The organism is Streptomyces sp. NPDC088762, from assembly GCF_044750905.1.
GTDB lineage: Bacteria > Actinomycetota > Actinomycetes > Streptomycetales > Streptomycetaceae > Streptomyces.
Map to the genome: position 1 here is coordinate 1 of NZ_JBIVKT010000011.1, position 55,357 is coordinate 55,357.

Below are 55,357 nucleotides of genomic sequence, written 5' to 3' on the forward strand. Positions count from 1 at the left end.
ATCGCGAAGCGACGCGACCGCAGGGAGCGCCCTTGAGGGACCGGCCCGAACCGGAGAGACGATGGGACTGACGGGAAACCCCCAAACCCTCACCGATTCCGAGCAAGTCGGCTTCCGCCCATCGCGTGCCGCTTCGCTTCCCTGTTCCGCCTGGCAGGTTTCCGTCCCCACGCCCGCCCCGCATATCGGCCCGCCCCGCAGGACACCGCCCACCCCCCGGCAGTCAGCCGGGTTCGGCCCCCACCCCCGCCCGCGGTGGGTGGGCAACCGCCGACCAGCAGCGGGGGTGAGAGGGGGGCGAAGGCCCCGCCCAGCGGGATGCAGCCCCCCCCCCCCCAACCCACCCACCACCGACAAATCGGGCGCATATTCGGGTGCGCGGGGGGCGGCGCGGCGCGTAGCGTCGACTTATGTGGAACCGCTCAGTGAGAACCAGATCCGCTCGTCCTTCGTGAACTGCACCAAGGGTGAGGCGGCGCGTCTGAAGATGCCGCTCGACTTCGCCGAGCTCCCCTGGGAGCACCTCGACTTCCTCGGGTGGGTCGATCCCGGGGCGCCGCTGCGGGCGCACCTCGTCGTGCCCCGGCCCGGAGGGCCCGTCGGGATCACCCTGCGGGTGCCCGGCGCGGTCCGTACGAGTGCGGTGAAGTCCAGCCTCTGCCAGCTCTGCCTCACCGGGCACGCCTCCTCCGGCGTCACCCTGCTCACCGCCCCGCTGGCCGGCCCCCGGGGCCGCCAGGGCGACACCGTCGGGGTGTACGTGTGCGCCGACCTCGCCTGCTCCCTGTACGTACGGGGCAAGCGGCAGCCCAAACTGCGCGCCGGGCAGCACGAGGAGAGCCTGACCGTGGAGGAGAAGGTCGAGCGCATGCTCGGCAACCTGGACGCCTTCGTGGCCCGCGTGATCCAGGCGTAGCGGCCGCCCGGAGCTGCCGCTGCCAGGACTTGTCCGGCCGGAATCCAACCCCTCCGAGGCAATCCATGCCGGTGCCTTCGATCTTTGTCTTACCGTGGGATCTCCGCACCCGTCCAGGGGGTCACCGCAGCATGGGTCACGACGAACTCCTCTCAGATCAACGGATCACCTGCGCCGCACACACCACACAGCGCGGCCTGGATGACCTGGACCGGAAGGGCTGACCTCCACCGTGGAACAGCTGACGGGGGAGGACCCCGCACACATAGGCCCGTACCGCCTGATCGCCCGCCTCGGCGCGGGCGGGATGGGCCTGGTCTACCTGGGCCGCTCAGACCTGGGGCGTACGGTCGCGGTCAAGGTGGTCCAGGCCGAACACGCCCAGCACGCCGAGTTCCGCAGGCGGTTCGCCCGTGAGGTGGCCGCGGCCCGGCGGGTGGGCGGAGCCTGGACCGCCGGTGTCCTGGACGCCGACACCGAGGCGGTGGTGCCGTGGGTGGCGACGCAGTACATACCGGGGCCCGACCTGACCACCGTCGTGGGCCGGGACTTCGGGCCGTTGCCCGAGCGGTCGGTCCGCACCCTCGCCAACCGCCTCGCCCTCGCCCTGCAGGCCGTGCACGAGGCGGGCCTGATTCACCGTGACCTCAAGCCGTCCAATGTCCTGGTCACCGTGGACGGCCCCCGTGTCATCGACTTCGGCATCGCGCGGGCGATGGACAGCCTGGCCGGGGACAGTCTGCACACCCGCACCGGCATGCTGATCGGCTCACCCGGTTTCATGTCACCGGAGCAGGTGCGCGGCCTCGAACTCACACCGGCGTCGGACGTGTTCTGTCTGGGCGCGCTCCTCGTCTACGCCGCCACCGGTCGCCTCCTCTTCGGCGCCACCGAGACCGGTCTGAATGCCCACCTCTTCCGGATCGCCGAGGAGGAGGCTGACCTGACCGGTGTTCCGGATTCGCTCGTCGATCTCGTACGTGCATGTCTGCACAAGGATCCGGCCGAGCGGCCCACCCCTCACGAGGTGGCCTCGCGCACGGCGGGCGACCAGGCCGGTGAGTGGCTGCCGGGGCCGGTACTGGCCCAGCTCGGCCGCCGCGCCGCCCATCTACTGGACTACGCCCCCTCCGCACCCGCTGATGCCGTTGCGTCGCGCCCGGCCCCCCACGGCCGGCCCGCCCGCGCGACGCCCCCGCTGCCCTCGTACGTCCCGACGGCCCCCGCGCACTCCGGCGCCTCCCCCGGCTTCGGCACTCCACCGGCCGCGCCGCCGGGAGTCTGGGGCGCACCCACATCCTCAGCGCCTCTCCCGGACCCGGAGGCCCCCCTTCCCCGGCGCTGGTGGGGCCTGCTGGTGCTCGCACTGGCTCAGCTGTTCGTGCTGTTCGATGCGACGTTCACCAACATGGTGATGTTGCTGATGGGCGCCGAGGACGAGCTGGGAATTCCCCGCCAGGACGTGCAGGTGACGTCCACCATGTACCTGGACGTGATCCCCCTCGCCTATGCGCTGGCCTTCGTCGGGCTGCTGCTGTTCGGCGCCCGCATCACGGACCTCATGGGCCGCAAGAGGATGCTGATGGCCGGCCTGGTGGGGTTCGCCGCAGCCGCCGTACTCGGCGGCATGGCGTCCTCCGCCGGCATGGGGATCGCAGGCCGTGCCCTGCAGGGCGCCTGCGCCGCGCTGGTCTCTTCGTCCGCACCGGTCCTGGTGTCCACGTCCTTCACCGACCCGCAGGAGCGCCGCAAGGCATTCGGAATCTACGTCGCGATCGCGGGCGCCGGCCCCGCGCTCGGCTTGCTGCCGGTCTGGTTGCTCCACATCCACCCGGACTGGCGCGGGAGCCTGTTCGCCGGAATCCCCTTCGCCCTGGTCGCCGCGATCGGAGTGGCGGCCCTGGTGCACGACCGCCCGGGTCGCACCGGCATGCGCTTCGACGGCCTCGGAGTGCTGTTCGGCGCCGTTGGAATCGCCGGAATCAGCGGGGCCGTTCCGACCTTCACAGGCCAATTCCTCGAGCTCCCGATCGCCGGCATCCTGCTTGCGGCCTTCGTGTGGTGGCAGACGAGGACGGCCGGCGCCCTGGCTTCGCCGTCCGGCGTCAGAGTCCAGGCCCACATCGGGTACTTCGTCGCGACGGCCCTGGCCTACGTCGGCGTCGTCGCCCTGCTGATGGCCGTGGGAGATCTCTACTACTACCTGATGTCCTAGTCGGCGGCCCCTCGGGGGACGACCCAGCGCATGGGCCGGCCCGTCACCTCGGCGACCATGTCGTAGTCGCCGTCGTAGTGCAGGACGGTCGTCCGCTGTCCCGTACGTCCGGCGCGGCCGGCGACGGCTGCGCCGCCGACGGCTCCTCCGGCTGGTCGACCGGGCCCGTGAGGTCGTCGGGCAGGCGGCCCTCGCTGGCATGGGCGGGATGCATATGCCCCCGCTATCGCCTCACCCCTTCGCCCCCGCCCACAGCCCCTCCCCCGTCAGCCCCAGCAGGTCGATCGCGTTGCCGCGCACGATGCGGTCCACCACGTCCGGCGCCAGGTGGCCCATCTGGGCCTCGCCGACCTCGCGGGACTTCGGCCAGGTCGAGTCCGAGTGGGGGTAGTCCGTCTCGTAGAGGACGTTGGCCACGCCGATCGCATCCAGGTTCCTCAGGCCGAAGGGGTCGTCGAAGAAGCAGCCGAAGACGTGCTCCGCGAAGAGCTCGGCGGGCGGGCGCAGCACCTTGTCCGCGACGCCGCCCCAGGCGCGGTTCTCCTCCCAGACGACGTTCGCGCGCTCCAGGATGTACGGGATCCAGCCGATCTGGCCCTCCGCGTACATGATCTTCAGGTTGGGGAAGCGCTCGAACTTGCCGCTCATCAGCCAGTCGACCATCGAGAAGCAGCAGTTGGCGAAGGTGATGGTCGAGCCGACCGCCGGCGGTGCGTCCGCCGAGGTGGACGGCATGCGCGAGGACGAGCCGATGTGCATGGCGATGACCGTGCCGGTCTCGTCGCACGCCTGGAGGAAGGGGTCCCAGGCGTCCGTGTGGATGGACGGGAGCCCGAGGTGCGGCGGTATCTCCGAGAAGGCGACCGCGCGGACGCCGCGCGCCGCGTTGCGGCGGACCTCGGCGGCGGCGAGCTGCGCGTCCCACAGGGGGATGAGGGTCAGGGGGATGAGGCGGCCGTGGGCGTCGGGGCCGCACCACTCCTCCACCATCCAGTCGTTGTACGCCCGTACGCCCAGCAGCCCCAGTTCGCGGTCGGCGGCCTCGGTGAAGGTCTGACCGCAAAAGCGCGGGAAGGTGGGGAAGCAGAGGGCGGACTGGACGTGGTTGACGTCCATGTCCGCGAGCCGGTCGGGAACCGAAAAGGACCCCGGGCGCATCTGCTCGTAGGTGATGACTTCCAGTTTGATCTCGTCGCGGTCGTATCCGACAGCCGTGTCGAGGCGGGTGAGCGGCCGGTGCAGGTCCTCGTACACCCACCAGTCGCCGATCGGGCCGTCGTCGCCCTTGGCGCCCATGACGGGGGCGAACTTGCCGCCGAGGAAGGTCATTTCCTTCAAGGGGGCACGCACGACGCGCGGGCCGATGTCGCGGTACTTGGACGGGAGCCGGTCCCGCCAGACGTGGGGGGGCTCAACCGTGTGGTCGTCCACCGAGATGATCTTCGGGAAGGTCTCCATACCCCATACCGTAGCGCTCGTCTGACGAACCGTCAGCTAGTTGGAAGCCGATCGGCCCGGGACGGGCTGACGTGTTCGCGCAAGACAGGGCAGACTGACCCTTAAAACGACGGAAGGCAGGGGGACGACAGATGGACGGCGTACCGGCCATCCCGCACCCACGGAAACACCCCGACGCATCCCGGCGCACCCGAAAAGACGCAGATCCCGCGCGTCCGGCCCGTACGACCGCGGCGCCCGCACCGCGCGCGGCACTCGCCGCCCCGGCCCGGCCCGTCGCGCAAGCGGAACCCTCACCCGGCCCCGCCGCGCCCGATTCCGCCGCCACCGCCGCTGCCTCCGGGGGTTCCCGCTTCGCCGTCCTCGGTCCCATCCGTGCCTGGCGCGGCGCCGAGGCGCTGCCCTCCGGCACCCCCCAGCAGCGCGCCCTGCTCGCCGCGCTCCTGCTGCGGGGCGGCCGCACCGCCACCGCCCCCGAGCTGATCGACGCCATCTGGGGCGAGGACCCGCCGCAGCAGGCCCTCGCCACCATCCGGACGTACGCCTCCCGCCTGCGCAAGGTCCTCGACCCCGGGCTGCTCGTCACCGAGTCCGGCGGCTACGCCATCCGCCTGCGCTCCGCCGCCACCCTCGACCTCGGCGTGGCCCGCAGCCTGGCCGCCGACGCCGAGGCCGCCCGTACGGCCGGTGACCGCGCCCTCGCCCGTACGCTGCTCGCCCGCGCCCTGGACCTGTGGGACGGCGAACCCCTCGCCGGGGTCCCCGGCCCGCACGCCGAGACCGAGCGCACCCGGCTCGAGGAGTGGCGCCTGCAGCTGCTGGAGACCCGGCTCGACCTGGACCTGGAGGTGGGCCACCACGCCGAGGCCGTCTCCGAGCTCACCGCCCTCACCGCCGCCCACCCGCTGCGCGAGCGCCTGCGCGAACTGCTCATGCTCGCCCTCTACCGCAGCGGGCGGCAGGCCGAGGCCCTCGCCGTCTACGCCGACACCCGCCGGCTCCTCGCCGACGAGCTCGGCGTCGACCCGCGGCCCGAGCTGGCCGCCCTCCAGCAGCGCATCCTCAACGCCGACGCCGACCTGGCCCGCGCCGAGGACCCGGCCCCCGCGGCCGCACCCGTCCACGTACGGCCCGCCCAACTTCCGGCGACCGTACCCGACTTCACCGGCCGCACCAGCTTCGTCGAGGAGCTCGGCAGCATCCTCTCCGGCGGGACCGAGGGCCAGGTCATGGCCGTCTCCGCGCTCGCCGGCATCGGCGGCGTCGGCAAGACCACCCTGGCCGTGCACGTCGCGCACACCGCACGCCCGCACTTCCCCGACGGCCAGCTCTACGCCGACCTCCAGGGCACCGAGGCCCGCCCCGCGGAACCCGAGGCCGTCCTCGGCTCCTTCCTGCGCGCGCTCGGGACCCCCGACACCGCCATCCCCGACTCCCCCGCCGACCGCGCCGCGCTCTACCGCTCCACCCTCGACGGCCGCCGCGTGCTGGTCCTCCTCGACAACGCCCGCGACGCCGCCCAGGTCCGCCCGCTGCTGCCCGGCACCGCCGGCTGCGCCGCCCTCGTGACCAGCCGGGTGCGCATGGCGGGCCTCGCCGGGGCCCATCTCGTCGACCTCGACGTGATGAGCCCCGAGGAGGCCCTCCAGCTCTTCACCCGGATCGTCGGCGAAGAGCGCGTGCGCGCCGAGCGGCAGGCCGCCCTCGACGTCGTCGGCGCCTGCGGGTTCCTGCCGCTCGCCATCCGCATCGCCGCCTCCCGCCTCGCCGCCCGCCGCACCTGGACGGTCTCCGTCCTCGCCGCCAAGCTCGCCGACGAGCGCCGCCGCCTCGACGAGCTCCAGACGGGCGACCTCGCCGTCAAGGCCACCTTCGAGCTGGGCTACGGCCAGCTCGAGCCCGCCCAGCAGCGCGCGTTCCGCCTGCTCGGGCTCGCCGACGGCCCGGACATCTCCCTCTCGGCGGCAGCGGCCGTACTGGACCTGCCCGAGTACGACACCGAGGACCTCCTCGAAGCCTTAGTGGACTGCTCGCTCCTCGAATCCGCCGCCCCCGGCCGCTACCGCTTCCACGACCTCGTACGGCTCTACGCGCGTGCGTGCGCCGAGCGCGACGAACAGCCGCCGAGCGGGCGTGACGCGGCCCTGGACCGGCTGCTGGACTTCTACCTGGCCACCGCCTCCGGGGTCTACGCCCTGGAACGCCCCGGCGACCGGCTCCCCGCCCACCTGTCCGACACCCACTACCCCGGGCTGGTCTTCGGCGAGCCGCGCGCCGCCCTCGACTGGCTGTACGCGGAGGCCGGCCCGCTGCTGGCGTGCGTCCGGCAGGCCGCCGTATGCACCGACGGGACGGCCGGCCCCAAGACACAGGTGCTGCGGCGGGCCGTGGACCTGCTGTGGGCGGCCAAGGACCTCGCCGAGTCGGGGGCCAACTCCAAGCAGTACGAGTCGGCCGCCGTCGCGGTGCGGGACGCGGCGCAGGCCGCGAAGGATCCGTACGCGGAGGGCCGGGCCCGCACCACCCTCACCAATGTCCACCTCGTCGCCGGCCGCTTCACCGAGGCCGACGACGAGGCCCGCCAGGCCACGGCGCTCGCCCGCGAGGCCGGCGACCCGCTGCCCCGCTGCTGGGCGCCCAACGACCGCGGGATCATCGCCCTCTACCAGGGCCGGCACGCCGACGGCGAGCGGTACCTGCGGGAGGCCATCGAGAACTTCCGCGCCGACGGCAACAACGTCGGCGAGGCCAGCGCCCTGTGCAACCTCTCCCGCATCCACGTGGAGCTGGGCCGGCTGCAGAGCGCCATAGACCTCGCCCAGCAGGGCATCACCATCTACGACCGGATGGGGCTGACCCTGCGCCTGGCCAACGGCCGCTACGCGCTGGGCATCGCCCTGACCCAGGCGGGCCGACTCGGCGAGGCCCTGGCGCAGCTCACCGAGGCGCTGTCGCTGTTCCACGACAACCGCCAGCCGCTGTGGGAGGGCGTGACCCACTTCCGGCTGGCCGAGGCCCACCTGGCGGCGCGCCGGCCCACGCTGGCCGCCTCGCACGCCGAGCAGGCGATCGCGCTGCGCGGCATCGGCGGCGAGTGGCGGCGGGCGACCGTGCTGACGGTGCTGGGCAGGGCGCTGCTGCGGCTGGGGCAGACGGACCGGGCGCGGGCGTGCTGGCGGGACGCGGAGTCGGTCTTCGCGCAGCTGGGTTCGGCCGAACTGGCCGAGGTGCGGGCCCTGCTGGCTTCGGAGATCGCGGCATGACGCAGCTGACCTGCGCGGATGGCCGTTGAACGAGGCGTTCATCGTTCGTTTATCGCCGGGCGGCACGATAGGTGCATCGACCCGGCGCGCCGGGGGAGGCGCCTGGGTCGGTTGGAGGACTACCCGTTCGGCGGTCCGCGGGGGAATCGCCGAACGGGCCCTACCCATCCAACAGGAGATCCGATGACGACGAACGAGAACACCCTGCCGAACGACGGCACCGTCAAGCCGCTCGACAACCATGCCTCGGGCGTCGAGATCGAGACTCTGGACAACCACGCGTCGGGGATCGAGATCAAGCCGCTCGACAACCACGCTTCGGACGAGGAGATCCAGACGCTGGACAACCACGCGTCGGGTCCGCGTCCGTAACGCGCGACAGTACGTACGGGGGACCTCACGGGGGAACGCACGGGGGAAAACGTACGGGGGAAACGTACGGGGGACGGCGGCCGCGGTGGCCCGGAGGGGGAGCCACCGCGGCCGCCGCCGTATGTCCGCGCCCGGTGGATGCGGATCCGGATCTACGCTGGCATGGTGTTCACCACCCACGGGCCCAGCGTCCGCGAACTCGCCGTGCAGGCCCTGTCCTCCGTCGAGCGCGGCTACGACCTGCTCGCGCCGAAGTTCGACCACACCCCCTTCCGCACGCCGGACCGGATCCTCGACGCCGTCGAGGAGACCCTCGCCCAGCGGGAGGGCTCCTTCGGCGCCGGGCTGGACCTGTGCTGCGGCACGGGCGCCGGGATCGGCATGCTGCGGCGGCTGTGCCGGGAGCGCGTGACCGGGGTGGACCTGAGCGCGGGCATGCTGGCCGAGGCCGAGCGCGCGTACGGGACCGGCGGGCCGGGCACGGCCCGGGAGACGCGCGAGACCGGCGGGCCGGGCTCCCCGCCCGTGGACTTGGTACGGGCCGACGCGCTGGCCCTGCCGCCCGCGCTGGCGGACACGTACGACCTGGTGGTCAGCTTCGGCGCCTTCGGCCACTTCCTCCCGTCCGAACGCCCGGCCCTCTTCGCGGGGGCCCACGCCGCCCTGCGCGAGGGCGGCGTCTTCGCCTTCCCGATCGGCGCCCCGATCCCGCCGAGCCACCCGCTGTGGTGGGCGGTGGCGGGCTTCGACGCGGCGATGCGGGTGCGCAACGCGGTGTGGCGGCCGCCGTTCGTCATGTACTACCGGACCTTCCCGCTGAGCGGGGTCCGCCGCGACCTGCAGGCGGCCGGGTTCACGGTGGAGACCGTCCCCCTGGAACCCTTCGGCCGCCTGCCCTCGGGCGCCCCGCGGTGGCGGCTGGTCCTGGCCCGGCGGGCCTGACCGCAGCCGCACCAACAGCCCGCCGGGCGGGACGCGGGCGAGTAGGCTTGCTCAGCCCCCTCCGGAGGACACCATGGAAGCCGAGCTCCCCGAATGGATGCTTCCGCCCCGCCCGAGCGGCTGGGAGGCGGATGACCTCGACCACTGGCCCGAGGCCCCCCGGCACACCGAGCTCATCGACGGAGCGCCGATCTTCCGGGTGTCCCCGCAGCGGTCCTGGCACTCCCGGCTCGTGCAGAACCTGGCTTTCAGCCTGCGGCAAGGCGCGCCCGACGGCGTTGAGATCGAGCTGGAGATGACCGTCCGCCTCGACAAGCGGAGTCGCCCCGAACCGGACATCCTGGCTGCGACGGTCGCCTACGACCCCGATCGCACCCGCTACCTCCCCGAAGAGGTCGTCCTGGTGATCGAAGTGGTGTCCGAGGAGTCGGCCGCCCGGGATCGCTCCATCAAGCCCTTCAAGTACGCCCAGGCGGGCATCCCCCACTTCTGGCGGGTCGAGGACGAGGCGAGCGGCCCCGCCGTCCACGTCTACGAACTGGATACGGTCACCCGGTCGTACGTCGCCACGGGGATCCACCGCGAGTGGCTGAAGGTGTCGGTCCCCTTCCCCGCGGCCATCGACCTGGGCAAGCTCGTCCCCTGACTCAGCGGGCGCGCAGCTCCCGTTTGAGGACCTTGCCGCTCGCGTTGCGCGGGAGTTCGGTCACGAACTCCACCGTGCGCGGCACCTTGTAGTTGGCCATTTCCCGCCGGGACCAGGCGATCAGGTCGTCGGCGGTGAGGGTGGCGCCGGGGCGGCGGACCGCGTATGCCTTGCCGACCTCGCCGAGGCGCGGGTCGGGGACACCGACGACCGCGACATCGGCGATGTCCGGGTGCAGGCCCAGGAGTTGCTCGATCTCGGCGGGGTAGGCGTTGAAGCCGCCGACGATGAACATGTCCTTGATCCGGTCGGTGATGCGCAGGTTGCCGGCCGCGTCGAGGACGCCGACGTCGCCGGTGCGCAGCCAGCCCTCGGGGGTGATGGCCTCGGCGGTCTCGGCCGGGTCCTCGAAGTAGCCCTGCATGACGTGGTGGCCGCGGACCCACACCTCGCCCGCGGTCCCGGCGGGCATCGCCGCCCCGTCCGGGCCGGCGATGCGCAGCTCGGTGCCGGGGATGGCGCGCCCGGAGGTGGCGGCGATGACCTCCGCCGGATCGCCTCGGCGGCACATGGTGACGATGCCGCTGGCCTCGGAGAGCCCGTACGCGGTGAGGACGGTGGCGATGCGCAGTTCGGCGCGCAGCCGCTCGACCAGCTGGAGGGGGACCACGGCCGCGCCCGTGACGACCAGGCGCAGGGCGGACAGGTCGTGGTGGTCGCGCTGGGGGTGGTCGAGGAGGGACTGGTGCAGGGTGGGCGGCCCGGGGAGAACGGAGATCCGCTCGGCGGCGACGTTGGCGAGGACCGTGTCCACGTTGAAGACGGGCTGCGGGACCATCGTGGCTCCGCGCATCAGGCAGGCGATGATCCCCGCCTTGTAGCCGAAGGTGTGGAAGAAGGGGTTCACGATCAGGTAGCGGTCGCCCTCGCGCAGTCCGGCGAGCTCGCTCCACACGTCGTAGCAGCGCAGGGACTGGGCGTGGGTGATGACGGCGCCCTTGGGACTGCCGGTGGTGCCGGAGGTGAAGATGATGTCGGAGGGGGCGTCGGAGGTGATCGCTCCGGCGCGCTCGCGGACGGCTGCGGCGGAGACGTGGTCGCCGCCCGCCAGGAACTCCTTCCAGGTGCGGAAGGTGTCGGGCGCGTCCTCGGCGAGGACGACGACCTGCTCGAGGTGGGGCAGGGCGGGCAGCGGGCCGCGGCCGGGGCCTTCGGCGGCGGCGCGGCGCAGGGAGGCGACGTAGGAGGTGCCGAGGAAGGTGCCGGTGACGAAGAGCAGGCGGGCCCGGCTGCGCTGGAGGACGTAGGCCGCTTCGGTGCCTCTGAAACGGGTGTTGAGGGGGACGAGCACCGCGCCGGCGGAGACGGCTCCGAGGGCGGAGACGATCCACTCCAGGGTGTTGGGGGCCCAGACGGCGACCCGGTCGCCGGGCTCGAGGCCTGCGGCGATGCAGGCGGCCGCGGCGCGCTCGACGCGTTCGCCGAGCTGCGCGTAGGTGATGCGGGCGCGGCCGTCGACGACCGCCTCGCGGTCGGCGTACCGGGCGCAGGCGTCCCGGACCAGGCCGGCGATGCTGCCCCAGCGCAGGTCGCCGCGGGGGTCGGGGTCGGTGTCGGGGTCGGCGGGGGTCGGGTCGCCCGGTGCTCCGAGGGCCGGGCCGCCGGGAGCGGGGCCTTCCGATGCCGAGCGGCCGGTACCCGTGCCCGCCGCCTGCTCGGCCCCCGACCGCTCACCGGCCACTCCGGCCACACCTGCCACACCTGCCACACCTGCCGCGCCGACCGCTCCGGCCACACCGACCACCCCGGACACCCCGGCGCCATCCGGCGCCGGCCCGGCTCCCGCGCCCCCCGCGGGGGCCACCTCGCGCCCGTCCTCGTCCATCGTCCGCCGCCCTCCCCAGTACCGATAGCTGACTATCCGTCAGATTAGCTGTAGCCTTCGCGGCTGTCAGTACTGGCGCACCCCGGAGGTGGCGATGGCGGCAACGCTCAAGGACGCGACGGCGATAGTCGGCATCGGCCAGACCCCGTTCGCCAAACACCTACCCCAGACCGAGAAGGAACTGGCCTGCCGGGCCATCCTGGCAGCCCTCGCCGACGCCGGCATCGCCCCGTCCGAGGTCGACGCCTTCTCCTCCTACACCATGGAGGAGACCGACGAGGTCGAGGTCGCCAAGGCCATAGGCGCCGGCGACGTCACCTTCTTCTCCAAGATCGGCTACGGCGGCGGCGGTTCCTGCGCCACCGTCGGCCACCTCGCCGCCGCCATAGCCACCGGCCAGGCCACCGTCGGCGTCGCCTGGCGCTCCCGCAAGCGCGGCTCCGGCCCGCGCCCCTGGAAGAACACCACCGTCCAGCTCCCCACCCCCGGCCAGTGGACCCGCCCCTTCGGCCTGCTGCGCCCCGCCGACGAGATCGGCATGCTGGCCCGCCGCTACATGCACGAGTACGGAGCCACCCGCGACCACCTGTTCAACGTGGCGATGGCCTGCCGCAACCGGGCCAACGAGAACCCCGCCGCGATGATGTACGAGCGCCCGCTGACCCGCGAGATGTACATGACCTCCCGCATGATCAGCGATCCGCTCTGCCTCTTCGACAACTGCCTGGAGACCGACGGCGCCCTCGCCTGCGTGATCGTCTCCGCCGAACGGGCCCGCGACTGCCGCCAGAAGCCCGTCTACGTGCACTCCGCCGCCCAGGGCCTGCCCGCCCAGCACCACGGCATGGTCAACTACTGGAACGACGACCCGCTGTCCGGGCCCGCCTGGACGGCCGCCCGGCACCTGTGGAAGCAGGCCGACTTCGGGCCGCAGGACGTGGACGTGGCCCAGATCTACGACGCCTTCACCCCCCTCATCCCGCTGTCCCTCGAGGGCTACGGCTTCTGCGGCCGCGGCGAGGGCGCCGCCTTCACCGAGGGCGGGGCGCTGGAGATGGGCGGCCGGCTCCCGATCAACACCGGCGGCGGCGGACTCAGCGAGGCCTACGTGCACGGCTTCAACCTGATCAACGAGGGCGTCAAACAGCTGCGCGGCATCTCCACCGCCCAGGTGCCCGACGCCGCGACCTGCCTGGTGACGGCGGGCGAGGGTGTCCCGACGTCCGCGATCCTGCTGCGAGCCTGAGGAGCCGACCGATCATGACCGCGCCCGCTTCCGACGACCAACGCCTCCTCCTGCCCGTCCCGGACGAGGACGGGGCCCCCTTCTGGGAGTACGCCGCCCGGGGCGAACTGCGCATCCAGGCCTGCGCCGACTGCGGCCGGCTGCGTTTCCCGCCCCGGCCGTGCTGCCCGCACTGCCAGTCCTTCTCCTCGCAGTGGCGCCCGATGAGCGGCCGCGGCCGCATCTGGTCGTACGTCCGGCCGCATCCGCCGCTCCTTCCGGCGTACGCCGCGCAGGCCCCGTACAACGTGATCCTGGTGGAGCTGGCCGACGCCCCCCACATCCGCCTCGTGGGGAACCTCGTCTCCTCACCGGACGCGCCACTGGACTCGGTGGACCCGGCCCGGCTGCGCATCGGTGCACGCGTCCAGGTGGCCTTCACCGAGACGGACGGGATGACCGTGCCGCGCTGGATCCTGGAGAAGCCGTGACGCTGCGCGTGGAGCGGGACAAGGCGACCGGGGTCGCGGTCGTCACCCTGGACCGGGAGCGGAAGCACAACGCCATCGACCTGGAGACGGCCGCCGAACTGAGCACGGTGTGGCGGGAGTTCCGCTACGAGGAGGACGTGCGGGCGGTGGTGCTCACGGGCGCCGGGACAGCCGCCTTCTGCACGGGCATCGACCGGGGCGTGGACGTACCGCAGCCCTCCTCCCCGTACTCGATCGACGACCCGCTGGTCGCGATCGGCCCCAAGGCGGGCGACCTGTGGAAGCCGGTGATCGCCGCCGTCAACGGGATGGCGTGCGGCGGGGCCTTCTACCTGCTGGGCGAGTCGGAGTTCGTCGTCTCCTCGTCGTCGGCGACGTACTTCGACCCGCACACGACGTACGGGATGGTCAGCGCCTACGAGGCCGTGTACATGGCGCAGCGGATGCCCTTCGGCGAGGCCGCCCGGATGTCGCTGATGGGCACGGCGGAACGGCTCTCCGCGCAGCGGGCGTACGAGATCGGCCTGGTCTCGGAGGTGACGCCGCCCGAGGAGCTGCTCCCCGCGGCCCTGCGGGCGGCGCAGACGCTGGCCGGCTACCCGACGGAGGCCGTGCAGGGCACCGTACGGGCGCTGTGGTCGGCGAAGCAGGCGGCGCTCCAGCAGGCCCTGGCGCAGGCTCCGGCGCTGATCACGCTGGGGAACCTGGCGCCGGAGCGGCAGGCGGAGCTGTTCGGCGGGCGGCCGCCGGGGGCGGAGTTCCGGCTGCGCTGATCAGCGCTTGGCGGTGGACCTGGACGGCTTCGGCGTGGCCTTGGGCGTGGACTTGGAGACGCCGGAGCCCGGGGCGGGGCTGCCGGTGGAGGTGTCGGTCTCGGGTGCGGCGAGGCGGCAGTTCTTGACCTCGGCGGCGTGCGCCGGGTCCTCGAGGGCGACATCGACCGTGCGGGTCTCGCGTGCCTCGAGCGTCACGCGGACGACGGACGTTTCGAAGACCGTCCCGGCGGCGTTCTCGCGGTAGAGGTTGATCTTGAAGTTCCCCTTGCGGTCCAGCCGGGAGGTGAACCTGACGGTGGTGGCCTGCTGCGGCCCCGCGCACGTGACGACCACGGCGGTGGCCGGATCACCGGTCGGACCGGCCGAGGGCGAGGCGGACGCCGTACTGCCGTTGCCGCCGCTGTGGGACTTCTTCTTGCTCTTGGAGCTGGAGCAGCCGCCCCCGCTGCTGCTGCTCTTGCTCTTCCCGTTGCCGCCGCTGCCGCTACTGCTGCTTCCCCCGTGCGAGGAGAAGCCGGTCAGCGCGAACACGACGGCCACCAGTACGGCGGTGAATCTGATCCGACGCCCAGCCACCACGACCCCGACCCCTCCCTCGGACGAATGGCGGGTCACGCTACCAGGCACCCGCGCCCACGGACCGAACGGAACGGTCGGGCATCCTGGCCGACGCCGTTCCCGTACGGACTTCCCCGGCATGCGGCAGCCGGTGGCCGGGCGTAGCGTCGGGATCGAGACCGCTACCTCGGAGGGCCGGGCATGATCCGCAACGTTCTCGGCTCGCTCCTGGGTCTCATCGGAGCGACGGCCGCCGTCTGGAGCCCCTTCCGTGCCTGGTACGACGGCCGTCACGGACGCGACTACCGCCTCCAGGACCTCTTCACCGGGACCGGCATCACCGGCCACCACGGCGCTCTGCTGCTCTCGCTCTTCCTCCCCTTCGTCGTCGCCGCCCTCCTCGCGATCGTCGCCGTCCTGCGCCGCTCGCGGGCGCTCATGGCCTCGGCCGGGGTCCTCGTGCTCGCCTTCGCCGTCCTGTGGATGGTCCGCCAGGGCCAGGCCGCGGGCAGCCTCACCGTCGGAGCCGACGGGAAGGGCCTCGGCGCCGGAGTCGCCAACGCCTTCGGCGCCGGCGCCCTGCTCCTGCTGGCCGCGGCCGTGATGCGCGGCCGCCCCCGGCGCCGTGCGCGGGCACTCCCGCCGACCACCACCGCCCCGGACCCGGCCCGTCGCCCGGCCGGCCCGGAGGACACCACGCGGCCGGAGACCCCGCCCACGGACCAACGGTGACCGTGCCCCGCGCCTGACCCTCCGTACCGCGAGCGTGGCGGGCTGCCCCGCCGGGTGGAGGGGGCGTGGGCGGCGAGCGGACCGCAGACATGACGGCGGCCCCGGCCCCCGGGTGGGGGCGGGGCCGGCCGGCCGTTGCGGGCGGGGCGTGGATCAGGCCTCGACGACGCCGGAAGCCGCGATCTCGATCTTGGCGCGGGTGGCGCCGGACTGGGAGCCCAGGGACTCGATCTTCTTGACCAGGTCCTCGCCCTCGACGACCTCGCCGAAGACGACGTGCTTGCCGTCGAGCCACGGGGTCTTGACGGTGGTGATGAAGAACTGCGAGCCGTTGGTGTTGCGGCCGGCGTTCGCCATCGACAGCAGGAACGGGCGGTCGTGCTTCAGCTGGAAGTTTTCGTCGGCGAACTTCTCGCCGTAGATGCTCTTGCCGCCGGTGCCGTTCTGGTTGGTGAAGTCGCCACCCTGGAGCATGAACTCGGGGATGACGCGGTGGAACGGCGAACCCGCGTAGCCGAAGCCGTGCACGCCGGTGGCGAGCTCGCGGAAGTTCTGGGCGGTCTTCGGGACGACCTCGTCGAAGAGGTTGAAGACGATACGGCCGGCGGGGGCGCCGTCGATGTTGATGTCGAAGTAGACGTTGCTCATGGGGTCCATCCTGTCACTCCCGGTGCGTTCCGCTACCGGGAGGGGGCCGAGTCGCGTCAGCCGGTCGTACGGGTACCGGTCCCCTTCGCCGCGTCCAGGGCGTACACGCAGCGGTCCTTGCTGCACGCGTAGACCACGCCCGCCTCGGCCACCGGGGCGCCCGTGATCTCGCCTCCCGTGGCCAGTTTCCAGCGCAGCTGGCCGCCCGCCGCGTCCAGGGTGTACAGGCAGTGGTCGGCGGAGCCGAAGTGCACGCGCCCGTCCGCGACCGCCGGGAGGCCGGTGATCTCGCCGCCCGCGGCGAACCGCCACTTCGGGGTGCCGGTGACCGCGTCGAGCGTGTACAGCGCGCTGCCCGCGCCCAGGTGGACGCTGCCGTTCGCGACGACCACCGGGTCGGAGGACGGGCGGGACTCGGTGGCGATGCGCCAGCGGTCCTTGCCGGTGATCGCGTCGAGGGCGTAGACGGTGCCCAGGTAGTCGGCGAGGTAGACCCCGCCGCCCGTCACCGCCGCGCCCGGCGCGAAGGCCGGCGGGGCGAGGAAGACCGCGGGGGCCTCGAAGTGCCAGCGCACCCGGCCCGAGGCCCGGTCCACGGACAGGACGCGGGTGCCGGCCACGACGTAGACGTTGCCGTCCGGGGCGGGGGTGACGCGGACCGGGACGTTGCCGCAGGAGGCGGCGTCGCCGACCGGGTAGGACCAGGATTCGCGGCCGCTGCGGGCGTCCAGGGCGCGCAGCCGGGCGTCCTGCCACACGTACACGGTGCCGTCGTGGAGGACGGGGGCCGCCTCCGGGGTCTCGAAGTCGGTCTGCGCGCCGGTCAGCTCCCACAGCTTCTGACCGTTGGAAGCCTCCCAGCCCTGTACGCCGCCCCCGCGCGTGGCGGTGAGGACCGTGCCGCGCTCGGCCCGTACGGCGTACACCCAGGCGTCGGTGGACAACCGCCACCGCTCGGAGCCGTCGCCGGCGTCCAGCGCGTAGAGGGAGGGTCCGTCGGAGGCGTGGATCCGGCCGTCGGCGACGGCCATGGACCAGGCGACGTCGCGGGTCTTGAACTGGCGGCGGCCGCTGGCCACGTCCAGGGCGTGGACCTCGAAGGAGGTCACGTAGAGCAGGTCGCCGGCGACGGTCGGGGTGCCCCAGACCTCGTTGGACATGCGGAAGCGCCACGGGCGCCAGCGGCCGCTGTCCGGGGACGGGCCGCCGCCCGGTCCGGACCCGGCAGCCGACGGGGATCCGGAGGCCGGGGCCGGGACGGCCACCGCGGAGCCGCCCGGCGGACGGATCCAGCCGGTCGCCGAGTCGGCGGAGGCGGGCGCGGCGGGCGCCGAGGCGGTCGCCCGGGGTCCGGGCCCGATCGGCACGGGGGAACCGCCGAGGCGGACGGGCTCGCCCGAGGGCACCGGGGACCTCGGCGGGTGGTGCGGGCGCTGCGGGACGGCCTGGCCGGTGCGCGGGTCCACCCACGCGTCGGCCCCGCGCTGGCGGCGGTGCGTCGGAGCCGCGGAGGCCGGCCCCCGCGATCCGGCGCCGGCGCCGCCGCCGGGTCCCGGCACGGGCGTCGCGGGCGGCGTACGGTGCCCGGCGCGCCGGGCCTCGATCATCGCGACGGCCCGGCCGGGCAGCCACGCCGAGGCGGTGCCGCTCTCGTCGCCGCCCTCGAAGAGGTGCGGGGCGAGCTGGGCCTGGAGGTCGGCCGGGGTCGGCCGCAGGGTGGCGTCCATCTGCATGCAGGAGTCGATCAGCGGCCGCAGCTCGTCCGGGAGGCCCTCCAGATTGGGGCCCTCGCGCAGCAGCATGAAGACCGTTTCCACCGGGTTCGCCCCGTGGTACGGCGGATGTCCGGTCGCCGCGAAGACCAGCGTCGAGCCGAGCGAGAAGACGTCGCTGGCGCCCTTGACGCTGCGCGAGTCCTTCGCCTGCTCGGGCGACATGTAGGCGGGGGTGCCGACCGCGACGTTGGTCATGGTCAGGCGGGTGTTGGAGACGCCGCTCGCGATGCCGAAGTCGATCACGCGCGGGCCGTCCTCGACGACGAGCACGTTGGACGGCTTCAAGTCGCGGTGGACCAGTCCTGCACCGTGGATCGACTGCAGCGCCTCGGCGATGCCGGCCGCGAGCCACCGTACGGCCTGGGCGGGCATCGGCCCGCACTCGTTGACGATCTCCTCCAGGGAGGGCGCCGGGACGTACGCGGTCGCCAGCCACGGCACGGCGGCACGCGGATCGGCGTCGACGACGGCCGCCGTGTAGAAGCCGGACACCGCCCGCGCCGCCTCCACCTCGCGGGTGAAGCGGACCCGGAAGAGCTGGTCCTCGGCGAGCTCGGTGCGCACCGTCTTGATCGCGACCCGCCGTCCGGACGCGGACCGCGCGAGATAGACCAGCCCCATGCCGCCGGCGCCGAGCCGTCCCAGCACCTCGAAGGGGCCGATCCGTCTCGGGTCGTGCTGCGTCAGCTGCTCCACCACTCGCCTCCACACCTCCCCGTACGGGCCCTCCGCGGACCCGTTTCCACCAGCGCGCGAGTGACGGCCCGGGGGCCGCGCCCCGTGCAGCGGCCCCGTGCAGCGTCTCACTCCGGGCGCCGCCCGGGTCGCGCACCCCTGATTCTGTCAGGCCCGGGCCCGGTCCGGCCCCGGCACGGCGTACGGCTCGGCGGACGGGACGGTGAGATCGGCTACGCCGGGCGCCTCGTCAGGGGTTCCGAGAGGAGCCCGAAGACGGCCCCCTGGTTGTCGGCGACGACCGCGATGCGCCCGTACGGCGTGTCGAAGGGGTCGGCGGTGACCCGGCCTCCGAGCCGCTGGACGGTCGCGACGGACCGGTCGCAGTCCGGTACGGCGAAGTAGGCGAGGAAGTGCGCGGGCATGATCTCCGGGAAGGCGTCGGTGATCAGACTGCGCCCCAGGACGGCGGTCTCCGAGCCGGGCGCGCTGCCGGGCGGGGACCAGACGCGGTACTCGATGCCGGCTTCGTCGTCGTTCTGGTCTTCGGGGACGTAGCCGAAGACCTTGGCGTAGAAGACGTCCACGGCGTCGCGGGCCCGCGTGTACACCTCGCTCCAGCAGTACGTGTAGGGCTCCCGCTGGGCCTCAAAGCCGTGGTGGGTGCCGGGCTGCCACAGGCCGAAGACGGCTCCGCCGGGGTCGGCGGCCAGTGCGGCGGTCCCGTACGGGCCCACCGGCATCGGGTCCATCACCATCTGGCCGCCGGCGGCGCGGATGCGTTGGGCGCAGGCGTAGGCGTCGGTGGTGTAGAGGTAGACGCCCCATACGGTGGGCATGCGGCCGTCGGGCTTGGGGGCGAGGGCGGCGACGTTGCGGCCGCGGCTGTAGGCCTGCGTGTAGTGGCCGTACTCGGCGCCCGCGCTGTCCGCGAAGGTCCACCCGAAGAGCTCACCGTAGAAGCGCTTGCCCGCTTCGACGTCCGGCAGCGAGGCGTCCACCCAGCAGGGTGCGCCTTCCGCGAATGCGGCCATGAGCCCGGTTCCTTCCCTTGTGCGGGGGTGTGTACCCTCCACCTCTCCCAGCCATGATCCGCCCGAAAACTTGTCCACAGCCTGTTGATAAGACTAATCGGGGGAAACTCTGAGGAACCGGGCGACGCGCCGGGGCGCCGGGGCGGCCGGAATCCGCCCCCGCGGCCTCGCGGGACCCGTCCCCGCCCAGGCCAGGGAGCCCGTAACCCCATTTGCAGGCGGCCGAATAGCGCGCCGATCACCCCTCGGTAAGCTGACGGCATGACAGGACAAGTACGCACCGTCGACGGGCGTGTCGCCGGCCGGCGCGGCCAGGCGACGCGGCAGAAGCTGCTCGACTGCCTCAGCGAGATGCTCAGCTCCTCGCCGTACCGCGACGTCAAAGTGATCGACGTCGCCCGCAAGGCCGGTACCTCCCCCGCGACCTTCTACCAGTACTTCCCGGACGTCGAGGGTGCCGTCCTGGAGATCGCCGAGGAAATGGCCACGGAGGGCGCGCAGTTGACGTCGCTCGTCGAGGGCCGCACCTGGGTCGGCAAGTCCGGATGGGCCGCCGCCGAGGAACTCGTCGAGGGCTTCCTGGACTTCTGGCGGCGCAACGACGCGATCCTGCGGGTGGTCGACCTCGGTGCTGCCGAGGGCGACAAGCGCTTCTACAAGATCCGCATGAAGATCCTGAACTCGGTCACCAACTCCCTGACCGAGTCGATGAAGGAGCTCCAGGCCAAGGGCAAGGTCGACAAGGACGTCAGCCCGGCGGCGATGGCCGGCTCGCTGGTCGCGATGCTGGCCGCGGTCGCCTCGCACCAGAAGGGCTTCCAGACCTGGGGTGTCAAGCAGAACGAGCTCAAGCCGAACCTGGCGCTGCTCGTGCACCTCGGCATCACGGGCAAGAAGCCCACGAAGTAGCGGCGGACCCCTCCAGGGTCCGCCGCCTTCGAGTGGTCCGCCGCCGCGCGGTCCGCCGTCTCCGCGCGGTCCGCCGTCTCCGCGCGGTCCGCCGTCCGCCTGTGATCAGCGACGCTCCAGGCGGAACAGCCTGATCTCGCGCTCGATGCGCGCCTGGTACGTCGCGTACGGCGGCCAGAACCTCAGCACCTCCCGCCACGCCGCCGCGCGCTCCTCCCCCTCGAGCAGCCGGGCCCGTACGGCGATGTCCTGGCCCCTCCAACTCACGTCCGCGTCCGGGTGCTTGATCAGGTTCGCGGTCCACGCCGGGTGCCCGGGCCGGCCGAAGTTGGAGCCGATCAGCAGCCAGCTGGCCCCGTCGGCCTCCGGCATGCAGGCGAGCGGGGTGGTGCGCGGCTCGCCGGTCCTGGCGCCCTTGGCGGTGAGGATCACGCCCGGCAGCATCTGGGCGCTGAGCATGACCTTTCCGCGGGTCAGCTTGTGCACCGCCTTGTCCATGGCGGGGATGAAGTGCGGCGCGATCTTGGCGAACAGCATGGTCGAGGAGACCTTCTGCATCAGTTTGACGCCGAGGGGGGTGCGGGTGCGGGTGCGGGTACCGGGGGTGGAGCCGGAGCCGGAGCCGGAGCCGGACGCAGAAGCTTCGCGGGCCATCAGACGGCCACCTTCCGGGGCAGGGGGGTGAACAGGCCCGCGCCGTCCGCGGCGTGCGCCCGCAGCCGGTGGACCGGGCCGAACAGCAGCTCGTCGGCCGCCGCCCGCTTGAAGTACAGGTGCGCGTCGTGCTCCCAGGTGAAGCCGATGCCGCCGTGCAGCTGGATCGCCTCGCCCGCGGTCGTCCGCAGGGCCTCCAGGGCCTGGGCGAGGGCGAGGCCGCCCTGGTCCGGGTCCCAGGCGGCGTAGTAGGCCGCCGAGCGGGCCGCCTGCACCTGTACGTAGAGGTCGGCGAGGCGGTGCTTGACGGCCTGGAAGGAGCCGATCGCCCGGCCGAACTGCTCGCGCTGGTTCACGTACTCCACGGTGCGGGCGAGCGCCTGACCGGCCGCGCCGACGGCCTCGGCGGCGAGCACGGCGGAGGCGGTACGGCCGGTGGCGGCGAGGGCGCGGAGTACGGGGCCGGCGTGGACGGGCCTGTGGTCGGTGTCGGCGGGCCCTGTGCTCCATGTGCCGGTCGCGACGTTCCCGGGGCCGGCATCGGCGTTCCCTGTGCTGGTCTCGTAGTCCCCTTCGGACTTCGGGCCGGACTCCGGGCCGGCCGCCGGGCTGGCCTCCGTCCCGGCCTCCGCTGTGCCGAGGAGTTCGGCCGGTACGTCGCGGAGTTGGATCCGGGCCTGCGGGCGGGTCTCGTCCAGCACGGTCTGCCGGGTCCGTACGAGCCCGGGCGCACCCTCCCGTACGAGGAAGAGCAGCGTACGGCTGCGGGCGAAGCCTCCGGTGTGCGCGGCGACCAGCAGCAGCGAGGCGCTGTGCCCGTCCAGCACCTGCGCGACCTCGCCGTAGAGCCGCCAGCCCCCGCCGGTCTCCTCGGCGCGGGCCTGGACCCCGCCCGCGCGGCCACCGCCGGCCCACTGGCCGGCGGTGTTGTCGCCGGTCAGCCCGAGGGCGGTGGCCAGGGCCGGGCCGGGGACGGCGAGGGCGGCGGTGAGGCCGCCGGCGGCGAGCGGCGGGAGCAGCTCGGAGCGCTGGGCGGCGGTGCCGAGGGAGGCGATCAGGGGCGCACAGAGCACGGCGGTGGCCAGGAGCGGCGAGGGCGCGAGCGCCCGCCCGGTCTCCTCGCAGGCCAGGGCCAGGTCGGCGGGGGTGCAGCCGATGCCGCCGTACTCCTCGGCGATGGCGAGACCCGGCAGGCCGAGCCGCTGGGCGAGCTGTTGCCACAGCTCGCGGTCGTGTCCGGCGGCGGTACGGACGGCGGCTTTGACCTCGTCCGGTCCGCAGCGTTTGGCCAGGATCTCGCGCAGGGTACGGCGCATCTCGTCCTGTTCCGCGGTGAAGGCGGCATCCATCGTCGGGCTCCTCCCCGTATCTGACGGGGCGTCATGTTAGGGCGAGCGGCGGCAGATGCACAGGGGATGGGGAGGGTTGGGGCGCTGGGGTGTTGGGGTGTTGGGGTGTTGGGGTGCTGGGGTGCTGGGGTGCTGGGGTGCCCCCGGGCTATCATCTGACGTGGCGTCAGATGTACCTTCCTTTCATGCCTGGACTCACACCTGGACCCGGATCCGCACCCGCATCCCCCCGCCGCAGGGTCGCCGTGGTCGGCGTGGCGCTCTGCGACTGCGGCCGGGTGGACGGCCCCACCCCCTACGCCCTGCACGCGCAGGCCGCCCGGCGGGCCCTGGCCGACTCCGGCCTGGACCGCTCCGTCATCGACGGCTTCGCCTCCGCCGGCCTCGGCATCCTCGCGCCGGTGGAGGTGGCCGAGTACCTCGGACTGCGGCCCACCTGGGTCGACTCCACCTCGGTGGGCGGCTCGACCTGGGAGGTGATGGCCGCCCACGCCGCTGACGCGATCGCCGCGGGGCACGCCAACGCCGTCCTGCTGGTGTACGGGTCCACGGCGCGGGCCGACATCAAGGCCCGGCGGCGGACCTCGAACCTCTCGTTCGGGGCGCGCGGACCACTGCAGTTCGAGGTCCCGTACGGGCACACGCTGGTCTCCAAGTACGCGATGGCCGCGCGCCGCCACATGCACGAGTACGGGACGACGCTGGAGCAGCTCGCCTCGGTGGCCGTGCAGGCGCGGGCGAACGCGGGCACGAACCCGGACGCGATGTTCCGGGATCCCATCACGGTGGATGACGTGCTGGGGGGCGAGATGATCGCGGATCCCTTCACGAAGCTGCACTGCTGCATCCGCTCGGACGGCGGCTGCGCGGTGCTCCTGGCGGCGGAGGACTACGTACCGGACACGGCGAAAGCTCCGGTGTGGGTCCTGGGGGCGGGGACCTCGGTCTCCCACACCACGATGTCGGAGTGGGAGGACTTCACGGTGTCCCCGGCGGCGGTCTCGGGACGGCTGGCCTTCGAGCGGGCCGGGCTCACCCCGGCGGACGTGGACGTGGCGGAGATCTACGACGCCTTCACGTACATGACCCTGGTGACCCTGGAGGACCTCGGATTCTGCGCGAAGGGCGAGGGCGGGGCCTTCGTGGAGAAGGGCCGGCTCCTGCGCGACGGGGAACTCCCGGTCAACACGGACGGCGGCGGCCTCTCGGCCTGTCACCCCGGAATGCGGGGGCTGTTCCTCCTGGTCGAGGCGGTCCGCCAGCTCCGCGGCGAGGCGGGCGCGGGCCAGGTGACCAAGCCCGGCGGCCGCCTCCCGGAGGTGGCCGTGGCCTCGGGCACGGGCGGCTGGTTCTGCTCGTCGGGGACGGTGATTCTGGGGCGGGGGTGAGGGGTGCGGGGTGAGGGGGTGCTGGTTTGGGAGCTTCGGTCGGGCGGGGCCTTCGCCCCCTCTCACCGCCGGCGCAGGGCGGCGGGACCCGCGCCGACGGGGTCGGGAAGGGGCTGGTGGTTCCCGGCCGTCTCAGCGTCTTCCGGTTCGGGCCGGTCCCTCAAGGGCGCTCCTCCTTCGTCGTCGCGTCGCTTCGCGATGGCCTGCGGCCACCCTTGACCGACCGACCCGAACCGGAACGTTCGAAGACAGCCGGGAAGCCCCCAAAAGAACGGTCACCGGGTCCATGCCCCTGTACGGGCCCGCCGGCGAGGTGCGGGCACGCTCCCCCAGACCGGCCAAGGCCCCTGACGCCTGCCGGCCGGCGCCGGGGCCCGGAGCCGCGTCTGATCGCTACGTGCTCCTCATTTCTCGGCGTCTGCGGCTCGCGTGTGGGCGACCAGGGCGTTGGCGTGGCCGTGGCCGAGGCCGTGTTCGGTCTTGAGCCAGGAGACGAGTTCCATGTGCTTGGTCAGCGGGGAAGTCCGGATGAGGTCCTGCCACTCGGCGATCGGGCGGCCGTACTTCTTCTCGATCGAGGGGAAGTAGGCGGCCGGGCCCTTCGCTGTTTCAGCCATGGAGTCTCCTTCGTTGTGGTGCCGTCGCATGTATGACTCGGGGAGGGGCGAGAACTCATCGGTCTCGCTTCTGTGGCGTGGGTCACGCGGGTTGGGGGGTGGGTCCTGGTCTGCCGGGGCGTTCTAGCCTGGGCGCATGAGCCGTGAGATCAGTGGTGAGGCGTTTCGCGACGTGCTGCACTCCCTGCGCGTGTGGGACGGGCCGCTTCCGGGATTCGATGTCGGGCAGGCGCCCGGGGAGCCGTTGGCGCTGTTTCGGGAGTGGTTCGTGCAGGCCGCGGGGGCCGGGCAGGTGGAGCCGCACACCATGAGTCTGGCGACCGTGGATGCGGAGGGACGGCCCGACGTGCGGACGCTGATGCTCCACGATGCCGATGGGCGGGGGTGGCATTTCGCCTCGCACTCCGGCAGTGCCAAGGGCAGGCAGCTGGCCGGGCGGCCGGAGGCTGCGCTCGGGTTCTACTGGGCGGCCGTGGGGCGGCAGGTGCGGATTCGGGGGCGGGTCGTGGCGCGCGGGCCGGAGGAGAGCCGGGCGGACCTGGCCGCGCGGTCGCGCGGGGCTCTGGCTGCTGCTCTGACGGGGCGGCAGAGTGAGGTGCTCGGCTCCGTCGAGGAGCTGGCGCGGGTGTCGGCGGCCGCGTGGGAGCGGGCCGGGGCCGAGCCGGACGCGCCGGCCCCAACGTGGACGCGGTACGTGCTGGAGCCCTCGGAGGTGGAGTTCTTCCAGGGTGACGCCGCCCGCCGCCACGTCCGGCTGCGGTACCGGCGCGACGCTGAGGGCGGCTGGGTGCAGGAGCTGCTCTGGCCCTAGTACTCCAGCCGGACTTCTCCTCGACCGACCGACACTTCGGCGTTTTCCTTCCGTACCGCCACCGCTCCCGGTCAGAGGGGCGGCAGGCCGTCCTCGTAGCCCTCGACCTCATAGTTCCTGAGCATCTTGGACACGGGCTCCCTGAGGTTTCCCCGCAGGAACGGGACCGCGTTGACCAGGTACTCCCTGGCGTCGAGGAGGCTCTCCAGGACCTGGAAGTACACCGCGCCGCGGGTGAACTCGGTGTCCACCTCATAGACCTCCTCGACGAAGCCGAAGCACCGCCGCAGCAGGTCCTCGTCCCGCTCCGGCGCCGCCAGGGCGGGCTGGAGAACGGGCCTGACCAGCCCGTCGAGCAGGATCGCGTAGAGGTTCAGGTCGGTGTCCGAGGCCGGCAGCGCCTCGATCGGTCCGTCCTCCTCCTCCAGGAAGGGCCTGGTCTCGGGAACCCTGTCGAGCAGGTGTCCGAGGTAGTGGTCCGCGATCATTACTGTCCCATCCCTTACGACGAGGCGGGCCGGCCCACGCGTTCCGTGGGACCGGCGAAGGACAGGAACAAGGTCCGGGTGGCGAGCAGCCAGCTTCCGTCCACCTTGCGGAACGTGTCCTCGTAGTGCCCCACCTGAGCCGGGGGTCGGGGAGGCACCAGGCCCTCGGCGTAGCCGTCGACCCGGTACGTGGCGAAGTAGGTGGTGGCCGCGGCCGTCTCCGGAGAGGTCACGGTGACGAGGATGTTGGTGCACATACGGCGTGACAGCCGGTCCGCGGGCCGGCCGCCGAAGTAGTCACGAAGAGCCCGCCTGCCGTCGATGCGACGATCGCCGGCAGGCCACACCCAGCTTCCGTCCGGCGTGAACAGGTCCGCGACCGAGCTCGGGTCCCCTAGGTCGAGCCGGTGGACGAACTCGACGATCAGTCGCTCACAGGCCCGCTCGGCGAGCAGGAGTTCCACGGGGGCAAGGGTCTCGGTATTCATGATCAACCACTATCGCTGACTTGACAGACTTCCGGCTCTGATACGCACGGATTCAGCGCGGCCGGGGCTCGATTCGTGGCCGTCGCGGTCGAAATGCAGGCCCGATTTCCTCATCCCGAGCCGTCTGAAGGGGCGCGCGCGGACAGGAGCCGCGGTCGGGCGAGGGGGCCGTCGGTTCGGCGGCCGCACGGGTGTTTGTGCAGGTCGGTGCCACTGCGGGGGGCTGAGCAGTGTCCGCCCGGCGGCCATTTCGGCGGCGTACCGATGGGCGGGGGTCCGGTGCCCGAAACGGCTATCTACAGCTTGGGGAAGCACCTGCGGTTATGCATCTCAGTCCTTGAAAGGCAGGTGAGTTGGGGATTTACCCCTTGCTAGCTTCTCGAAATGTAATCACGAAAGTTCACAATGTGAGATGAGGCGGCCGTGGTCAGGAACACCTTGCTGGAGCGGATCTGGGCGGAGCACACCATCGACGGGACCGGCGATGAGCTCGTCTACGTCGACATGCATCTGCTGCACGAACTGACCTCCCCTCAGGCCTTCGAAGGGCTCAGGGAGGCGGGCCGCAAGGTGCGCCGCCCGGACCTGACCATCGCCACCGCGGACCACGACGTCCCGACCCGCGGCCGGCGCGTTCCGCTGAGCGACTCCATCGGCCGCCGCCAGCTGGCGCTCCAGATCCGCAACAGCCGCGAGTTCGGGGTGGAGCTGCACCCCATGAACAGCCTCGGGCAGGGCATCGTGCACGTCATCGGTCCGCAGATGGGCCTGACCCTGCCCGGCATGCTGATCGTGTGCGGCGACAGTCACACCGCCACGCACGGAGCCTTCGGTGCGGTGGCCTTCGGCATCGGCACCAGCCAGGTCGAGCACGTACTGGCCACGCAGACGCTGCGCATCGCCAAGCCCAAGAGCATGCGCGTCCTCCTCGAGGGGACGCCCGCCGCCGAGGCCACCGCCAAGGACATCGCCCTGGCGGTCATCCGCGCCATCGGCACCGACGGCGGCACCGGTCACCTCATCGAGTTCCAGGGGGAGGCCATCGAGCGCATGAGCATGGAAGGCCGGATGACCCTGTGCAACATGGCCATCGAGGCCGGTGCGCGCAGCGGGATGATCGCCGCCGACGAGACGACCTTCGCCTACCTGGAGGGGCGTGACCGAGCTCCCCGGGGTGAGGACTGGGAGCGGGCCAAGGAGGCCTGGGCCGCGTACCGCAGTGCCCCGGACGCCGAGTTCGACCACGAGGTCGTGGTCGACGTGGACGGGCTGCGCCCGATGGTCACCTGGGGCATCAACCCGGGCCAGGCGATCGAGGTCGGCGGGCGGGTCCCGGACCCCGAGACCATGACCGATCCGGTGGCCCGCGAGGCCGGCCGCCGGGCCCTCGACTACATGGGGCTGGAGGCGGGCCAGCGCCTGGCCGACGTCCCCATCCGCACCGTCTTCATCGGCTCCTGCACCAACGGGCGCATGGAGGACCTGCGGGCGGCCGCAGCCGTCGTCGAGGGGCGGAAGGTGGCCCCCGACGTGACGGCGCTCGTCGTGCCCGGCTCGGAACACATCAAGAGGCAGGCGGAGGCCGAAGGGCTGGACCGCGTCTTCACGGAGGCCGGTTTCGAGTGGCGCAACCCCGGCTGCTCGATGTGCATCGCGGTCAACGGCGACCGGGTGCCGGCCGGCACCCACTCCGCCTCCACCTCCAACCGGAACTTCGAGGGACGGCAGGGGCCGGGGGCCCGTACCCACCTGGTCTCCCCCGAGACCGCCGCGGCGACCGCCCTGCTCGGTCACCTGGCGGGCAGTGCGGACGTCGCCTGAAGAGCTGCCGACACCCCGCCGGCCCGTGACGCATTTCTGACGAAGGATCAATGATGGAAAAGATAGAGACGATTCACGGACGGGCCGTCCCGCTGGACGCCTCCGACGTGGACACGGACCAGATCATCCCGGCCGTGTGGATGAAGCGGGTCGAACGGACCGGCTTTGAGGGCGGACTGTTCCAGAAGTGGCGCCGCGATCCGGAGTTCGTCCTGAACCGTCCCGAGCGGGCGGGAGCCACCGTACTGGTGTCCGGCCCCAACTTCGGCTGCGGCTCCTCGCGCGAGCACGCGCCCTGGGCGCTGCGCGACTTCGGCTTCAAGGCGGTGATCGCGCCGAGCTTCGCCGACATCTTCCGCAACAACCTGCCGAACGTGGGCCTGGTGCCCGTCACGCTCGGCGCCGCCGCCACCCGGAAGATCATGGACGCGGTGACCGCGGACGCGACGGCCCCGGTGACCATCGACCTGCTGACGACCACGGTCACCTGTGAGGCCGCGGGCGTGGACGCGGAGCCCTTCTTCCTGGACGAAGGGGCGCGCTACCGGCTCACGCACGGCCTGGACCTGATCGGGCTGGCCGCCGAGGCCGAGCAGTCCATCAGCCGGCACGAGGCGGCGCGGCCGTTCTGGATGCCGCGCACCAACGGACAGGTCGCGGACGTCTTCGAGGACTCGGGGGTGGAGGTCGCATGAGCGCGGAGATCATCGACGCGGCCGACGGCGACGGCATCCGCCGGGCCGGCGACGCCCTGCGGGCGGGGGCGGTCGTGGCCGCCCAGACCGACACCAACTACGGCATCTTCTGCAACCCGTTCCTGGAGCAGTCCTGCGGGCGCCTGTACGACATGAAGCGCCGCGACGGCGGCAAGCCGCTGACCCTCTTCGTCTCCAGTCCCTCGGACTGGGTGCGCTGGGCCCGCCGGCCCGAAGGGGTCGACATGGAGGCGCTGGTGGAGCGCTTCTGGCCGGGGCCGCTGAACCTCATCATGCGCAAGCGGGAGCTCGTACCGGACTGGGTCACCTCCGGCAAGGACACCGTGTCCGTCGTCCACAACGTCAGCCCCACGCTGAACCAGCTGTCGATCTACAGCGGGCTGGCGATCGCCGCCACCTCCGCGAACATCAGCGGCACCATGGACGAGGGCCTGGTCACCTTCGACATCGCCTACGAGCACATCGGCGGGCACTGCGACCTCATCATCCGGGCCGAAGCCCCCTCGAAGGCCACCCGCAGCAGCACCATCGTCAGCCTGCTGGACACGCCCTCCATCGTCCGCCAGGGCGATCTGCCGGCCGAGGAGATCGCCCCGTACCTGCCGGGTCTGGGGCGATGAACGGACCCGGGAGGGAGCAGGGCCGGTACGCGACGCGGGTGCAGGCCTACCGCATCGTCTCCCGCGCCTACTTCCACCTGCCGATCGTCGTCGTCTTCCTCACCCAGCAGGGTTTCGGCCCGCTGGCCACGGCGGCGCTGCTCGCCCTCTACGGAGTGACCGCCGCCCTGGGGGACCACGTGGTGGCCCCGCTCCGGCGGAGGCTGTCGCTGGCGGGATGTCTGGTGGTCGGGGAGGCCGTCAAACTGGTCGGCCTGCTGGTGCTGCTGGCGCCGGTCTCCGCGGGCACCGCCGTCGTCTCCCAGGTGCTCTCCGGCCTGGGGTTCTGCCTGACCGCCGGGACGGACGCGGCCCTCGCCTCCACCCTGCTTTCGGGCGAGCGCTTCCGCGCACGGGAGGCGCGCACCCAGGCCGGCATGTTCCTCATCTCCTTCGCCGCCGGCGTCCTCGGCGCGGTGGCCTATGCCCAGTACGACCGGGCCCCCTTCCTGCTGTCGGCGCTGGGCTGCGCCCTCGCCGCGCTCCTCGCCCTGCCGGGCGGCCGCGGCGGGCAGGACGGTCGCGGCGGACTGCGCTCCGGGGCGGCGGCATCGGGAGGCGGGGCGGCGGCGACGGCCGGGCCCGCCCGGGAACTGCCCTGGCAGGTGCGGCTCTGGGCCTCGTACTACTCGGTGTCCCGTGCCGTGCTGCTGACCGCCTACACCTTCCTGCTGCCGCTGCTGCTCTTCTTCGGGGCCCGGCTGTCGGTGACGCTGTTCGGCGCGGTGCTCGGCCTGTACACCCTGTGCGGGCTGCTGTCCGTACGGCTGTCCCTGGCCTGGCAGCGCCGGTACTCGGCGACGACCCTCTTCTGGCTCAGCAGCGGGGCGATGGTGCTCGGTCTGCTCCTCCTCGTACCCGGCGGGCTGGCCGCCACCGCCTGCGGCACCGCGCTGCTGGGCCTGGCGGGCGGCACCGTACGGCCCACGACGATGGGGTTCCTCGGACCGGCGATGGCCGGACTGCCGGACGCCGAGCGGCAGCGGGTGACCCGCGGGCTGGAGCGGCGCCAGGGCCTGGTCCAGGCGTTCCTGCTGATCGGCGCGGGCCTGTGGCTCGGCTCCGGCGGCAGTGTCCCGACTGCCGTGGCGGGGTGCGCCCTGCTCGTGGTCGCCGGCCAGGCGGTCGCGGCCCGGCTGGTGGCGCGCCGTCCGCAGGAGGCGACCGGGGGCGCGGGGGGCGATTCCCGACCACCCGTCACCGCCGGTGCCGCCTCCGCCGGAGCGGAAGCCGACGCGGACGCCGGCACGGGCTCGGGCTCCGGCTCCGGCTCCGACTCCGGCTCCGCTCCCGCCGCCTCGGGTGTCCGCGGCTGACGCCCTTCGCACGGCGGCGGCAGGACCACGTCACGGCCTCCCGAGTGTGGGCGCGCCACCACCCGGCGCCCGCGTACCTCTCGGCCGCGTACCTCCGCTGCCCCCACCACTTCCGACCCGTACCCGGGTCCGCCGCACGTCCCGCCCGCTCGACGCGGCCGGGCCCCGGCGCGACCGACGATCCCAAGGAGCACACCGGTGCTGAACCGTCCCACCCCGCCCGACCCCTACGACTTCCTCCCGCCGCTGCCCCCGCTGAAGCTCACCTCCGACGACGTCCGCCACGGCGAGCGGCTGTCCGAGGCCCAGCTGGCCGCCGGCGGGAACACCAGCCCCGCCCTCGCCTGGGAGCCGGGTCCCGAGGGCACCGCGTCCTACGCGGTGACCTGCTTCGACCCGGACGCCCCCACGCCGGGCGGCGTCTGGCACTGGGTCCTGGCCGACATCCCCCCGCACGTGCACAGCCTCCCGGCGGGCGGGGAGCCCGGAGCCGGCCGGATCCTGCGCAACGACCTCGGCTCCCTCGAGTTCGTGGGCGCCGCCCCGCCCGCGGGGGACAGGGAGCACCGCTACATCTTCGCGGTCCACGCGCTGGGCGTGGCCGAGCTGCCGGTCGACGAGCAGACCCCGGCTCCGCTCGTCGGCTTCCACTTGACAGTCAACTCCCTGGCCCGTGGCACCATCACCGGCCTCGCCCGTACCGTCGCGCACGGCGAGTAGGACCTCCCGCCCGGCGGCTTCGCGGCGGGGCGCCGGCCCGCCACCGCCCCGCCGTTCACGGCCGCCCCTTTCACCACCCGCATCCGCGTACGTCCGTACGCGCACCCCAAGAGATGAGCGAGATTTCCGATGCCGAGCAACACCCCGCGGGGCCCCTGGCAGGGAGAGCCCGTACCCGAGGCCCTGGAGGCCCTGTCCGCGCCGGGCGGCCTGGTCGTCTGCGCGACCAAGGTCGGATACATCCTGATGACCACCGACGGCCGCGGCCTGGAGCGCAAGTTCGAAGCCAAGCGCCGCAACCGCAACAAGCCCGGTGTCGTGCTGTGCGCCGACCTCGACCAGCTCAAGGAACTGGCCGAGCTGAACGAGGAGGTCCTGGCCTTCTACGAGCAGCACTGGGAGCAGGACGTACTGCTCGGATGCATCCTGCCGTGGCGGGAGGAGGCCCTGGCGCTGTTCCCCGACGAGACGACCCGCGAGCTGGCCACCGACACCCGCGGGACCAGCTGCTTCGTGATCCGCTTCGGGCGGCCGGCCGAGCAGCTGGTCGAGCGGCTGTGGGCCGAGCGGCGGCTCGTCTTCGCCAGTTCCGCCAACCCCTCGGGGGTCGGGAACAGGGGCCGGGTCGAGGGCATCGGCACGCGCATCGAGGAGGAGGCGGACTTCATCGTCTCCGCTGACGACTACGTCGCATCGATCCAGCCCGGCAAGGACGAGCTCACCCGCCACGAGCAGGGCGTCATGGTGTCGATGGTCGACGCCGACGGGGCGCTCGTCCCCGTGCAGAAGGGCGAGCGCTCCGTCTCCCCGGCTCCGGTGCTGATCCGTCGCGGCCTCGACTACCCGGCGATCATGGAGAACCTGTCGGAGATCTTTCCCTCGTGGGACTACCGCCACGGCGAGTACTACTGAGAAGGGGCCGTCCGGGGGCCCTGGCGCGCACGCGTCCTGGCCCCCGGTACGGATTCGCCGCCACACGGCCGAGGGCTTACGGATGTCGCCCGACCCGCGACATCCTCCTCGGCCGTACGGCGCTGAGATCGGCTCTAGGGGGGAGTTGAAATCCGCAATGCACATACAGGCAGAATGGCTCGCACCGTCGGATGTCACACCGGCGCAGAGAGCCGCAGAAGAGTGGGGGGAGCGGTTTGACGAGCTCCTGGAACAGGTGGGATCGCAGTTCTTCTCCCGGTCCGACCTGAGACATCACGCCCAGGAATACGTCCGCTCCCTGCTCGGGGGGGTCACGCGATCGGACAGTATTCTTCCCGCGGCGACGGCGAGCGGCGCCTTCTGGGTCCACCAGCACCTGCTGGGCCGTTCCGTATGGGACGCCGACACCCTGCGCGACTTCACCGCGCGCTACGTCGTGGAGGGACTGGCGACCGGCGGCGGACCGGGTGTCCTCGTCCTGGACGAGACCGCATTCCGGAAGAAGGGCAGCGCTTCGGCCGGGGTCGCCCGGCAGTATTCCGAGGTGCTCGGCGGCGCCGCCTCCTGCCAGATCGGCGTCATGGCCTCGTGGTCGACGCAGGCGGGCACCGCCCTGGTCGACCGGGAGCTGTACCTGCCGTCCGACTGGGACGCGGATCCGGTCCGGCGGCGCAACGCGCACATCCCGGACGACGTCCGCCACGTATCGAAGGCCGAGCTCGCCCGCCGCATCGTCCAGCGGTTCCGGGCGGACGCCCCCCGTGGCGCCGCGGCGGGCATGTGGGTCGTGGCCGATGCGCAGTTGGGCTGCGACCAGGCCTTCTGCGCCTTCCTGGAGGGCCAGGACATCCCCCACGTGGTGGGGGTGCCCCCGGACCATCCGGTGCTGCCCCATCCGGGCTGGCGCCGGGTGTCCCGGCTGGTGCAGCGGTACGCCAAGGCAGCGGACTGGGACCGCCTCGCCGTCGGATCCAACGCGGTGGACACGGGGCCCTGGGAGTGGTGGGTGCGCCGCATTCCGTCCGAGCCGGTGCCGGTGCACGAACAGGCGGCCGCGCGGCCCGGCGGCAGGGCGCGCTGGCTCGTCGCCTGCCGGCGGTCGGGGGACCTCCAGTCGCAGCGCTACTTCATCGCGCGCGGCCCGGTACACATCTCCCTCGACGACCTGGCGGCGGTGGTCGCGGCCTGGCGGCACGGCCGCAACGCGCTCGCCGGGGCCGGCGAGCGCTGCGGACTGGGGGCGTACCGGGTGCGCTCCTGGCACGGCTGGTACCGGCACATCACGCTCGCCCAGCTGGCGGCGGGGTTCCTGGCCGTGCAGGCCGGTGGACATGCCTTGGGCGGCACAGCCCCTTGGGAGCCGTCGCCGCCCGTGCTCCTGGGGCCGCCGGCACGCGTCGCCGAGACGCTGTAGGCGGCACCGGGGGCCGTCCCCACAGGGCGGCGGCGACGCCCGGCCCCTTCGCCACGCGTCGCCGCCGCCCCGACCGTCACGGGATGCCGCAGGACCGGCCCCGTGCGGGTGCGGTCAGTCCAGTACGCGCCCGCGCACTCCCTCGAGCCACATGTCCTCGTGGGCGTCCGCGGCGGCGTCGTCACGGAAGGCGTACGTCTTCAGGAGCCAGCGCAGCCGCGTGGTCTCGAAGTGCTGGATGTCCACCATCTGGCGGCTGTGCAGGCCGTCCTGGTTGGCTATGACCAGCAGGTCGCCCTCCTGGATGCGGTGGTACTGCTCGCGGCTCTTGGCGAGCGCGTCGCGGAACTGGCGCAGCGCCTCGTAGTGCGGCGCCGAGGAGGAGTCGGCGGGCATGGTCCGGGTGTCGTAGTACCGGAAGCTGTGCTCGTTCTCCAGGACGGCGTGGAAGTCGGAGACCTGCTGGTTCTGGTTGGAGGCCCGGGAGAGCTCGTCGTAGGGGGTGATGAACGCCTTGTCCCGCAGGAGTTCCTGGTTCTCGGGAGAGATGAACTTCAGCAGTTCGCGGCCGTCCACGTACTTCGTGTAGACGAGGTCGTCCGTGGGGCAGCGCATGCCGAGCAGGGCGAGGTAGTCGGCCCGGACCGGGTGCGCCGTACGGTCGTTGTGCCAGTACAGCTCCCAGTCCGTCTTCTGCGTCTGGGTGCCGCTGTACCGGTTGTCGGCGTACACGTCGTGGAAGAAGTCGCCGTTGTTGCGCGTGGCGTAGGAGAGAAGCGGGGTGCCGGTGAGCTGCGCGAGGAGTTCGAGCACGCCCTCGCCGACGAAGGTCTCCTTCTGGAGGTACTTGTCGTCCACCGGGTTCGCCTGGTCGAACACCGGGATGTCGGCGTCCAGCGGGCAGTTGGACACCACATGCGCGTAGGTCACCTTGGCTTCGCGCTGACTCCGCATCTCGCGGCAGGCGGCCACGAAGCCGGCCGGCACGCGCTCGTCGGCGATGAGGTTTTCGATCGCGTAGCGGAACTTCTCGTAATCCTGGTAGGGATTGGCTCCGAGATAGGTCAGCGAATTCGCGAGGTCGCTACGCTCGGCATCCGAGAAGGTGTAAATCGCTTTCATGTGGCAGGAGTCCTCTGGTATTCGGAGACATGCTGCACCGGGATTCCCGGTGCAGCATCACGGCATTGATCGTCGGCCTGGGGCGCTGCGGAGACGGGTTGTGCCCGGAGCTCCCATCGAATGCACCCAGGCGACTTCTCTGTCGCCCTCTTGAGGCCTCAATCAACGTATCCAAATACCGGCGTACGGCCCCGAATTCAGGCGAAGAAGAGTCTTGACGTGCAGAACTTTCTTCTCCTGTAGGAAAAGGCGCCGCGCCTTCCGAACGGCGTGTCCGGCCCGAAAGGGGAACGGCCTTCCCGGGCGACGCGGCGGCGCCGTCCGGAAAGGCCGTCCGAAGAGGAGAGAGAGGGCGGGACCGCCCATGGCGCCCGGGACCGCAGGCGGCTCCCGGTGCTGTACTTGGGGCCGCGCGGGCAGGGAAGGCACCGCCCCGATCCGCCCCGATCGGGCGCGGCGGGACAGCGGCGCCGCGTAACTCGTGATCTTGGCGCGCGTTGTCCCGGTGGACAGGGACCGACAGGATCCGTGCCGCGTCGCGGGCCAGGAAGAATGCTTGAGGTCGCCAGCCGTGTACTCCCTCTCCAAGAAGATCGCCTCGGGAATCGGAGCGGTGGCCGCAGCGCTCGGCTGCGTCATCGCCGCGGGGCCGCCCGCAGCGGCCGACGGCAAGTGGTGCAACCACTCGGTCTGCATCCAGACCTACGACACGGGCACCTATCTGGGCAGGGTGGAGGTGTCGGTCACCAACACCAACCAGCCGAACCGCATCAGCGCCCGCGTGTGGACCACCAACGGCTGGAGCGCCCGCACCAAGGCCGAGGACGTCGCCGCGTTCAGGACCTACCGGGATCAGGCGTACCCGCAGCGGCACTTCCCCGCGGGGACCCGGCTGTGCGCGGAGGGCTTCCGCGGGGGCAGCAGCGTGGGCCTGCCCTGCGTCACCCTCACCGACTGACGACCTATGGGGCCGGCGGCGTGAACACCGGGATCCACGTGCCTTCCGCCGCCTCGCGGAAGGTGACCCGCAGCGGCATTCCGATGCGGAGGTCGGCGGCGGCGCAGTCGACGACCTCCGTCATCATGCGCGGCCCCTCCGCCAGGTCCACGACCGCCGCCGTGTACGGGACGCGGGTACCGAACGGCGGGAGGTCGTTGCGGTGGATCACCGACCAGGTGTGGAGGGTCGCGCGGCCGCTCGCCGCCTCCCACGTCACGCGGTCCTCCCCCGCCCAGCAGTACGGGCAGAACTCGCGCGGGTAGTGGTGCGCCCGGCCGCAGTCCGCGCAGCGGCGCAGGAGGAGGCGGCCTTCCGCCGCCGCGGCCCAGTAGGGGCGGGTGAAATTGTCCGCCTCGGGGAGGTCGTACCGCACCTGGCTCATACGAAGAGTCCGATCGCCGCGTCCAGGGACCATGTCTGCCAGGCCATGGCGAAGAGGGAGACCAGCGAGATGAGCGCCATCATCGCGTTCTGGCCCTGCTCGGCCCAGTCGTGGATCATCAGCACCAGGTACAGCAGGTTCAGGAGCAGCCCGCCGACCAGCGCGATGGGGGTCAGGACGCCGAGCACCAGGCCGAGCCCCAGGGCGAGTTCCGCGTAGACGACGACGTACGCCATCAGCCGGGGCCGGGGCTGGACGACCTTGCGGAAGCCGCTCTGCACGAAGGGCCAGCGGTGCTTGCCGGCCACGTCGGCGGCCCAGGCTATGCCGGTGCCGCGCTCGAACCAGCCCTTCTTGTCCTTGTGCCGCCAGCTCTCGAGCCACCACAGGCCGAGGCCCATCCGGAGCACGGCGAGCCATTCGGCCCCGCTGAGCCAGATGCTCTGCATACCCAGTCACCCCACCCACAGCCGTTGATCTGACGGTACGTCAGTTCAGCGGATCCGGGGCGATCCCGCAAGGGCTCGGGCCCCCTAGGCAGTTGTGAACAGCCTGCCGTACCGGTCGATGCCCTCCACCGGTGCGCCGGCCGCGCGCAGGGCAGCCCACAGGAGGGTCTGGTTCGCGGTCAGGACCGGGCGGCCCAGGGTCGCTTCCAGGGCCTCGATCGCGCCGACCGCGCGGAAGCCGTTGCCGCCGATGACCACCGCCTCGGCCGCGTCGGGGACCTGCGCGGCCACCCAGTCGTGCAGGGCGTCCGGCCGGATCAGCGTCTGCCCGCTGGGCAGGCCGCACGGGGCGGCGTACGGGACCTCGAAGCCGGTCTCCTCGTAGTAGCCGCGCCCCAGGTCGTTCAGCGTCTCGTCGAACCACGGCGGATCGACGAGCGCGAGCCGCCCGACGCCCAGGGCGCGCAGCGCCTCGACCGTGGCGGCGCAGGTGGCGACCACCGGCAGCCCCTGCGCGCGCTCCCGCAGCCGGGCCAGCATGTGCCCCTCGGCGCGGGCGCCGATGACGTACGCGGAACTGGTGAAGGCGAAGGCGATCGCCGCCACCGGCGCGGCCGCGAGCAGCTCGGCGGCCTCGTCCACGCCCGGCGGCTCCGCGAAGGCCCGTACGGGGGCGAGCGGGATGGTGGGGTCCATCGCGCCGCCCCGCCCGATCCCGCCGAACGGCACCCGGGCGGCGTGCAGGCCCACGCCGAGCGGGGCCATGGCGCGCAGTTCCGACTCGGGGCCGACGTCGGCGTGCGGGGTGAGGACGCCGAGACGGACGCGGACGTCCCACCCGTCGGGCTGCCACATCGCGCGTTCCTCTCCGAGGGGCCGGGGCGCCCCACTTTGTCAGTGTTTCGCCCGGTGTGGCGCAGAGCCGCGCCGGGCACGCCGCCACCCGTGATCGATCCGCAATCGATTCCCTCCTCGTCCGAGACCCATCAACCCAGCGTGGCGATACGCTCACACCTCATGCCCGGAGTCCCCACAGCACCTGACATGAACACCCAGCCGCGCCCCGTGTACGTCATCGGCGGCGGCCCCGGCGGCCTCGCCGTGGCGGCGGCGCTGCGCGCCCGCGGGGTCCGCGCGGTGGTCGTCGAGAAGTCCGACGCGGTCGGCGCCTCCTGGCGGCGCCACTACGACCGGCTCCACCTGCACACCACGCGCCGGCTCTCCGCCCTCCCGGGCCTGTCCATCCCGCGCCGCTTCGGGCGCTGGGTCTCGCGCGACGACGTCGTGAGGTACCTGGAGAAGTACGCGGAGTTCCACGAGCTGGAGCTGGTCACCGGGGTCGAGGTGACCCGCGTCGAGCAGGCACCCGACGGGGACGGATGGATCCTGCACGCCTCCGGCGGCCGGGAGCTCACCGCGGCGGCGGTCGTGGTCGCCACCGGGTTCAACCACACGCCCGCGCTCCCCGACTGGCCCGGACGCGACGCGTACGGCGGCCGGCTGCTGCACGCCGCCGACTACCGCGACCCGGCACCCTACGCCGGCCAGGACGTCCTCGTCGTCGGCGTGGGCAACACCGGCGCCGAGATAGCCGTCGACCTCGCCGAGGGCGGGGCCGCCCGGGTGCGGCTCGCCGTGCGCACCGCTCCGCACATCGTGCGCCGCTCCACCGCCGGCTGGCCGGCGCAGCGCACGGGGATCCTCGTACGCCGGCTGCCCGTGCGCCTCGTGGACCGGCTGGGCGCGCTCGTGGCCAAGGCCTCCGTACCGGACCTGACGGCGTACGGGCTCCCCCGGCCCACCTCCGGCCTGTACAGCAGGGTCAGGGAGGGGGCGATCCCGGTCCAGGACGTCGGCCTGATCGACGCCGTACGCAAGGGGAAGGTCGAACCGGTGGCCGCCCTGGAGCGCTTCGAGAACGGCGACGCGATACTCGCGGACGGCACCCGCATCACCCCGGACACGGTGATCGCGGCAACCGGCTACCGACGCGCGCTGGAGGGCCTGGTCGGCCACCTGGACGGCGTACTGGACGACCGCGGCCGCCCCCGCACCCACGGCGGGCAGAGCCCGAAGAACGCTCCCGGCCTGTACTTCACCGGCTACACCAACCCCATCAGCGGGATGTTCCGCGAGATGGCCCTGGACGCGCAAAAAATAGCCAGGTCCCTGCCCCGCCACCTCCACACGAGGCCCTGACCCCGCCCCCCCGCCGCGCCGCGGCCGGGGCCGGGGTCGGGGTGGGGTGTCGTCCGGGACTAAAACGAGATGATTTCGGCGCAACCGAGCCCTCACCGATCACCACCCCAGGGCGCCGAACATCGAAGCCCGTCCCGGACGACACCCCACCCCGACCCCGGCCTCGACCCCGCCCCCGGCCCCGGCCCCGGCCCCGGCCCCGGCCCCGGCCCCGACTCCAACCCCCCGGCGGCCGAAACCGCACTCTGGACCCGCCCCGGACCGATCTGCCACCGTTCCACACACCACCTCCACCACCTTTCCTGCGCAGCCCTGTTCCTGACGGCACGTCAGTTCAGTAACCTGACTATGCGTCAGCTATCGAGTTGAGGTTCATCGAGCAGGAGCGGGCGGAACGATGCTTGGATCTACTCACGGCACCCTCACCACCGACTTCCGCGCACGTGTCCACGCCTGCGGGGAGTCCCCCCGGACGGCCGTCCACTCCACCGCGGCACCGACCGCGCAGGACGCGGTCGCCGTGGACGTCAGCGGACGGCCCCTGCACGCCGACGTGCCCGACCTGGACCGGTTCTTCCGGCCCGAATCGGTGGCCGTCGTCGGCGCCTCGGACGCCGAGGGCAGACCGAACACCGGCATCACCCGTCAGCTCATCGCCTGGGCGGAACGCGTCGGTGCCCGGATCCACCCCGTGCACCCCACCCGCCCCACCGTCTTCGGCCTGCCCTGCCACGCCTCGGTGGCCGAGCTTCCCGAACAGGTGGACCTCGCCGTCCTCCTCGTCGCCGACCCGCTCCCCGTCATCGAGGAACTCGCCGAGACCAAGGTGAAGTTCGCCGTCGCCTTCGCCTCCGGCTTCGCCGAGACGGGCGACGCCGGCGCCGCCGCGCAGGCCCGGCTCTCCGCCGCCGTCCAGCGCTCCGGCCTGCGCCTCCTCGGTCCCAACACCAACCTCAACGCCTTCGAGCAGTTCCGCGACGACCTCGACGGCCCGGCCATCGCGCTGATCACCCAGTCCGGCCACCAGGGCCGCCCCGTCTACACCCTCCAGGAACTCGGCATACGGCTCTCCCACTGGGCGCCGACCGGCAACGAGGCCGACCTGGAGACCTCCGACTTCATCTCCTACTTCGCCGAGCAGCCCGAGGTCGGGGCCATCGCCTGCTACGTCGAAGGCCTCAAGGACGGCCGCTCCTTCCTCCTCGCCGCCGACCGGGCCGCGCGGGCCGGCGTCCCCGTCGTCGCCGTCAAGGTCGGCCGCACCGAGACCGGCGCGCGCATGGCCGCCTCCCACACCGGGAAGCTGACCGGCGCGGACACCGTCGTGGACGCCGCGATGCGCCAGTTCGGGGTGATCCGCGTCGACGGCCTGGACGAGCTCCAGGACACGGCCGCCCTGCTCGCCCGGGCCCGTACACCCAAGGCCGACGGGGTCGTCGTCTACTCCATCTCCGGGGGGACCGGAGCCCACTTCTCCGACCTGGCCACGGAGGCCGGACTCACCCTGCCCACCCTCTCGCAGGCCAAGCAGGACGAGCTGCACCAGTGGATCCCGGAGTACCTGAACGTCGCCAACCCGGTGGACAACGGCGGCCACCCGGTCGGCGACTGGCGCGGCCGCAAGATCATCGACGCGATCCTCGCCGACCCGGCGGTGGGCGTCCTGATCTGCCCGATCACCGGCCCCTTCCCCCCGATGAGCGACCGGCTCGCCCAGGACCTGGTGGACGCGGCGGAGGCCTCGGACAAGCTGATCTGCGTGATCTGGGGCTCCCCGGTCGGCACGGAGGACGCCTACCGGAGGGTGCTGCTGGGCTCCTCCCGGGTGGCCACCTTCCGTACGTTCGGCAACTGCATCACCGCCGTACGGGCCTACCTCGGCCACCACCGCTTCACCGCGGCCTACCGCTCCCCCTTCGAGGACGCACCGCGCACGCCCTCGCCCTCGTACCGCAAGGCGCAGGCCCTGATGCGGCCCGGGCAGCAGCTCAGCGAGCACGCGGCGAAACAGCTGCTGCGGGCGTACGGGATCCGGGTGCCCCGGGAGCAGCTCGTGACGAGCGCGGCGGCCGCGGTACGGGCCGCCGGCCTGGTCGGCTACCCGGTGGTGATGAAGGCCTCGGGCCCGCAACTGGCCCACAAGACGGAACTGGGACTGGTCAAGATCGGCCTCACCTCGGCGAGCCAGATCCGCGACGCGTACCGGGAGCTGACCGACATCGCCCGCTACGAGAACGTGCCGCTGGACGGGATCCTGGTGTGCCAGATGGTGGAGCGGGGGGTGGAGATGGTCGTCGGGGTCACGCAGGACGACCTCTTCGGCCCGACGGTGACGGTGGGGCTGGGCGGGGTCCTGGTGGAGGTCCTGCACGACGCGGCGGTGCGGGTGCCGCCCTTCGGGGAGGACCAGGCGCGGGCCATGCTGGGCGAACTGCGCGGGCACGCCCTCCTGGAAGGCGTACGGGGTGCACCTCCGGCCGACGTGGACGCACTGGTGGAGGTGGTCCTGCGCATCCAGCGGATGGCGCTGGAACTGGGCGGCTCCCTGTCCGAGCTGGACATCAACCCCCTGATGGTCCTCCCCCGCGGCCAGGGGGCGGTGGCCCTGGACGCCCTGGCCATCTGCCGCTGACCCGTGTGCCGTCCCGCTGCACGGAGCCGTACCGCTGGCCGGGGAGCCCGAGCAGGCCGTGCCGCTGCGCGGGGCTTCCCCCACCCCGCCCCTTCCCGAAACCGGGGGCTCCGCCCCCAGCCCCCGTCCGGGGCTCCGCCCCGGGCCCCGGACTGGGGCTCCGCCCCCGTACCCCCGCGCCTCAAACGCCGGCGAGGCTGCTTTGCGCCGGCCCCGCCCAGAAGGGGAGTTCAGAGCATGCCCACCAGCCCCACCCCCGAGGAAGAGGTCCTCCACCACACCGACGGCGGCGTCGCCTGGATCACCCTCAACCGGCCCGCCGCGATGAACGCCATCGCCCCGCCCCACCGCGAGCGCGTCATCGCGCTCCTCGCCGGCGCCTCCGCCGACCCGGCGATCCGCGCCGTCGTCATCACCGCGACCGGCAAGGGTTTCTGCGCCGGCGCGGACCTCCGCGGAGGCGGCGGCAGCGGCGAGCGCGTCGCCGGCGACGTGGCCCGCATGATCCGGCTCGGCGCGCAACGCCTGGTCACCGCGGTCCTGGACTGCGAGAAGCCGGTCATCGCCGCCGTCAACGGCACCGCCGCCGGCATCGGCGCCCACCTCGCCCTCGCCTGCGACCTCGTCATCGCCGCCGAACCGGCCCGGTTCATCGAGGTGTTCGTACGCCGCGGCCTGGTCCCCGACGGCGGCGGCGCCTACCTGCTCCCCCGCCTGGTCGGCCCGCAGAAGGCCAAGGAGCTGATGTTCTTCGGCGACGCCGTCGCGGCGGCCGACGCCGAGCGGCTGGGCCTCGTCAACAAGGTGGTGCCGGCCGAGGAGCTGGAGCAGACCGCCCGCGCGTGGGCGGAGCGCCTCGCACAGGGCCCCACTCGGGCCATCGCGATGACGAAGCAGCTGGTCAACGCTTCCCTGGACGGCGACCGGGCAGCCGCGCTGGCGGCCGAGGCCACCGCCCAGGAGGTGAACATGACCACGGCCGACGCCACCGAGGGCGTGGCCAGTTTCGTGGAGCGCCGTACGCCCAAGTACCTGGGGAGGTGAGCCCGCCGGCCTCGCGCCTCCGCCCGCTACATCTGCGGGTCGGGCTTCAGCAGGGCGAAGACCGCCCCCGCCGGGTCGGCCAGCCACGCGATTCGCCCGACCTCCGGGACGTCCGACGCCGGCATGACGACCGATCCGCCGTTCGCCGTGGCCGCCGCGGCCGTCGCGTCGACGTCCGGGACGTGGAAGTACGGCGTCCAGCGCGACGGCTCGCCCTGCCCCTGCTGCGGGGCGATCCCGCCGAAGGAGGCGTCCTGCTGGTCCCCGTCGGCGGTGCTCAGGACCCGGTAGGTCATCCCCGGCGCCTCCATCTCGGTGTGCCGCCATCCGAACAGCGCGGAGTAGAAGCCGAGGGCCGCCTCCGGGTCCGGTACGTGCAGTTCCACCCAGACCAGCGTGTTCTCGGCGGAGGCCAGGCCCAGACCGGCGGTCTTCCCGGGCTGCCACATCGCGAACTGCGCGCCCTGCGGGTCGGTGCACTGCGCGAGCCAGCCCTCGCCCATGACGTCCATGGGTTCCATCCGCAGCGTGCCGCCCCCGGACTTCACGGCCTCGGCGCTCGCCTGGATGTCGGGGGTGTTGAAGTGCACCATCCAGGCCGACCTGGCCCCTTCCTCGGTGAGCGGCCCGAGGGCGGCGACGGTCTTGCCGTCCAGCTGGAAGAAGCCGTAACCGCCCGCGTCGGGCCCGGCGGAGACGTAGTCCCAGCCGAGGACGTTGTCGTAGAACTCGACCGCGACGGCGGTGTCGGGGCTGCCGAGGTCGAGCCAGTTGGGTGATCCGGTACGGAAGTCGGTGCCGAGCATGGAATGCCTCCTACGGGTCCGGCGGTACGGGTCCGCCGGCCACGATGCCCATCCCCGGCGCGCCGGGGGGCGTACGGCCCCCACGGCGAGCCGCGGTTCACCCGTGTGGAGGCAGCCGGTGGAAGCGCGTACGGCCGCTCAGATTCCGACCCGTTCCAGCGCCGGCAGGAACTGGTCGTAGAAGCTCACCTTGACCTGGAGGGAGCGCCGTTCCGCTTCCTTGAAGGAGTCCACCGCCCCCTCGCCCCCGTTGACGAGGAACTCCCGCAGCCTGGTGGCCAGGCGGTCCGGGTGGGTGACGGACAGCAGCCCCGCGGTCGCCAGGGAGCGCGCCTTGGCATCGTGCTTGTAGTGCGGGTAGTAGAAGCGCGACCGGTTCTCCCCCTCCTGGGTCAGCAAGGGCCCCATGCGCTCCCACAGGCGCCCGTACTCGACGGAGACCAGGATCTCTCCCCAGAAACGCAGGATCGTCAACAGCCGCAGGTCGGAGGCATCGTGGGCGCCGGCTTCGGCGATCAGGTCGAAGGTGGCGTCGATGGCGCCCTTCGTGGCCGCCGTCGGCCTGGTGTGGACGAGGTCGTGCCGGGAGACGCCGAGCCGGAGCATGTCGCCCGTCATGTCCTCGCGGTGCGAGTGCGTGTACCCGCGGCTGTCCGGGTACTCCTCGCGCAGGATGACGCGGGCGATCCTCAGCCCCACCTCGTCCTGCAGGAGGTCGATCGCGAGGTCGTAGGCCGGGGTGAAGGCGAGGGACAGGAAGCGCCGCTGGAGCAGGATCGCGGCGAAGTCCTCCTCCGGGAGCCGCCCGATGTTCGCCAATACCGGGTGATGCCTGTACTGCTCGATCAGTTCGTCTTCGAAGGTGTCCAGTTCTTGCACGGCCGTTACCTCTCTCGCCGGTCCGATCACTAATCCATGGAGTCGATTGACATGCGCCAGTCGCGCAGGTCGACGTCGCGGCCGATGTTCCACAACTTGTCCAGCTCGCCCTGGACCTCCTGGCCCATCACGGTTCCCGAGCCGTCGATCTCGATCTGGGTGGACCGGATGGCGAGCCGGCCGTGCAGGAACGAGCTGACCAGATAACGCTCGTCGGTCTTGTACACGGCGATCGACGGCAGGGAGTTGTAGAGCTTGACCTGAAGCTTGTTCCGGAGCTCCGGCGGGACCTCGTCGTAGACGGACTTCAGGAGCCGCAGGCTGCCTTCCACGTCCATCACCTCCCTGTCGGGCTCCCCGGTCTCCAGCGCGTCGTGGCGCAGCCCGGCCGCGAGGGACGACGGGCGCAGGAGCAGGATGCGGACCTCTGTCCGCCGCTCGGTGATGGCCTTGGCCAGTTCGCTCGCGAACAGTTCCAGGTTCGGTATCCACGTCTGCAGGATGGACACCTCCCAGCGGGCCGTCCTCACCATCTCGAGGAAGGGCGCGTGGGGGAAGGCCTCGTGCACCCGGACCGCACCGAGGAACCGCCCGCGCCGCAACTCGCCCAGTCCGTCGACGTGGAGATCGGCCATCTGCGTGCTGATGGTGTCGAGCACCTTCAGGCGCTCGAACTCCATCAGGAGGAACAGGGTGACCGTGCTCAGGATGAGCAGGGTGATCTTCGGGAGTGCTCCCCCGGGGGCCATCTTGTCGAGCCACCCGAGGAGGTCGGCGATCAGGACCGCTATGCCTGCCACCGCCATGGCGCCCAGTGCGATGCGCTCGGCCCGGTAGCGAAAACCGTTCCCCATACCCACCCCAGCCCCCGACGTCCTTGTCGTTGGCGAAGACTGTACACACGCACTCACGGGGTCCCACCTCGACCCCATGTCCCGTGGCTAACAAGGAAGTTGACCATCGCATTCAAGCCATCGCACCCTGCCCGGCGCGGCGGGCGCGACCGCAACCGCAGCCGCCCGGCGGTCACACTCACCCCGTCCCGCCGACGCGGACCCTGCACCGCCCTTCCCATCTGACGAACCGTCAGCTTCAATCGTCGGTGTGATGGGACACGCAGGGATGGCGGCCACCGTCGTCCGATACCTCAGGTCAGTCGGCTCCCCCACCTCCGCCTCGCCGGAGCAGGGGCCCGAGTCCGTCGACGCCCTGCCGCGTCCCGACCTGCGCGCCGTGGGCGAGGACGAGCGCGCGCCGGTCAGCCCCGCCGAGTTCCGTGCCGTGCTCGGCAACTTCGCCAGCGGGGTCACCGTCATCACCGCCCCGCCCGGCGAGGGCGAGGACGGGCCGGCCGGCTTCGCCTGCCAGTCCTTCGCCTCGCTCTCCCTCGACCCGCCCCTGGTGACCTTCATGGTGGCCCGTACGTCGACCACCTGGCCGCGGATCGCCCGTGCCGGGGTGTTCTGCGTCAACGTCCTGGGCGCCGACCAGGGCGAGCTGTGCCGGTCCTTCGCCGTCAGCGGCGCCGACAAGTTCGCCGGGGTCGCGCACAGCCCCGCCCCCGGCACCGGGTCCCCGCAGCTCGACGACGTGCCCGCCTGGATCGACTGCCGGATCCACGCCGTCCACACCGGCGGGGACCACCTCATCGTCGTGGGCCGGGTCGTGGCCATGGGCGCGGCCGGCGAGGGCGAACCGCTGCTGTTCCACAAGGGCCGCTTCGGGCGTCTCGCCGACTGACCCCGCCCCCCCCCTGCCCCCGGGCGTCCGCGCCCCGCCGTTATCCTGCCGACCTCTACCAGGCGGGGGGCTTGAGGGGCATGCGGGACGCGTACGGACCGGGGCGAAGCCGGTGGACCACCACGACGGGCACGCTGATGGTGGCGAGCGCGCTCGGCGCGATCGCCTGCGCGCTGGTCGGCGTGTCGCCCTACCCGCCGCTGACCGTGGAAGTGGGCCTCGCCGGCGCCTCCGCGTTCTTCGCCGGATGCTGGGTCGTGGCCTCGTACCGGGCCCGCGTGGGCCCGCCTGCCCCGTGGGGGGCGCTGGACAAGCCGCCGGCCACGGTGACCCGGCCCGCCAAGCCGCCGGCCCCGCGCCGCCCGGGCAACCTGCTCCGGTACGTCTTCGCCTTCGGCGTGCCCCTCGCCACGGCCGCCGCGCTCGTGGTGGCCTTCACCGTCTCCGGCGAGGAGGGCCGCCGCGCCGAGCGGCTCCAGCGGGCGGGATGGGAGCACCACGAGGTGTCGATCGTGCGGCTGACCGGTCCACCGGACCACACGCCGCCCTCCGACGACACCGACGGCTACTACAACACCGACGTGATCGTCCGAGTGCCATACGAGAGCGGCCCCCGGGACGTCACCCTGGAGGCCGCCTACACGCGTGAGGCACCCGAGCCCGGCATGGCCGTGGACACCTACTACTCCCCCGGCCACCCCGAGCTCGGGGTGGGAAGCAGGCCCGTCCCGGAGCACATGGGCGTATTCGTCCTCGTCATGCTCGCCATCGTCGGCGGCCCGTGGTTCATCATCGGGGGCGCCCTGATCAAGACCCAGGCAAAGCCGGAGGACCTGCGCCGGCTGCGGCGCTTCCACCCCGCCACCCACCTGCCGGCGCTCGCCATCCTCCTCGCCGGCCTCGTCCTGCTGCTGCCGGTGGCCCTGGAGTTCGAGGTGGCGGGCTTGCGCCGGCTGCCCGCCTTCCTCGCCTCCCTCACCCCCGGCCTGGCCGTGACCTGGGTGGTCAGGCGGTTCTGGGACCACCCGCGCCTCGGCGCTTAGGCCGTGCCGTCGAAGTCCTGCCCGACCGGCGGGCGGTCGGCAGCACCTTGACGACACTCCCTAGAAGGTGAGCACCCCGCGGGCCACCCGCCCGTGGTGCGCGTCGTCCGCGGCCTTGGCGAAGTCCTCGACCGGGTAGACCTCGGTGACCAGCTCGTCCAGCAGCAGCCTGCCCTGCCGGTAGAGCTCGGCGTACAGCGCGATGTCACGCTGCGGGCGCGAGGACCCGTACCGGCAGCCCATGATCGTCTTGTCCAGGTACATGGAGGAGACGAGGAAGGAGGCCTCCTCCGTGAAGCCGGGCACGCCCAGCAGCACCGCCTGCCCGTGCCGGTCGAGGAGGTCGACGGCCTGCCGGATCAGCTTGACGTTGCCCACGCACTCGAAGGCGTGGTCGGTGCCCGTCGGGAGGATCTCCTTCACCGCCGCCGAGGAGTCGGGGACGGCAGACGCGTCGATGAAGTGCGTGGCGCCGAACTGCCGGGCCACCGCCTCCTTCGCCGGGTTGGCGTCGACGGCCACGATGGTCGTCGCGCCCGCGATCCGGGCGCCCTGGAGGACGTTGAGGCCGATCCCGCCCGTGCCGATGACGACCACCGAATCGCCCCGGTCCACCTTCGCCCGGTTCAGCACCGCGCCCACGCCCGTCAGGACCCCGCAGCCGATCAGCGCCGCCGACGTGAGCGGGATGTCGTCCGGGATCTTCACCGCCTGCACGGCCTTGACGATCGTGCGCTCCGCGAAGGCGGAGTTCGAGGCGAACTGGAACAGCGGCTTCCCGCCGCGCGAGAAGGGCTGCGCGGGCATCCCGATCGCCTTGCGGCACATCGTCGGCCGGCCGCGGTCGCAGTCCGCGCACGCCCCGCAGTTGGCGAGCGTGGACAGCGCCACGTGGTCGCCGGGCGCCACGTGCGTGACGCCGGAGCCGACCGCCTCGACCACCCCCGCCCCCTCGTGCCCGAGCACCACGGGCGGCGGGAAGGGGATCGTCCCGTCGATCACCGACAGGTCGCTGTGGCACAGACCGGCCGCCGCTATCGCGACCAGGACCTCACCCGGCCCCGGATCGCGGATCTCCAGGTCGTCGACCACCTGGGCCTGCTTGCCGTCGAACACGACGCCTCTCACCTGGGCTCCTTAGGCAGGCCGAGCACGCGCTCGGCGATGATGTTCCGCTGGATCTCGTCCGAGCCGCCGTAGATCGTGTCGGCGCGGGTGAACAGGAAGAGCCGCTGCTCCTCGTCGAGTCCGAGCTCGTACGGGATCCCGGGCTCCCAGGTGCACGGCCCGGCCGAGGCCGCCGCGCCGCGGACCTCCACCGCCAGCTCGCCGAGCCGCCGGTGCCATCCGCCCCACAGCAGCTTGGCGACGCTCGGGGCTCCCGGGTCGTCCGTGGTGCCGAGCGTGCGCAGGGCGTTCCACCGCATGGTGCGCAGTTCGGCCCACTGCCGTACGAGGCGCCCGCGCAGGACCGGGTCGGGATCGGCCGAAGCCGCGTAGGCCTGCACCACCCGCTCCAGTTCCGCCGCGAAACCGATCTGCTGGACGAGTGTGGAGACGCCCCGCTCCAGGGCGAGCAGGCCCATGGCGACGGTCCAGCCCTCGCCTTCGCCGCCGACGACCTCGCAGGCCACCGCCCCGTCGAAGAAGACCTCGTTGAACTCGGAGGTGCCCGACATCTGCCGGATCGGCCTGACCTCGACGCGCCCGGGCTGGTCCATCCGTACGAGCAGGAACGACAAGCCGCGGTGGCGCCGGGAGCCGGGCTCGGTGCGGGCCAGGACGAAGCACCAGTCGGCCTCCTGCGCGAGGGAGGTCCAGATCTTCTGGCCGGTGACGCGGAAGGCCCCGTCGGCCCGGTCCCGCAGGGCGGAGGTACGGATCCCCGCGAGGTCGGAGCCGGCGCCCGGCTCGCTGTATCCCTGGCACCACAGCTCCTCGCCGCGTGCGATGCCGGGCAGGAAGCGGTCCCGCTGGTCCTGGCTCCCGTACGCGATCAGGGTGGGCGCGAGGAGGTTCTCCCCGATGTGCCCGACCCGGCCGGGCGCGCGCGCCGCCGCGTACTCCTCGGCCCACACCACCTGCCCGGCGAGGGAGAGCCGCCGCTGTCCGTACGCCCCGGGCGCGGCCTGCCAGCCCTGCCCGATCCAGCCGCCGCGGCCCAGCTCGCGCTCCCATGCGCGCCGGGCCTCGACCCCTTCGTACTCGCTGCCCGGGCCACCGAGGCCGCGGGCCTGCGCGTACGGGCCCACGAGGTGCTCCGCGAGCCACGCCCGGGCGGCGACGCGCAGTTCCTCGTCCTCCTCGCCGAAGCTGAAGTCCATGTCCCCTGGCTCCCTTGTCCCTCGACTCCCCTGGCCCTGGCCCTGCCCCGCGCCCCTGCCCCTTACAGCGGGCGCGCGCCGATCCCCGCAGAACGCCCGGCCAGGGCTCACGCGTTGGGGCGGTCCTTGGCGGCCGCCGCCTTGGCCATGGCCTCCAGCTGCGCGAGCATCGGCATCGGGTCGGTGCCCACCGTCCCGGGCAGGAAGTCGGCGATCTTCTCCGGTGTCCAGGAGCCTTCGGCGTAGCCGGCGCGCAGCTCGCGCGGCTGCGCCCAGACGGCGATCTTCGGCCCGGCGATCGTGTAGACCTGCCCGGTGATCTTCTCCCCGCCGACTGCGACGGCCTTGTCGGAGAGCAGGTAGGTGACGAGCGCCGCGACGTCCTCGGGCTCGCCGATCTCCTTGAGCTCCATCGGGACGTTGGCCGACATGCGGGTCCGGGCGACGGGGGCGACGGCGTTGGCCGTGACCCCGTACTTGGCGAGGCCGAGCGCGGCGGAGCGGACGAGGGAGATGATCCCGCCCTTGGCGGCGCTGTAGTTGGCCTGGGCGACCGAGCCCTGGTGGTTGCCGCTGGTGAAGCCGATGAGGGTGCCGCCGCCCTGCCTGCGCATGACGGCGGAGGCCGCGCGGAAGACGGTGAAGGTGCCCTTGAGGTGGGTGGCGACCACCGGGTCCCATTCCTCTTCGGACATGTTGAACAGCATCCGCTCGCGCAGGATGCCGGCCACGCAGACGACTCCGTCTATGCGCCCGTAGCGGGCCAGTGCCGTGTCGACGATGCGCTGGCCGCCCGCCATCGTCGAGATGTCGTCCGCGACCGCGACCGCCTCACCGCCGGCGGCGAGGATCTCCTTCACCACGCCGTCGGCGATCTCGCTCGTCGGCTCGCCGCCCTCGATTCCGACGCCGTAGTCGTTGACGACGACCTTGGCGCCCTCGGCGGCCGCGGCGAGTGCCACGGCCCGTCCGATGCCCCGGCCGGCGCCGGTGACGGCCACGACCTTGCCTGCCAAGAAGTTCCCCACGTCCGGCCCCTTCCCGCGTTTTCTGACGGACCGTTAGATTCTATGACCAGTCAGATACCGGAGCACAAGCCCTGGGGGACCTCATGACCCTGCCCGCCGAGTTCCACGACATCGCCAAGCGCGTCAACAACTGGGGGCGCTGGGGCGCCGACGACGAGATGGGCACCCTCAACCTCATCACCGACGACGTGGTCCGGGCGGCCGCGGCGGAGGTCCGCAGCGGCCGCCGGATACCGCTGGCCCTGCCGCTGAAGGAGGACGGGGTGCAGGCGGGCATGATCCCCGGCCGGGTCAACCCGCTGCACACGATGGTGCAGATCAACCAGGAGATCTTCGGTCCGGGCACGGTGGCGTGCAGCGACGACGCCGTGACCATGGGGCTCCAGGCGGGCACCCACTGGGACGCCCTCACCCACGTCTCGCACTCGGGAAAGATCTACAACGGCCGCCCGGCGTCCTCCATCACGGCGCACGGCCGCGCCGAGTTCAGCGGCATCGACAAGGCCGGCCCCGTCGTCTCGCGCGGCGTCCTGCTGGACGTGGCCCGCGCCAAGGGCCTGGACCGGCTGCCCGGGGGTCACGCGGTCACCCCGGAGGACCTGGCGGAGGCGGAGGAGTTCGGCGGCGTGACGGTCCGCGCCGGCGACATCGTCCTGGTCCGCACCGGCCAGGTCCAGGTCTACCTGGCGGGCGACAAGCACGGCTACGGCTTCCCGTCCCCGGGCCTGTCCGTCCGCACGCCGGAGTGGTTCCACGCCCGGGACGTGGCGGCGGTCGCGAACGACACCCTGACCTTCGAGATCTTCCCCCCGGAGATCGAGAACCTCTGGCTCCCCGTGCACGCCCTGGACCTGGTCGAGATGGGCATGCACCAGGGCCAGAACTGGAACCTCGAAACGTTGTCCACAGCCTGTGCAGAAGAAAACCGCCACTCCTTCCTCCTGTCGGCCATGCCGGAGCCCTTCGTGGGCGCCACGGGAACCCCGGTGGCCCCGGTGGCGGTGCTCTGACACACGTACGCCGCCGTCCGGTCGGGGGACCGGGGCGGCGGCGTACGGGGGCGTGCGCGGCGCGGCGTCAGCCCTTGGCGCAGATCACGTCGTAGGGGCGGCCGATGGCGATGGTGAGCTTCATGGGCTCGTTGGTGCCGGCCGGGCACTCGTCCTCGGTCTTGGTCAGACCGAGCACCTTGTACGTGCCCTTGCCGGCCGAGGCGCAGGGCACCTCCTGGGCCTGCGAGTCGATGCAGTCGCCCTGCACCAGCTGGCCGCCGCCGGCGCCCGCGTCACCCGGGTGCTCGCCGGACAGGTTCCGGCCGCAGACGGTGTTGGTGGGGATGCCGCCCTTCTTGCTCGAACCGTAGGAGATGCTCACCTGGATCATCAGGTCCGTCCCGGCCGGGCACTGGATCGCGCCCGGGAACATGCTGGCGTCCTTGATGTCGATGGCCTTGAAGGTGGCGCCGGTGGCCGAGCACTTCTGCGGCCGGTAGCCGTCCGGCTTGTTGTCCGGGTCGGGGCCGCCGCAGTCACCGACCTTCCACGAACTCGACGTGTCCGAGGAGGACTCGGGATTGGCGGGGTCCTTGGACGGCTTGGCCGAGGGGGACGCGGTGGCAGAGGCCGACGAACCCTTGGCGTTGCCCGCGTCACCGTCCTTGCCGAGCCACCGGGAGACCCCGATGATGCCGACGATGACGAGGACGACGACCAGGACGGCCGGGAGCTTGCCGCCTCCCGAGCGCCGCGGGGGCTGCGGGGGCGGAGGGGGCGTCACCGCGTACGGGTTGGCCATGCGCTTCTCCTGATGGGTGGTGAGGGTGGGTGGGACGGGTCCGACGCGCGAACGGTGACGCGTCATGGACACCTCATGGTTCCACGCCGGACCGACACCCTCCGCCGGGCCCGCTCAGCCGGCGGAGGTGAACACCAGCGAGGCGTTGTGGCCGCCGAAGCCGAAGGAGTTGGCGAGCGCGACCGGGAACCGGCCGTGCCGCGCCCCGCCCGCGACCACGTCCAGGGCGATCGCGGGGTCGAGCACGTCGAGGTTGCGGGTTGGCGGGACCACCCCGTCGCGCACCGCGAGGACCGCCGCGAGGGCCCCCAACGCACCCGCGGCGCCGAACAGGTGCCCCGTCATGGACTTGATCGCCGTCACCGCCGGGTGCGTGCCGACGGCCGCCGTCACCGAACGGGCCTCCACCAGGTCCCCCAACTGCGTGGACGTGGCGTGCGCGTGCACCAGGGCGATGTCCGACGGGGACAGCCCGGCGGCGGCGATCGCCCGGCGCATCGCCCGTGCCTGGCCGTCCGGGTGGGCGGCCGTGATGTGGTGCGCGTCGGAGGTCACCGCCGCCCCGGCGAGCACGGCATGGGCCCGGGCGCCCCGGGCCGCGGCGAAGCCCGCCCGCTCCAGGACGACCACGGCCGCGCCCTCCCCGATGACGAAGCCGTCGCGCCCGGCGTCGAAGGGACGGGAGGCCGCCGCCGGGTCGTCGTTGCGCGTCGAGTGCACCTTGGCCTGGGCGAAGCCCGCGAGCGGGAGCGGGTGCAGGCAGGCCTCCGCGCCGCCGGCCACGACGACGTCGGCACGGCCCAGTTGGATCAGGTCCAGCCCCATCGCGATGGCTTCGGCCCCCGACGCGCAGGCGCTGACCGGAGTGTGCGCGCCGCCCCGGGCCCCGAGGTCGATGCTGACGTGGGCGGCCGGCCCGTTCGCCATCAGCATCGGGACGGTGTGGGGCGATACCTTGCGCACGCCCGAGGCCTCCAGGACGTCGTCCTGCCCGAGCAGGGTGGTCGCGCCGCCCGTGGCCGTGCCGATGACCACCGCCAGCCGCTCCGGGTCGACCTCCGGCCGACCGGCGTGCTGCCAGGCCTCGCGGGCGGCGACCAGCGCGATCTGCTCACACCGGTCCATCCGGCGGGCCTGAACCCGGTCCAGCACCTCACCGGGCTCCCGCCGCAGCCGGCCGGCGATCCGCACCGGGAGGGCGGCCGCCCACTCCTCCTCTATGGGGCCGATCCCGTTCTCCCCGCGCACCATCGCCGCCCAGGTGTCCGCCGCGTCCCCGCCGAGCGGGGTGGTCGCGCCGAGTCCGGTGACGACGACCTGGTCACTGTCGGCATGCATCACTGATCCCCCTTGTCGTGTGCGCACAGCCCGCTCGCCGGTCGGCGGGGCGGGCCGTATTCCGTGACACCCACACTGCCAAGGAGAAGCCCCGACTCCGATCAAGATGATCAACGGAGTCGGGCGGCGGGAATTTGTAGGGTTCCGCCATAGGCGCGTACGACTCGGGGGTCGGGACCGGCGATCCCCACGGTGTCGGCTGCGAGCCGGAGGCCGTCCCTGCCGGTGTGGTCACGGAGCAGGGGTGGCCGATCAGGTGGGCCATGCACGGCGCCTGACGCGGCATGAACCGCGGCACCGCGAGACGCCCTACGGCGGGAAGGACCTGCGGGTGGCGGCGTACGCGCATGCACGCCCCGAGCGCGGCACGGCAGCCGCCACCCCGCGACCCGCACTCGTCAAGGCCTGCCCTTGGCGTCCCCTCGCGTCGAATCGCTCCCCACCAGGGTGATCAACGTGTGACGAACCGTCAACACCTCTTTAGAGGTACACGTGCGGTTCCCGGATCCGGGAACTTCCTTCCGGCGCCCGCTGCGGGCCGTCCGCCACACGGTCCGACGCGGCCTTCTCCGCGCGGTCGACCTCGCACCAGATGCGTTTGCCCGCGCCCTCGCGCTGCCAGCCCCAGCGGTCCGCCAGGCCGTCCACCAGCTCCAGGCCGCGACCGCCCGTGTCGTCCCCGGCGGCCTGTCGGCGGGCCGGCGCCCGGTCGCTCGCGTCGGCGACCTCGACCCGCACCCCCGGCCCCCCGAACAGCATCCGCAGCACCGCCGGACATCCCGTGTGCACGACCGCGTTCGTGACCAGCTCGGAGATCAGCAGGATCAGCGTCTCGGCGAGCGGCTCGTCGTCCCCCACCCCCGACCCGGCCAACCGGGACCGCGCCCACCGGCGCGCCCGCCCGACCTCGGCGGGGTCCGGTCCTACCTCCAGCTGCACCTGAAGCACCTGCACCGCTCACACCATCCGAACCGGCGGACACTTCGCCACGCGACAGGATGGGATCACCCACCGTGATCCCCTTGCGGAGCAGCATGGTTGACATACAGTCACCACAACAAGCGCTTCGGGCATATTCCCGCGCGAAGGAGTAGGCGTGGTGCATACTGTGCGGCGCCTTCGCCGCTCAACCGCTCGCATTCGTGGGAGCGTACCGGAGCACGCCCCTGACTCCGGGCCGTAAGGGTGCGAGCGAAGGACACAAACCGATATCAACTCTCTGTAATCGGACATGCGTCCCGCGCCGTCCCTCCCGTGCCCGCGCCGTGCCCCCGCCCGTCACACCGGGCTACGAGGACGAGGCGGCCAGCTCCGCCGCCAGCAACTCCTCCGCCTCCGCCGCGGTGCGCCACTGCTCGGCCCGCACCCAGGCCCGCTTCAGGTGCAGGTGCACGTCCGCCTCCCACGTGAAGCCCATCCCGCCGTGCACCTGCAGGCAGTCCCGGGCGCCCCGTACGGCGGCCTCGTCGGCCAGCAGCTTGGCCGTGGCGATCTCACCGGCATCGGCCGTCACCGCCGCCGCGTAGACCGCCGTACGGGCCACCTCCGCCCGCACCAGCATCTGCGCGCACAGGTGCTTGACCGCCTGGAACGCCCCGATCGGCTGCCCGAACTGCTCGCGCTCCTTCCCGTACCGGACGGCCAGCTCCACCGTCCGCAGCGCGCTGCCGAGCTGGAGCGCGG

At 72.6% G+C, this 55,357-nt stretch carries 52 protein-coding genes and 1 pseudogene (1 of these 53 cut by a window edge); 27 read left to right on the forward strand and 26 right to left on the reverse strand.

Annotation, left to right across the window (positions count from 1 at the left end):
• The first annotated feature begins 412 nt into the window (after positions 1–412).
• Together ACIP5M_RS23285 and ACIP5M_RS23290 are read left to right on the forward strand one after the other, a co-directional pair.
• Positions 413–916, forward strand: a complete 504-nt coding sequence (locus ACIP5M_RS23285) for an FBP domain-containing protein (RefSeq protein ID WP_401199993.1) — start codon at positions 413–415, stop codon at positions 914–916.
• A gap of 232 nt (positions 917–1,148) precedes the next feature.
• Positions 1,149–3,131 carry an MFS transporter gene (locus tag ACIP5M_RS23290; protein ID WP_401199995.1) on the forward strand — a complete coding sequence of 661 codons (1,983 nt, stop codon included), beginning with the start codon at positions 1,149–1,151 and terminating at the stop codon, positions 3,129–3,131.
• Here the strand turns inward: ACIP5M_RS23290 and ACIP5M_RS23295 are convergent.
• A pseudogene (locus ACIP5M_RS23295) lies at positions 3,128–3,226 on the reverse strand (VapC toxin family PIN domain ribonuclease); the annotation flags it as partial. The gene ACIP5M_RS23290 and the pseudogene ACIP5M_RS23295 sit on opposite strands and share 4 nt — an antisense overlap.
• A gap of 136 nt (positions 3,227–3,362) precedes the next feature.
• Positions 3,363–4,589, reverse strand: coding sequence for an amidohydrolase family protein (locus ACIP5M_RS23300; protein ID WP_401199998.1), 1,227 nt, complete (start codon positions 4,587–4,589; stop codon positions 3,363–3,365).
• A 131-nt stretch (positions 4,590–4,720) separates the two neighbouring features.
• On the opposite strand from ACIP5M_RS23300, the gene ACIP5M_RS23305 reads away from it, so the two are divergent.
• From ACIP5M_RS23305 to ACIP5M_RS23320, 4 genes are all read left to right on the forward strand, one after another.
• Entirely contained in the window at positions 4,721–7,852 is a 3,132-nt protein-coding gene (locus tag ACIP5M_RS23305; RefSeq protein WP_401200000.1) for a BTAD domain-containing putative transcriptional regulator, read from the forward strand.
• Between the two features lie 183 nt (positions 7,853–8,035).
• Positions 8,036–8,224, forward strand: a complete 189-nt coding sequence (locus ACIP5M_RS23310) for a hypothetical protein (RefSeq protein WP_385184255.1) — start codon at positions 8,036–8,038, stop codon at positions 8,222–8,224.
• A gap of 165 nt (positions 8,225–8,389) precedes the next feature.
• Positions 8,390–9,166, forward strand: a complete 777-nt coding sequence (locus ACIP5M_RS23315) for a methyltransferase domain-containing protein (protein ID WP_401200619.1) — start codon at positions 8,390–8,392, stop codon at positions 9,164–9,166.
• Positions 9,167–9,239: 73 nt separating this feature from the next.
• Positions 9,240–9,812 (forward strand): Uma2 family endonuclease, encoded by a 573-nt coding sequence (locus tag ACIP5M_RS23320; RefSeq protein WP_401200003.1) that lies wholly within the window; start codon positions 9,240–9,242, stop codon positions 9,810–9,812.
• 1 nt (position 9,813) lies between these two features.
• On the opposite strand, the gene ACIP5M_RS23325 is transcribed toward ACIP5M_RS23320, so the two are convergent.
• Positions 9,814–11,697 (reverse strand): FadD3 family acyl-CoA ligase, encoded by a 1,884-nt coding sequence (locus ACIP5M_RS23325; protein ID WP_401200006.1) that lies wholly within the window; start codon positions 11,695–11,697, stop codon positions 9,814–9,816.
• 94 nt (positions 11,698–11,791) lie between these two features.
• Here ACIP5M_RS23325 and ACIP5M_RS23330 point away from each other — a divergent pair, with 94 nt between their 5' ends.
• Genes ACIP5M_RS23330 through ACIP5M_RS23340 form a run of 3 tightly spaced genes read left to right on the forward strand, consistent with a single transcriptional unit; the run spans position 11,792 to position 14,186 of the window.
• Positions 11,792–12,943 (forward strand): lipid-transfer protein, encoded by a 1,152-nt coding sequence (locus ACIP5M_RS23330; protein ID WP_401200009.1) that lies wholly within the window; start codon positions 11,792–11,794, stop codon positions 12,941–12,943.
• A gap of 14 nt (positions 12,944–12,957) precedes the next feature.
• On the forward strand, positions 12,958–13,413 hold the full coding sequence (locus ACIP5M_RS23335) for a Zn-ribbon domain-containing OB-fold protein (RefSeq protein WP_401200012.1): 456 nt from the start codon (positions 12,958–12,960) through the stop codon (positions 13,411–13,413).
• Positions 13,410–14,186 carry an enoyl-CoA hydratase/isomerase family protein gene (locus ACIP5M_RS23340; RefSeq protein WP_401200015.1) on the forward strand — a complete coding sequence of 259 codons (777 nt, stop codon included), beginning with the start codon at positions 13,410–13,412 and terminating at the stop codon, positions 14,184–14,186. The genes ACIP5M_RS23335 and ACIP5M_RS23340 overlap by 4 nt, the downstream gene beginning before the upstream one ends.
• Here ACIP5M_RS23340 and ACIP5M_RS23345 read toward each other — a convergent pair whose 3' ends face one another.
• Positions 14,187–14,768 carry a hypothetical protein gene (locus ACIP5M_RS23345; protein WP_401200018.1) on the reverse strand — a complete coding sequence of 194 codons (582 nt, stop codon included), beginning with the start codon at positions 14,766–14,768 and terminating at the stop codon, positions 14,187–14,189. It lies immediately after the preceding gene.
• Between the two features lie 180 nt (positions 14,769–14,948).
• On the opposite strand from ACIP5M_RS23345, the gene ACIP5M_RS23350 reads away from it, so the two are divergent.
• Positions 14,949–15,479, forward strand: a complete 531-nt coding sequence (locus tag ACIP5M_RS23350; protein WP_401200020.1) for a hypothetical protein — start codon at positions 14,949–14,951, stop codon at positions 15,477–15,479.
• A 153-nt stretch (positions 15,480–15,632) separates the two neighbouring features.
• On the opposite strand, the gene ACIP5M_RS23355 is transcribed toward ACIP5M_RS23350, so the two are convergent.
• The 3 genes from ACIP5M_RS23355 to ACIP5M_RS23365 all read right to left on the reverse strand — a co-directional run bounded on the left by ACIP5M_RS23355 (position 15,633) and on the right by ACIP5M_RS23365 (position 19,611).
• Positions 15,633–16,127 (reverse strand): peptidylprolyl isomerase, encoded by a 495-nt coding sequence (locus ACIP5M_RS23355; protein ID WP_401200022.1) that lies wholly within the window; start codon positions 16,125–16,127, stop codon positions 15,633–15,635.
• 56 nt (positions 16,128–16,183) lie between these two features.
• Positions 16,184–18,601, reverse strand: a complete 2,418-nt coding sequence (locus tag ACIP5M_RS23360; RefSeq protein WP_401200025.1) for a serine/threonine-protein kinase — start codon at positions 18,599–18,601, stop codon at positions 16,184–16,186.
• Between the two features lie 209 nt (positions 18,602–18,810).
• Positions 18,811–19,611: a VOC family protein gene (locus ACIP5M_RS23365; protein WP_401200026.1), complete on the reverse strand. Its 801-nt coding sequence runs from the start codon at positions 19,609–19,611 to the stop codon at positions 18,811–18,813.
• A gap of 261 nt (positions 19,612–19,872) precedes the next feature.
• On the opposite strand from ACIP5M_RS23365, the gene ACIP5M_RS23370 reads away from it, so the two are divergent.
• Positions 19,873–20,520, forward strand: a complete 648-nt coding sequence (locus ACIP5M_RS23370; protein WP_215020350.1) for a TetR family transcriptional regulator — start codon at positions 19,873–19,875, stop codon at positions 20,518–20,520.
• 105 nt (positions 20,521–20,625) lie between these two features.
• Here ACIP5M_RS23370 and ACIP5M_RS23375 read toward each other — a convergent pair whose 3' ends face one another.
• Both ACIP5M_RS23375 and ACIP5M_RS23380 read right to left on the reverse strand, forming a co-directional pair.
• Entirely contained in the window at positions 20,626–21,078 is a 453-nt protein-coding gene (locus tag ACIP5M_RS23375) for a nitroreductase family deazaflavin-dependent oxidoreductase (protein WP_401200621.1), read from the reverse strand.
• Between the two features lie 95 nt (positions 21,079–21,173).
• Positions 21,174–22,523, reverse strand: a complete 1,350-nt coding sequence (locus ACIP5M_RS23380; protein WP_401200029.1) for an acyl-CoA dehydrogenase family protein — start codon at positions 22,521–22,523, stop codon at positions 21,174–21,176.
• A gap of 185 nt (positions 22,524–22,708) precedes the next feature.
• Between ACIP5M_RS23380 and ACIP5M_RS23385 the strand changes: the two genes are divergently transcribed.
• Complete coding sequence (locus ACIP5M_RS23385; RefSeq protein WP_401200032.1) at positions 22,709–23,911, forward strand: thiolase C-terminal domain-containing protein; 1,203 nt, start codon at positions 22,709–22,711, stop codon at positions 23,909–23,911.
• A 404-nt stretch (positions 23,912–24,315) separates the two neighbouring features.
• Here the strand turns inward: ACIP5M_RS23385 and ACIP5M_RS23390 are convergent, their stop codons facing one another.
• Complete coding sequence (locus tag ACIP5M_RS23390; RefSeq protein ID WP_401200034.1) at positions 24,316–24,528, reverse strand: DUF4287 domain-containing protein; 213 nt, start codon at positions 24,526–24,528, stop codon at positions 24,316–24,318.
• A 136-nt stretch (positions 24,529–24,664) separates the two neighbouring features.
• Here ACIP5M_RS23390 and ACIP5M_RS23395 point away from each other — a divergent pair, with 136 nt between their 5' ends.
• Positions 24,665–25,339, forward strand: coding sequence for a pyridoxal 5'-phosphate synthase (locus ACIP5M_RS23395; RefSeq protein WP_401200036.1), 675 nt, complete (start codon positions 24,665–24,667; stop codon positions 25,337–25,339).
• 71 nt (positions 25,340–25,410) lie between these two features.
• On the opposite strand, the gene ACIP5M_RS23400 is transcribed toward ACIP5M_RS23395, so the two are convergent.
• Both ACIP5M_RS23400 and ACIP5M_RS23405 read right to left on the reverse strand, forming a co-directional pair.
• Positions 25,411–25,827: a hypothetical protein gene (locus ACIP5M_RS23400; protein WP_401200039.1), complete on the reverse strand. Its 417-nt coding sequence runs from the start codon at positions 25,825–25,827 to the stop codon at positions 25,411–25,413.
• A 14-nt stretch (positions 25,828–25,841) separates the two neighbouring features.
• Positions 25,842–26,315 carry a nuclear transport factor 2 family protein gene (locus ACIP5M_RS23405; protein WP_401200041.1) on the reverse strand — a complete coding sequence of 158 codons (474 nt, stop codon included), beginning with the start codon at positions 26,313–26,315 and terminating at the stop codon, positions 25,842–25,844.
• 423 nt (positions 26,316–26,738) lie between these two features.
• On the opposite strand from ACIP5M_RS23405, the gene leuC reads away from it, so the two are divergent.
• The 7 genes from leuC to ACIP5M_RS23440 all read left to right on the forward strand — a co-directional run bounded on the left by leuC (position 26,739) and on the right by ACIP5M_RS23440 (position 33,894).
• Positions 26,739–28,136, forward strand: a complete 1,398-nt coding sequence (leuC, locus tag ACIP5M_RS23410) for a 3-isopropylmalate dehydratase large subunit (protein ID WP_401200044.1) — start codon at positions 26,739–26,741, stop codon at positions 28,134–28,136.
• Between the two features lie 53 nt (positions 28,137–28,189).
• Complete coding sequence (leuD, locus tag ACIP5M_RS23415; protein ID WP_401200623.1) at positions 28,190–28,831, forward strand: 3-isopropylmalate dehydratase small subunit; 642 nt, start codon at positions 28,190–28,192, stop codon at positions 28,829–28,831.
• Complete coding sequence (locus ACIP5M_RS23420) at positions 28,828–29,472, forward strand: L-threonylcarbamoyladenylate synthase (protein WP_401200047.1); 645 nt, start codon at positions 28,828–28,830, stop codon at positions 29,470–29,472. Before leuD ends, ACIP5M_RS23420 begins: the two co-directional genes overlap by 4 nt.
• A complete protein-coding gene (locus ACIP5M_RS23425; protein WP_401200050.1) occupies positions 29,469–30,827 on the forward strand; it encodes a hypothetical protein in 1,359 nt (452 codons plus the stop codon). Before ACIP5M_RS23420 ends, ACIP5M_RS23425 begins: the two co-directional genes overlap by 4 nt.
• Positions 30,828–31,028: 201 nt before the next feature.
• Positions 31,029–31,547 carry a YbhB/YbcL family Raf kinase inhibitor-like protein gene (locus ACIP5M_RS23430; protein WP_401200626.1) on the forward strand — a complete coding sequence of 173 codons (519 nt, stop codon included), beginning with the start codon at positions 31,029–31,031 and terminating at the stop codon, positions 31,545–31,547.
• 129 nt (positions 31,548–31,676) lie between these two features.
• On the forward strand, positions 31,677–32,459 hold the full coding sequence (locus ACIP5M_RS23435) for an L-threonylcarbamoyladenylate synthase (protein ID WP_401200052.1): 783 nt from the start codon (positions 31,677–31,679) through the stop codon (positions 32,457–32,459).
• 256 nt (positions 32,460–32,715) lie between these two features.
• On the forward strand, positions 32,716–33,894 hold the full coding sequence (locus ACIP5M_RS23440; protein ID WP_401200055.1) for an IS701 family transposase: 1,179 nt from the start codon (positions 32,716–32,718) through the stop codon (positions 33,892–33,894).
• Positions 33,895–34,008: 114 nt separating this feature from the next.
• Here the strand turns inward: ACIP5M_RS23440 and ACIP5M_RS23445 are convergent, their stop codons facing one another.
• Positions 34,009–35,016: a TauD/TfdA family dioxygenase gene (locus ACIP5M_RS23445; protein WP_401200057.1), complete on the reverse strand. Its 1,008-nt coding sequence runs from the start codon at positions 35,014–35,016 to the stop codon at positions 34,009–34,011.
• A gap of 556 nt (positions 35,017–35,572) precedes the next feature.
• Here ACIP5M_RS23445 and ACIP5M_RS23450 point away from each other — a divergent pair.
• Positions 35,573–35,974, forward strand: coding sequence for a hypothetical protein (locus ACIP5M_RS23450; protein WP_401200059.1), 402 nt, complete (start codon positions 35,573–35,575; stop codon positions 35,972–35,974).
• A 4-nt stretch (positions 35,975–35,978) separates the two neighbouring features.
• Here ACIP5M_RS23450 and ACIP5M_RS23455 read toward each other — a convergent pair whose 3' ends face one another.
• The 3 genes from ACIP5M_RS23455 to ACIP5M_RS23465 form a co-directional block, all read right to left on the reverse strand.
• The gene (locus ACIP5M_RS23455; protein WP_401200062.1) at positions 35,979–36,398 is read right to left on the reverse strand and encodes a Zn-ribbon domain-containing OB-fold protein; all 420 of its coding nucleotides are present in this window, start codon (positions 36,396–36,398) and stop codon (positions 35,979–35,981) included.
• Entirely contained in the window at positions 36,395–36,847 is a 453-nt protein-coding gene (locus ACIP5M_RS23460; protein ID WP_401200064.1) for a DoxX family membrane protein, read from the reverse strand. Before ACIP5M_RS23460 ends, ACIP5M_RS23455 begins: the two co-directional genes overlap by 4 nt.
• A gap of 84 nt (positions 36,848–36,931) precedes the next feature.
• Entirely contained in the window at positions 36,932–37,702 is a 771-nt protein-coding gene (locus ACIP5M_RS23465) for a maleate cis-trans isomerase (protein WP_401200065.1), read from the reverse strand.
• A 189-nt stretch (positions 37,703–37,891) separates the two neighbouring features.
• Here ACIP5M_RS23465 and ACIP5M_RS23470 point away from each other — a divergent pair, with 189 nt between their 5' ends.
• The 3 genes from ACIP5M_RS23470 to ACIP5M_RS23480 all read left to right on the forward strand — a co-directional run bounded on the left by ACIP5M_RS23470 (position 37,892) and on the right by ACIP5M_RS23480 (position 42,722).
• Positions 37,892–39,046: a flavin-containing monooxygenase gene (locus ACIP5M_RS23470; protein WP_401200068.1), complete on the forward strand. Its 1,155-nt coding sequence runs from the start codon at positions 37,892–37,894 to the stop codon at positions 39,044–39,046.
• Positions 39,047–39,443: 397 nt separating this feature from the next.
• Positions 39,444–41,678, forward strand: a complete 2,235-nt coding sequence (locus ACIP5M_RS23475) for an acetate--CoA ligase family protein (RefSeq protein WP_401200071.1) — start codon at positions 39,444–39,446, stop codon at positions 41,676–41,678.
• Positions 41,679–41,915: 237 nt separating this feature from the next.
• Positions 41,916–42,722: an enoyl-CoA hydratase/isomerase family protein gene (locus ACIP5M_RS23480; RefSeq protein WP_401200074.1), complete on the forward strand. Its 807-nt coding sequence runs from the start codon at positions 41,916–41,918 to the stop codon at positions 42,720–42,722.
• A gap of 26 nt (positions 42,723–42,748) precedes the next feature.
• On the opposite strand, the gene ACIP5M_RS23485 is transcribed toward ACIP5M_RS23480, so the two are convergent.
• From ACIP5M_RS23485 to ACIP5M_RS23495, 3 genes are all read right to left on the reverse strand, one after another.
• Positions 42,749–43,528 (reverse strand): VOC family protein, encoded by a 780-nt coding sequence (locus tag ACIP5M_RS23485; RefSeq protein ID WP_401200076.1) that lies wholly within the window; start codon positions 43,526–43,528, stop codon positions 42,749–42,751.
• A 138-nt stretch (positions 43,529–43,666) separates the two neighbouring features.
• Entirely contained in the window at positions 43,667–44,407 is a 741-nt protein-coding gene (locus tag ACIP5M_RS23490) for a hypothetical protein (protein WP_401200078.1), read from the reverse strand.
• Between the two features lie 29 nt (positions 44,408–44,436).
• Complete coding sequence (locus ACIP5M_RS23495; RefSeq protein ID WP_401200081.1) at positions 44,437–45,261, reverse strand: hypothetical protein; 825 nt, start codon at positions 45,259–45,261, stop codon at positions 44,437–44,439.
• Positions 45,262–45,529: 268 nt separating this feature from the next.
• Between ACIP5M_RS23495 and ACIP5M_RS23500 the strand changes: the two genes are divergently transcribed.
• Positions 45,530–46,147 (forward strand): flavin reductase family protein, encoded by a 618-nt coding sequence (locus tag ACIP5M_RS23500; RefSeq protein ID WP_401200628.1) that lies wholly within the window; start codon positions 45,530–45,532, stop codon positions 46,145–46,147.
• A gap of 80 nt (positions 46,148–46,227) precedes the next feature.
• On the forward strand, positions 46,228–47,190 hold the full coding sequence (locus tag ACIP5M_RS23505) for a hypothetical protein (protein ID WP_401200084.1): 963 nt from the start codon (positions 46,228–46,230) through the stop codon (positions 47,188–47,190).
• 60 nt (positions 47,191–47,250) lie between these two features.
• Here the strand turns inward: ACIP5M_RS23505 and ACIP5M_RS23510 are convergent, their stop codons facing one another.
• The 3 genes from ACIP5M_RS23510 to ACIP5M_RS23520 form a co-directional block, all read right to left on the reverse strand.
• Positions 47,251–48,318 (reverse strand): Zn-dependent alcohol dehydrogenase, encoded by a 1,068-nt coding sequence (locus ACIP5M_RS23510; RefSeq protein WP_401200086.1) that lies wholly within the window; start codon positions 48,316–48,318, stop codon positions 47,251–47,253.
• Positions 48,315–49,514: an acyl-CoA dehydrogenase family protein gene (locus tag ACIP5M_RS23515; protein WP_401200089.1), complete on the reverse strand. Its 1,200-nt coding sequence runs from the start codon at positions 49,512–49,514 to the stop codon at positions 48,315–48,317. The genes ACIP5M_RS23510 and ACIP5M_RS23515 overlap by 4 nt, the downstream gene beginning before the upstream one ends.
• Positions 49,515–49,621: 107 nt before the next feature.
• A complete protein-coding gene (locus ACIP5M_RS23520) occupies positions 49,622–50,542 on the reverse strand; it encodes an SDR family oxidoreductase (protein ID WP_385184748.1) in 921 nt (306 codons plus the stop codon).
• 83 nt (positions 50,543–50,625) lie between these two features.
• Here ACIP5M_RS23520 and ACIP5M_RS23525 point away from each other — a divergent pair, with 83 nt between their 5' ends.
• Complete coding sequence (locus tag ACIP5M_RS23525; protein WP_401200093.1) at positions 50,626–51,552, forward strand: cyclase family protein; 927 nt, start codon at positions 50,626–50,628, stop codon at positions 51,550–51,552.
• Between the two features lie 67 nt (positions 51,553–51,619).
• Here the strand turns inward: ACIP5M_RS23525 and ACIP5M_RS23530 are convergent, their stop codons facing one another.
• The 4 genes from ACIP5M_RS23530 to ACIP5M_RS23545 form a co-directional block, all read right to left on the reverse strand.
• The gene (locus ACIP5M_RS23530) at positions 51,620–52,336 is read right to left on the reverse strand and encodes a hypothetical protein (protein ID WP_401200630.1); all 717 of its coding nucleotides are present in this window, start codon (positions 52,334–52,336) and stop codon (positions 51,620–51,622) included.
• A 114-nt stretch (positions 52,337–52,450) separates the two neighbouring features.
• A complete protein-coding gene (locus ACIP5M_RS23535; protein WP_401200096.1) occupies positions 52,451–53,674 on the reverse strand; it encodes a beta-ketoacyl-[acyl-carrier-protein] synthase family protein in 1,224 nt (407 codons plus the stop codon).
• A gap of 480 nt (positions 53,675–54,154) precedes the next feature.
• Entirely contained in the window at positions 54,155–54,628 is a 474-nt protein-coding gene (locus tag ACIP5M_RS23540; protein WP_401200099.1) for an ATP-binding protein, read from the reverse strand.
• A 334-nt stretch (positions 54,629–54,962) separates the two neighbouring features.
• Positions 54,963–55,357, reverse strand: the end of a protein-coding gene (locus ACIP5M_RS23545; protein WP_401200101.1) for an acyl-CoA dehydrogenase family protein. It continues 508 nt past the right edge of the window; the window shows 395 of its 903 coding nt (coding positions 509–903); its start codon lies beyond the right edge, outside the window; the stop codon is at positions 54,963–54,965.

Excerpts from the sequence above, each read along its gene's own strand:
- ACIP5M_RS23310 (WP_385184255.1), top strand. The coding sequence starts at position 8,036 with ATGACGACGAACGAGAACACCCTGCCGAACGACGGCACCGTCAAGCCG.
- ACIP5M_RS23405 (WP_401200041.1), bottom strand. The coding sequence starts at position 26,315 with ATGAATACCGAGACCCTTGCCCCCGTGGAACTCCTGCTCGCCGAGCGG.
- ACIP5M_RS23480 (WP_401200074.1), top strand. The coding sequence starts at position 41,916 with ATGCCCACCAGCCCCACCCCCGAGGAAGAGGTCCTCCACCACACCGAC.
- ACIP5M_RS23465 (WP_401200065.1), bottom strand. The coding sequence starts at position 37,702 with ATGTGGCAGCCCGACGGGTGGGACGTCCGCGTCCGTCTCGGCGTCCTC.
- leuD (WP_401200623.1), top strand. The coding sequence starts at position 28,190 with ATGGAAAAGATAGAGACGATTCACGGACGGGCCGTCCCGCTGGACGCC.
- ACIP5M_RS23400 (WP_401200039.1), bottom strand. The coding sequence starts at position 25,827 with ATGATCGCGGACCACTACCTCGGACACCTGCTCGACAGGGTTCCCGAG.
- ACIP5M_RS23485 (WP_401200076.1), bottom strand. The coding sequence starts at position 43,528 with ATGCTCGGCACCGACTTCCGTACCGGATCACCCAACTGGCTCGACCTC.
- ACIP5M_RS23455 (WP_401200062.1), bottom strand. The coding sequence starts at position 36,398 with ATGAGCCAGGTGCGGTACGACCTCCCCGAGGCGGACAATTTCACCCGC.
- ACIP5M_RS23355 (WP_401200022.1), bottom strand. The coding sequence starts at position 16,127 with ATGAGCAACGTCTACTTCGACATCAACATCGACGGCGCCCCCGCCGGC.
- ACIP5M_RS23435 (WP_401200052.1), top strand. The coding sequence starts at position 31,677 with ATGCCGAGCAACACCCCGCGGGGCCCCTGGCAGGGAGAGCCCGTACCC.
- ACIP5M_RS23460 (WP_401200064.1), bottom strand. The coding sequence starts at position 36,847 with ATGCAGAGCATCTGGCTCAGCGGGGCCGAATGGCTCGCCGTGCTCCGG.
- ACIP5M_RS23530 (WP_401200630.1), bottom strand. The coding sequence starts at position 52,336 with ATGGCCAACCCGTACGCGGTGACGCCCCCTCCGCCCCCGCAGCCCCCG.
- ACIP5M_RS23350 (WP_401200020.1), top strand. The coding sequence starts at position 14,949 with ATGATCCGCAACGTTCTCGGCTCGCTCCTGGGTCTCATCGGAGCGACG.
- ACIP5M_RS23325 (WP_401200006.1), bottom strand. The coding sequence starts at position 11,697 with ATGGACGAGGACGGGCGCGAGGTGGCCCCCGCGGGGGGCGCGGGAGCC.
- ACIP5M_RS23380 (WP_401200029.1), bottom strand. The coding sequence starts at position 22,523 with ATGGATGCCGCCTTCACCGCGGAACAGGACGAGATGCGCCGTACCCTG.
- ACIP5M_RS23535 (WP_401200096.1), bottom strand. The coding sequence starts at position 53,674 with ATGCATGCCGACAGTGACCAGGTCGTCGTCACCGGACTCGGCGCGACC.
- ACIP5M_RS23385 (WP_401200032.1), top strand. The coding sequence starts at position 22,709 with ATGCCTGGACTCACACCTGGACCCGGATCCGCACCCGCATCCCCCCGC.
- ACIP5M_RS23375 (WP_401200621.1), bottom strand. The coding sequence starts at position 21,078 with ATGCAGAAGGTCTCCTCGACCATGCTGTTCGCCAAGATCGCGCCGCAC.
- ACIP5M_RS23495 (WP_401200081.1), bottom strand. The coding sequence starts at position 45,261 with ATGGGGAACGGTTTTCGCTACCGGGCCGAGCGCATCGCACTGGGCGCC.
- ACIP5M_RS23390 (WP_401200034.1), bottom strand. The coding sequence starts at position 24,528 with ATGGCTGAAACAGCGAAGGGCCCGGCCGCCTACTTCCCCTCGATCGAG.
- ACIP5M_RS23525 (WP_401200093.1), top strand. The coding sequence starts at position 50,626 with ATGACCCTGCCCGCCGAGTTCCACGACATCGCCAAGCGCGTCAACAAC.
- ACIP5M_RS23470 (WP_401200068.1), top strand. The coding sequence starts at position 37,892 with ATGAACACCCAGCCGCGCCCCGTGTACGTCATCGGCGGCGGCCCCGGC.
- ACIP5M_RS23300 (WP_401199998.1), bottom strand. The coding sequence starts at position 4,589 with ATGGAGACCTTCCCGAAGATCATCTCGGTGGACGACCACACGGTTGAG.
- ACIP5M_RS23370 (WP_215020350.1), top strand. The coding sequence starts at position 19,873 with ATGACAGGACAAGTACGCACCGTCGACGGGCGTGTCGCCGGCCGGCGC.
- ACIP5M_RS23515 (WP_401200089.1), bottom strand. The coding sequence starts at position 49,514 with ATGGACTTCAGCTTCGGCGAGGAGGACGAGGAACTGCGCGTCGCCGCC.
- ACIP5M_RS23320 (WP_401200003.1), top strand. The coding sequence starts at position 9,240 with ATGGAAGCCGAGCTCCCCGAATGGATGCTTCCGCCCCGCCCGAGCGGC.
- ACIP5M_RS23365 (WP_401200026.1), bottom strand. The coding sequence starts at position 19,611 with ATGGCCGCATTCGCGGAAGGCGCACCCTGCTGGGTGGACGCCTCGCTG.
- ACIP5M_RS23505 (WP_401200084.1), top strand. The coding sequence starts at position 46,228 with ATGCGGGACGCGTACGGACCGGGGCGAAGCCGGTGGACCACCACGACG.
- ACIP5M_RS23420 (WP_401200047.1), top strand. The coding sequence starts at position 28,828 with ATGAGCGCGGAGATCATCGACGCGGCCGACGGCGACGGCATCCGCCGG.
- ACIP5M_RS23335 (WP_401200012.1), top strand. The coding sequence starts at position 12,958 with ATGACCGCGCCCGCTTCCGACGACCAACGCCTCCTCCTGCCCGTCCCG.
- ACIP5M_RS23500 (WP_401200628.1), top strand. The coding sequence starts at position 45,530 with ATGGCGGCCACCGTCGTCCGATACCTCAGGTCAGTCGGCTCCCCCACC.
- ACIP5M_RS23305 (WP_401200000.1), top strand. The coding sequence starts at position 4,721 with ATGGACGGCGTACCGGCCATCCCGCACCCACGGAAACACCCCGACGCA.
- ACIP5M_RS23395 (WP_401200036.1), top strand. The coding sequence starts at position 24,665 with ATGAGCCGTGAGATCAGTGGTGAGGCGTTTCGCGACGTGCTGCACTCC.
- ACIP5M_RS23445 (WP_401200057.1), bottom strand. The coding sequence starts at position 35,016 with ATGAAAGCGATTTACACCTTCTCGGATGCCGAGCGTAGCGACCTCGCG.
- ACIP5M_RS23425 (WP_401200050.1), top strand. The coding sequence starts at position 29,469 with ATGAACGGACCCGGGAGGGAGCAGGGCCGGTACGCGACGCGGGTGCAG.
- ACIP5M_RS23475 (WP_401200071.1), top strand. The coding sequence starts at position 39,444 with ATGCTTGGATCTACTCACGGCACCCTCACCACCGACTTCCGCGCACGT.
- ACIP5M_RS23330 (WP_401200009.1), top strand. The coding sequence starts at position 11,792 with ATGGCGGCAACGCTCAAGGACGCGACGGCGATAGTCGGCATCGGCCAG.